Consider the following 54,976-nt stretch of genomic DNA (forward strand, 5'->3'; position numbering starts at 1 on the left):
TGTTGAAGATGATATAGGTCTCCCTATCAGACAGATTATTGCCGGATGAGCTGGGAAAATCAGTCGAATGAACCCATATCGGGATCCGGAATGCCCAGTTCCCGGTCAACGGCAAGGATAATTTTTTCGATGATCTTTTTTGCCGCCTCGGCATCCGGTTTGTCATCGGTCCCGATCTTATGCCAGAGAATAAGTTTCTTCAGCCGCTCGGTCAGTTGAGCGACCTCGGTTCCTTTCAGGGACGGAGGGACAGACATCTCCGTGACATGATCAGATGCTCCATAGAATGCCTGTTCGGGGGGGAGGGCAAAATGCCTGCTCAGAAGGACGAGGTTCACAACAAAGCCTCTGCCAAATTTACTTTCCATAAAGAATCATCTTGCCGCGAGATCAGATGAATGATGCGGTCAGATGAGATAGACGAAGAGGGGGAAGATGACGATAAATGGCATAATGATCAGAAGAGCAATCCTGTCAGGAGCCGGAAGAGGTTTCTTTGTGATATAGATATGAGAGGAGCGGCCATATCCCCGGCAGAGCATGCTCATATAGGTCCGCTCCCCCTGCTCGAAGGAGCGGAGGAAGAGGGTGCCGATGGTATAGGCGATCGTCGAGAGCCGGTACCGGTAGGAAAGAGCCCGATCATAGGCATTGAAACAGCGGGTGGCAAGGGCGTCCTGGATGCACCCATACATTACCGCAAAGACAAAGAGATACCGGATCGTCATCCCGAGGACCAGTGTAAATTCAGCGGGCAGCCCAAGCCGTGCCGCCCCCTCAAGGAGATCCTTCATCGGTGTCGTTCCTGAAAGGAGGATGATGAAGGAGACGCATACAATGAATTTTGCGGTGAGCATCAGGGCAAACAGGAGTGATTCATGATATACGGCAATCCCAAACGGGAGATCGAGAAGGACAGTAAATTCTGAATAACGGGGGTTTTTAAAGAATATCTGTGCAACGATGATGAAGAATCCAAACGGGAGAATCAGGGCAAGACGGATGAGGTAGGTCCTGACAGATGTCCTTGAGAGTGCAAAGAGGATGAGCAGGAGAAATAGGAATCCGCCGGATACAAGGTAGAGATTCTCTTCAAATGGAAACGATACAACGGCAATGATCGCCGCAAAGGTGATGATCAGCTTTACCCGTGCATCAAGCCGGTGAACAATGCTGTCCCGGTATGACTCCTGCTCAATTGCATAGAGCTCCTCAATCATGGTTGCCTGCCAAATGCCCTGAAGAATGCCGATTCCGCATCGGTGTACCGGTATGCCATATCGATCTGGACACCGTCTCTTCTGAGACTCCGGATAAGTCTTGGCAGTGGCGGGACATGGAGACGCGTTGAGTTCAGGAGCTCCTCATGGGAGAAGATCTCGTCAACTGTTCCCGAGCCGGTGATCCTGCCGTGATTCATCACATAGACGAGATCGGCGATCTCCGGCACAAGATCGACCTGATGCGTCGAGAAGATGATCGTCATCCCGTACTTGTCAGGGAGAGTCTTTAAAAAGGCAAGCAGATCTTCCACTCCGCCGGGATCAAGACCGGCTGTCGGCTCATCGAGCACCAGCACCTGTGGCTCCATTGCCACAACACCTGCAATCGCGACCCTTTTCTTCTCGCCTCCCGAGAGGTGGTGGGGAACGCGGGTACGGAGCTCCTCCAGCCCCAGCATTGCAACAGCGCCATCCACCCGGTGTGCAACAGTTTCCGGATCGAGACCAAGATTTATCGGCCCAAATGCAATATCCTGTTCGACGGTAGGGGAGAAGATCTGGTCATCAGGGTTCTGGAAGACGATCCCGACGAACTTCCTGATATCCGTAATATTCTTCTTTGTAATCGGCTCGCCACGGATCAGCACTTCGCCTGATGTCGGTTTCAAAATGCCGTTGAAGTGTTTGAAGAGGGTACTTTTTCCCGCCCCGTTTGGCCCGAGGAGAGCAATGCTCGTTTTACGGGGTGCCACAAAGTCGATCCCGTCAAGTGCCAGAACATTGTTTCTATACAGATAACAGAGGTTTCGCGTTTCGATTAAATGCATGGGGAATACGATAAAGTAGTAAAAATTAGGAGATAAAGGTTATGATTTCTTCGCCATTGCAAATTTTCCAATAGCAAAGGCGAGGATGAGGGCGATGATCGTCCCAAGAACGATCACAAGTGCCTCACCGGCAGCACCACCCTCTTCTCCCAACGTATAATCCGGGAATGGTGATTCATATGAGAAACGCCCCTCCTCTTCTTCATGAATTTCTGCATCTTCCGGGGTATCGCCAAAGAGAACCTTCTGACCCTGCACAACAAGCGCGCTGCTCTCAAGACCGTCAGGATCGCCGGACGCGACAAAAACGGCGACGATTCCGATCATGATTGCGAAAACCAGACCGATGATGATAAACTGCTGATTCTTCATGCACCGCTCACCCCTGTCACCGTCTCGGAGAATTCAGGGCGTGCCTGAAGGAGAAGATAGATTGCTCCTGCTGTGATTGCCCCTTCGACGATCCCGATGATGGCATGGTAAATCCCCATTGCTGCAAGCCCCGGCACAAGTGGGAAGGTACCTGCAAGCCACATCATCACGGCACAGGCAAGTGCTGCGATGAAACAGGCAAGCCATGCGGCAATAGCAGCTGAGATATAGACGGTCTTCGTTGCACGATGAAGACCCTGATAAGAGTAGTATCCGATGAAACCGCCGATAACTCCCATAGTGAGGATATTCGCACCCATCGTTGTGAGCCCGCCATCACCGAAGATAATGCCCTGTATGATCAGGACAAGCGTAAGGACGAAGACGGCTGCATAGGGGGAACCGAGCAGGATGGCAACCAGTGCGCCTCCGACCAGGTGGCCGCTCGTCCCGAAACCAACCGGCAGGTTGAAGGCCTGGATCGCGAAGATTCCGGCGGAGAGGACCGCCACCATCGGGATTTTGTCTTCTGTCAGTTCGTTCCGCGCCCACTTGAGGGCCAGAATAATAAAGATAAGGGCAATGATCCAGTAGATCCCACCCTGCCAGATTGGCATGAATGCATCAGGTATGTGCATGAGTTCACCAGAGGATTATCACACCCAATATGGTTTAAGTATTACGAATTGAACTCAATATGAGATCACGTAATACTCCTCAACAGCTGCATCAATCCAAGCCGTCCGAAGAGCGGGAGGAGTTCGGGCTTGAAGAGGAGTCGGCGAATCAGCTTTCCCGGCCGATCCATATCCCCATCCTCTACGATGATCTTTAAGATCTCAGGATCCGAGAGTGCCCGTATTGTGGTATCAATATCTTCGGAGTTCAGCCGCCCCCGCATCTCAAAGAGCTTCAGCCCGAGGGCAAGTTCCCGCCCGAGATCCGCCTTCCAGAGCCGCTGGTAGGTATAGAGCGCCTCCGCGGAGGTATTCTCCACCTCAAACGCCCGCACGGCAGTTGCAACCGCATGCCGGGCCGTTCGGATGCCGGTGTAGACGCCCCCGCCGGATGTGGGCTTTGGAAGGCCGGCTGCATCCCCGCAGACCATGAGGCGGTCAGAATAGGTTTTTTCAGGAGGGCCAAGGGGGATTGCTCCCGTGACGCAGTGAACGGATGTTTCAGAGTAGTTCCTGATGAAAGCCGAGAACCGTGCAGGTATATCCTTCAGACCGCAGAGCCCGACACGTGCTCTTGTCTCTGAGATCGGGATCACCCAGCCGAAGAAGTCAGGAGAGGCATCAGGGTGGAGTTCGACAAAACGGGGATCGCGGCGAAGGACGATATCCGCCTGGATGCCGCCGAGGAGATATTTTGGGCGGGGCAGGCCGGCCGATCGGGCAATACCGCTCCGGGGGCCATCCGCTGCAATGCAGATCCGGTGAGGAATTTCATCCCGCCCACCAGCACCCCGTGTCGTGATGAGACCGGGCTTAATCCAATCCGCATAGCACTTGATCCGGATATCGGCACCGGCTGCGGCTGCCGCCTGCACCATCTCGCGGTCAAGTGCGGCACGATCAACCACATACGCCTTTGTCTTCCCTGCATCAAAGAGGAGTTCGCTCCCCTTCCCTGAGACGATCCGGGCACCCTGTATGGTATTCAGAACAGAGCGATCTGTTACCCCGCATTCTGCAAAGGCAGACGAGCTGAGGAGGCCCGCACACTGGACCGGATGCCCGGCAGCGGCATGCTCTTCAATGAGGAGTGTCGAGAGGCCGGCCTCGGCAGACAAACGTGCGGCTGTTGCCCCGACAGGCCCTCCCCCGACGACGACGATATCATACATGCGTTACCTGATCATGTGCCTCTGGAAGAGATAAGAGAAGAGTGTCTTCTGTATGCAGGAGGTGGATGAGAGCACCTTCGGGAGAGTGATCAGGCAGGCTATTCCCATTTCACCCCGAAGAGCGGCTCATCGCTTCGGGGCTCTCTCGGCGCCCTGAGCGGGACAACATCTGTCTCCCAGGGGATCTCGCCACCGCCTTTAATAAGACCGAGCAGTCGTTCGAGCGCAGCAGCTTCCGCCTCTTTCCTCGTTGATGCACCACCCACCTTCAGGGTCACGGTGACCGTCACCTTCCACTCATCCGGCATACCAGAATCCTCTGAATGAAAAATTGTCCGGGGAAGGTAAATAGGCTCTGGTATCATGAGCAGAACCAGGCCATTCATCAGGTACATGGAATCAAGCACGGCCGCCCAATTCGATATGCTGATATAGTTTGGTTACGAACGGTTCATTACAATACGGTTCGAAATAGAACTATCATCAAAGGTCGGGTTATACAATGAGAGGCATACTGCAATACACCACCGAAGAAGGCCATACAAGGTCATTGATCTCCTTGTATGTCCTCCATTCACTCCACTGCAAGCCAAAAACCGGTTATGATTTACTCAAAGAAATTGAGGAGGTAACAGGAGGAGCATGGGTGCCGAGCAAGGGAACACTCTATCCATTGCTCCACAGCCTCGCTGGTGAAGGGCTCATTACAGAAGAGGATACGGGATTGCGTGCAAAGACGATCTATACCCTTACCGATGCCGGGGAAGAGGTTCTAACAGCAATCAAGGCATGCAGACACCAGTCCGGGGAACAGCTACTCCTGCTTAAAACCCTGCATACCAGGATCTTTGGAGAAGAACGTGCATCCCTCAGGGAGATGATGTGGGAAATACGGGAGTCTATCCATACCCTGCCGGCAGAGAAGCATGAAGAAGCTCTGGAGATCCTCAGGGAATGCACAAAAAGACTTGGAGGGCTCGGCGAGAAGGGGAGATCCGAATGAATGCGATTCTCGTGGATTCACTCACCAAACGGTTCGGGGACTTTACCGCAGTTGATGCCATCTCTTTTGAGATACCGGAAGGGGAGATCTTCGGCCTCCTCGGGCCAAATGGTGCCGGAAAGACGACCGCCATCTCGATGCTCTCCACCCTGCTTGAACCGACATCGGGCACTGCATTTCTCAATGGGATCGATATCAGAAAGGATCAGGATGGCGTCCGGAAGGCAATAGGGATCGTCTTCCAGGATCAGAGTCTGGATGAGGAGCTGACGGCATGGGAAAATATGGATTTCCATGGCAGGCTCTACCGCATCCCAAAGGCGATCAGGGAAGAGCGGATTGGTGAGATGCTCAGGCTTGTCGAGCTGGAAGACCGGAAAGAGAGCCTCGTTAAGACTTTTTCAGGGGGGATGAGGCGCCGGCTTGAGATTGCACGGGGGCTTCTGCACGAGCCCTCGGTTCTCTTTCTGGATGAGCCGACACTCGGCCTTGATCCCCAGACGAGAAACCATCTCTGGGAGTATATCCAGAACTTAAACCAGACAAAGGGGATCACCATCATCCTCACCACCCACTACATGGATGAGGCGGATCGGCTCTGCGACCGGGTGGCGATCATCGACAGGGGCAGAATCGTTGCGATGGATACGCCAGCGAGCCTGAAAGCCAGGGTGGGTGAAGACGTGGTATACATCACATCCCCCGATGCTGGCAGGATTGCAGGCGAAATCAAGGCTCCATGGATTATCGGTGCAGAACAGTATGACGGGCAGGTGATCATCCGGCTTCACTCAGCAGAAGATCACCTGCTTGAACTCCTTGGGCTGATCGGACGGGATGGGTATACGATTGCATCCATCTCGATCAGGAAGCCTACCCTCGAGGATGTCTTCCTCCACTATACCGGCAGGGAGATGCGGCAGGAAGAGGCAGGGGCAGCAGATCGGATGCGGATGATGATGCCGAGGAGGAACTAGCGATGGATATCATCTATACACTCTGGCTGCGGAGCCTGAAACGCTATCTCCGATCAAAGAGCCGGATCGTCGGGAGCCTCGGAATGCCGGTATTCTTCCTTCTGGCACTTGGATTTGGGCTGAATGAGGTGGTGCAGATACCGGGAGCAACAGGAGAAAATTACCTCCAGTTCCTGGTTCCGGGGATCATCTCAATGGCGGTACTCTTCACCTCGGTCTTTTCAGGGATCATGATCATCTGGGACAAGCAGTTTGGGTTCCTGAAAGAGACGCTGGTCGCACCGGTCTCACGGCTTGAGATCATGCTCGGCCAGACCGCCGGAGGCGCAACGACAGCCGTTATACAGGGGGCGTTCATCCTTGTCTTATCGCTCTTTATCGGGATTGCCATACCCTCCCTTCCGGGTTTTCTCATCGCCTTCCTCTTCATGACGCTGATCGGCATCTGCTTTGCAGCACTCGGCATCGCCATTGCTTCAAGGATGGAGGATATGCACGGGTTCCAGCTGATCATGAACTTCGTGGTCTTCCCGATCTTCGGCCTCTCCGGCGCCCTCTTCCCGATTGAAAGCCTGCCCGGATGGGTGATACCCCTGACACTCATAAACCCCCTCACCCATGGCGTGGAGGGGATCCGGTATGGGCTCCTCGGCACCTCGGCAATCCACCCGCTTGTATGCCTGGCGGCGCTTTGCCTGAGCACGGTGGTTATGATTGGTGTGGGAGCGTTTCTCTTCAGGAAGGCGTCGGTGTGAGAGGGGGAGAGACCATATGACAGATTCATGACTAAAAAAGCTTCTTAATCAAGCAGCCACTTATGAGAAATACCAAATATATAATAACATACTCATCCCAAATGAGATAGATGAAAAGGTGTTGCGAATGAAACTTGATATTGTGCTGGAAGAAGAAGAAGATGGCACATTCTCAGTCCATTGCCCCGCATTGAAAGGCTGCCACTCCCAGGGAGCAACAAAGGATGAAGCAATCCGGAATATTCAGGAAGCAATAGATCTCTATCTGAATGTTGCTCATGAAAAAGCAAGGAAACTGATGCACCAGCAGCCAAATAGGACCTTAATCGATCTTGCGGTATGACGGAAAAACGTCTCCTTCCGGTTTCCGGTAGACAAATGGTCAAAGTATTTTCAAAATTGGGTTATCAAATAGACAGACAGACGGGTAGCCATATCGTGATGTCCAATGATGAGGATATTCTTGTGATACCGAATCATGATCCCGTTTCAAAAGGTACTGAACGGGAGTTGATCAAAGACGCAGGACTTACAGTTGAAGAGTTTAACAGGCTTCTAAAGAAGAAATAATGATTCCTCATTGAGTCCAAAATCGGAAATTCTAACTAATAAACTGATCTCCACTTGACAATCGGCAATATTGCAGTATTACTGTATTGCAGGAGGAAGAGAGTCAAAAGAAGAGGCTCTCTTCCAAAAATATGGCAAAAAATATTATTCCTCTTTTCGCATCGCAAGCAGAACCAGCCCTGCAATCAGGAGCAGAACAGGCGCATAAACAACCGGAGACTGCTCCGGGGTTGGTGTGAGGATATGTGGTTCTTCAGGCTCAGGGGTTATGGAAGGAGCCGGTGTCTCTGGAGGTGCAGGTTCGGTGACGGTTATGAAAGCCTCTTTTGTGAGGGTGGAGAACCCTGCGGCATTGAATGCCCGGATTGTGACGCTATAGCTGCCCGGATCCGTATAGAGATGAGAAGGGTTCTGAACATCTGAATCGGCTGTCTGGAGCCGCCAGACATCATTATAGTAGGTAAATTCGTCATCCCCCTCATATGACCAGCCCCCCGTTACAAGAACGCTCCCATCAGGAAGGAGCACGCTGGCATGGCGATCACGTGCATCCCACCCCGTCTCAGGAGTGATCTCGATCCAGGTGGCACCGTAATCTGCCGAATGCCAGAGATCGTTATACCTGATATCATCATCCATTCCTCCCATCAGAAGAATGCCCCCGTCAGGGAGTGCAACACTCGTATGGCCATCACGGGCTGACCATTCGGCATCCGATGTCATTTCAGTCCATGTGACACCATTGTCGGTTGAGCGCCAGACATCATTGAAGTAGGACCAGCTATCATCATCTTGAAAGTAGCCGCCCATCAGGACAATACTGCCATCAGGGAGCAGAACACTGGAGTGGTATGCCCGGGGCGGCCATCCTGCCCGATGCGAGATCTGCGACCAGGAGATGCCGTTATTATTCGAACGCCAGACATCGTTTTTCTGGCCGACCCGATCCCATCCTCCCATCAGGATGATGCTTCTGTCATTGAGGAGGAGGGTTGTATGGCCATCACGGGCCGTCCAGGGGGCTTCATCAGTTATCTTTGTCCAATGAACGCCCTTGGTGGTTGAACGCCAGACATCGTTATAATTTATCCATTCATCACCATCACGATAAAAACCTCCTATAAGGAGGACACTGCCATCTGCGAGGAGAAGGCTGGAATGGTATGTCCGGGGCCCCCACCGGGGCTCATCGGCAACCCTGCTCCAGGTGGCACCAGAGTCCTCTGATCTCCAGACATCATGGGCATAGGCGCCATCTTCAACGCCGCCCATCAGGACGACGCTCCCATCGGGAAGAACAACCATCGAATGGCCTCCCCGTGCCGACCACCCGGCATCCGGGGCTGTCTCTGTCCACTCAGGATCGGTGATCCCTTCACCAAAGTACCATGCCCGGCCGGAAGCATCCCCAGCGGATATATCTGTGAATTCGACGGTCAATGGAGCGCTGCCGTTTTCAGGCGTGGCGTAAAAATCAGCGGCAGGAGATCCGGCGGCACTGGCACCTGCAACCATGCAGATGAGGAGAAGAAGAACTCCCATGAGTCGTGTGATAGGTGTTTTCGTATTCATGATTAGTCACTCAGGCAACCGTAGGAACAGGGGAGAGCAGGAGCAGGATTTTTTTGCCCTTTTTACTCGAAGCGACATCCAAGCAGCATACATGGGCAGATGAGGGAGGCAGAGATGAAGAGGCGGATTTCCGCCCAATCAACCGGTAGTGCCATTGATTATTTCCCTGTACACTCTCTTCCTATGAAGACGCCCTTTTTCCTTGCGGTAGTACAAAAAGAGGAGGGACTGGCAATAATCGTTTCGTATCTCCTGCAGCAGGAACGTTGGTGAAGATGGATATCCGTGTTCAATGCGGTTCTCTCATCTCATTCATCGGGATACGATACGGACAATTGCAACCATTTTTTAACTTCCAGCACAAATCTGGAAACAGGAGGAGGGAGAAAGATGGTTGTTAACCCGCTCGTATCCGATATCGGCAATTATGCGATCTGGTTCTTTGTCGTCACCAGCATCGCTGCCATGGGGCTCAACCTGACGGTTGGAGAGATCCTTGCCCCCTGGAAGAAGAAGGGGCTCCTCACTATCTCCCTTGTTGCAAATTTCCTCGCGGTTCCGCTCTTTGCTTTTTTGATCCTGAAGCTCATTCCGCTTGATTCCGGCCTTGCAACCGGCCTTTTGATCGTTGCTGCCGCTGCGGGTGCACCATCGCTCCCAAAGGCGATCTCGATTGTAAAGGGGGATGTTGCCTATGCAGTCGGGCTGACGATGGTTCTGATCCTGGCAACAATCCTCTATATGCCGCTCGTTCTGCCGCTCCTGATCGGGGACGTTGCAATCGACAAGACCAACACGATCCTCTATCTCATCGTCTTCATGCTCATCCCGCTCATTGCCACGATGGCACTGCGGGCACGGCTGCCGGAGATGGCAAAACGGCTTCACCCGGTTGTCAGCCGGAGCTCTGATCTCTCGATCATCCTCGTCCTCCTCATCTATACCGTCATTCTCTTCACAAGCGACTTCGCTGTTGTAGCAGGAGCAATTCTGGGGCTCCAGGGGGTGCTTGTCGCGATCTTCTTTATCCTCGGGTCATTTGTGATCGGCCACCTGATGGGGGGTGCAGACCGGAAGAACCGCGAGGTGCTCTCCTTTGGCACCGGGTTCCGGAATGTCTCCGCCGCACTCGTCGTCGTCACAGCAAATTTCCGGGATCCCCAGATCATGTTCATGGTGCTCGTGATCGCCATCTTTGGGATCATCTTCATGATGATCTTTGGCGGAGCAATCTACCGGAAGAAGAGGAAGGAAGGGATGATTCCGAAATTGAGGATGAGAAAAAGGGAAGGGTGAGCCAAGGGGATGATTTGAGCCCCGTTCCGGCAATGAATTGGTTAAAAAAATATGAAATGCGGCAGATAAATTTATTCAATATTTATTATCTTTTTCCAAGATTTTCAATATTAACATCAGAAAATGGATTAATGTAGTAAAAATCATGTTTGAAAAGTTGATTTAACATTTCTTCACAACAAGGAATTCCTGAAATTAAATCCTGTGGATCATCAATATTCAATCCCTTTGCAATTTGTTGTAAATATGAACTGCTTTCAGCTTTCTTCAGATAAGTGGGTGCTTCATGCAAGTAGATTGTTGTTTTTGGGTACCAGCGAGTATATTTACTACCCTCCTCTTTGCTATAATTAAAACACCAATACTGAAACAAGAAAAGATCTGCATCCTTTATTTCTTTAAATGGAATTAGTTTACTTAATCTTCCATTTTCAAATCTTGTTTTTAAAATATCTGTTGAAAGGCTTAATCTTTTAGCATCAATCCTTTGATTTCTGTCTACATCTAATGATCTAAGATATGAATAAATATTCATATAATCTGAGTAACCGCTTCGCATATTATCTTCAATAAAAATTCCATTCTTCAAAAGATCATTGATAAATTCCCAATTGTCATAATGTTGAAGCGAAGCAATAAATCCTAAAAACATTTCATGAATTAGATATTTATTTCCATCAAAATTACCAATTATGTATGAACCTGCAAATCCTTTGGGAGGACTATAAAGTTTTAAAAATTCACCAAAATAGTCATAAACGGTTTTTATGACTTCAAAATTTTTATATCGTGAGGCAAGTAGAGTTGCTTCAATAAATCTATATGAAATGTCTTCCCCGATTTCGATTTGATTATATATTGCCTCATCATGATATTCAAAGCGAGAGAAATCAGGTTTAATTTTCTCAAGTTCATTATATATATCTTCAAGAAAATCCCTATAAATGGATATATCTGGTTCTCGCCCCAATATAGCAGTTTTCAATTCTGAAAATGAAGGGCCATTAGATGCTCCTGATGGGACAAGTGCACGGATTCGATCCTGTAATACAATGAAGTGATTTAACAAATTGCCAGCACCATCTTCACAGGGTATGAATATTGCTTGATTATTATCGAAGAATTTTAAAGCTTCACCAGATGGTTTTGATGGATTTATCCAATATAGTGAATAATGACTACATTTTCTATTAGAAATTAGTTTTAAAATATCAGGGTCACGACCTGAGTAGCCAATAATTATTACTCCATGTTCATTGAACATTTTTTGAAGCTCATTTTCCATTTCAGGAGAAAGATTTTCAAGGTCTCTGGGAGTATTACATAATTTTCCTTCTCCCAATGATCCATGTGGTTTATACACTCTAACTTTTTTACAATGGATTAAGGGTTCTGAATATTGGAGAACATGATCATTAGCAATAACCTGAATATCAAGACCTTTTTCTTTCAAAGCCATTTCAAGACAATGATCAAAATTCGTTGTAATTATTGCTCTAAGTATCCCCCTCCGCGCCATCTCAGCGATTGCCCTATGAGCATCTCCAGGTTCTTTGTTTCCTAGAAAACCTTCAAGAAATTTTTGTTGTTCAACTGTAGATTTAAATAAATTTCCAATAATATTCGAATATTCCATCTTTGAATAATCACTTTCAACAAACCATTTCCCAATTTCTTCTAGATTGGCATCCTGCCCATCCAAGCCAGTATTTTCTTCTAAATAGAGATATTTTGCCGTTTCAAGCATTAGATCCCATGCTGTCGGAATCCCGGCATCTTGTGAAACTCCTGCACCTGCTAACAAGATATAGGTTTTTTCTCCAGGCAAGGCATTTGCAGAAAGTCGTACTAAAGGATTTATCATATCATACCAATTAATCTAATTAAAATAAAATATATATAATTAACGCCGTAACATCTTTTTTGAACTGGCAATCCCCTTCAAATTATATAATAACATCATCGAGTTTCCTTTTCAACCATATTTTTTACTCTCTCGTGATCTTCTAAACCTTCTTCTATATGCTTGACGAATTGGTCTTCACCATAAAGTTCTTTCGTAATATCATAAATTAGAGAATATACGTAATAAGCTATTTTACTCCATTCTCGATTATTTGTAAATTGAGATATTGACCAAGGAAGATCTGTACTCGGAAACATAATCGTATTATCATTGTCTAAAAAAGCAAATACTACTTCTGTATCGGGAAGAATCATTTCATTTTGGATTAACATAAGTGCTTCATTTAATTTTTTTGGATTAAAATGATACATTCCATTTCTAATATCTTTGACAATTTTGAATTTATCACCATACTTTTCTAGATTAATTTTTCTCACCTGACTAATTGACCATGAGAGATTACAAGAAGGTTTGTCGAGTTCTGATGGAGGTATTTTTCCAACTCGAATTAATTCATATTTCAAAATTAATTCTAAGCAACTTGTTGATAATGTGAAAGATGCAAAATACATACCTCCGTAGTAAGACGAAAATGATTGATACATAAACTCTTCAATTAACTCACGGATATAATACCAATCTTGAGGATTATGGTAGAGATCAGAAATAATCGCATGCGGTTCGGCTAAGGGAATAAATCTAATATCGGGCTCAGAGATATCTCTTGGATAAAAGGTTCCATCTATTTCTTCGAATTTCTCAAATGGAGAAAATGATTTGTAATATTTGAGAAAATCGTCTTTGTTTTGCACCATAATTTAAAAATATTATTCTATCATTTATAAAATATCACCCCCCCAATAACAAATACCCCTATCACGAAGAAAAAGACAATATAAAAGACAGAATGCTGATATGGGGATTTGAACCCCAGTCGTAGGAGTGAGAGTCCTACATGATTGGCCGACTACACTATATCAGCAAGAATTTGTGCTCTATTCTGTAAGACACGAGAATATTTAACCATTATCATATCATCCGTCCACCCTGCCTTCCGCATCCCCCATATCCCCCATACCCTTCACACCTCAAACACCCTTCTTTTCTCCCATACCTTCCATAGATTCATGTTCACAGAGATGCCATTTATTAGGAATGAGTAGCCTTGAAGAGCAGATCCGTGAGATTGAGGATGAGCTCCGGAATACAAAATACAATAAGGCAACCTCCCTCCATATCGGCAGGCTGAAAGCAAAGATAGCAAAGCTGAAGGACGAGGCGGTCACCCGTGCAATGAAATCGTCCGGCACAGGAGAAGGCTATTCTGTCAAAAAATCAGGGGATGGAACGGTTGTCCTTGTGGGGTTCCCGTCTGTTGGTAAATCAACACTTCTGAACCAGCTGACCGGCACAAAGAGCGAGACTGCGGCATATGCCTTCACCACCCTGACTGTTGTCCCCGGCCTGATGGAACACAGGGGAGCCAAGATCCAGATCCTGGATATTCCTGGTTTGATCGCCGGTGCCGCGATGGGAAAAGGGCGCGGCAAGGAGGTCATCGCCGTTGTCAGGACGGCTGATCTGATCATCATCTTGGGCGATGTCTTCAATGACCGGCATATCGACGTGCTTGTAAGAGAGCTGTATGATGCCGGGATCAGAATCAACACCCCAAAGCCGGATATCACCATCAAAAAAACGGGCATGGGCGGTGTCCGGCTGAACACCGTCGGCAGTGTCGAACTCAACCTTGAAGAGATCAGGACGATCCTTGCTGAGAACAAGATCATGAATGCCGATGTCCTGATCAGGGGCAATGTTTCCCAGGAAGATTTCATCGATGCGATGATCGGCAACCGCCGGTATATCCCTGCCTTCATTGCAATCAACAAGGTCGATCTTGTCGATGACCAGTCAAAGAAGGATATTGTGAAGCACCTCACCAAACAGTTCGGGCAGGCCCCGATCATGATCTCGGCGCACTCCGGCTACAATATCAACGAATTAAAAGACGCCGTCTATGAGCATCTCGGTTTCATCCAGATCTTCATGAAGCCGCTCGGAGAACCAGCAGATATGGAAGAGCCGCTGATTGTCCGGGCAGGAAGCACCGTTGAGGATGTCTGCAACCGCCTCCACCGCGACTTTGTCGACCGGTTCAGGTATGCAAAAATATGGGGTGACTCGGTAAAACACGACGCCCAGCGGGTCAGCCTTCCGCATGTCCTCGCCGATGGCGACATACTGACAATTGTAACAAAACTCTAAATCCTTTTTTACGGGGAGAGAACCTCTTCCAGCACTTCAAGAGGGGCGTCAGTCAGGACGGCAGTGCCGGAATAGTGCGCCCGGCTTGCCCCATATCCTTTTTGGAGAAGCCGCTCAAGCAGGATATCCATTGCAGGCGGTGAGACACCGAGCCGTTTTGCCTCTTTGTGATAATCATAGTGCGGGAGAACCGAAAGCTCTCCGGCAAGTATCCTTAAAAGCCGGGAGAGGCGTGCCTTCGACCCAAAGGCCATGCCATCCATCCTCTCAAGCAGCCGCAGGGCAAGCGCACGGTCAGCGATATCCCCGATCCAGAGCGGCCCGATCGGGAGGAGTGCCAGAGAACAGCGGGTGCAGGTGCGGCCGGAAGGCACCAGACCAGCTTCTACCGAGCGGAACGAGCACTTCGGGCACTGGTGAATAAAGCCAAGCGATGCGAGTGTCTGATCCGCGGCCCGGACCCCCGGAACCATTCGGAGATGTGTCCGGTGGAAGTGTTCAAACGAGAAGGAGAGGAGCGGCTCAATACCCCGGTCATATTTCATTGTCTCCCGCGCCACATGCCCGATTAACATTCTGAGCCCGACCTCGGGATGATAATCGGTATTCATCGGGACAGCTGCATACCGCCGCATCCCCGCCTTCAGGTGGGCGCCGCAGAGCGGGGCGGTATCCGTTGCCGTCACAAAGAGATACCTGCGCGCAGAACGGATTGCAGAGTCAATAAAAGGTGCCGGACTCCCGAAGGGATCGAGATCCACCGTATCGAACCGCTCCGTGGATAAGAGGGCATTTGCATCACGGTTCACCACCCGTACCGGCAGACCAAGCCGGTGTGCATTGGTTCTGAGAAGCAGGACCGATTCGTAATCGCGGTCATTTGCAACCACCGGGATTTCGCACTCGTTTGCCACCCGAAGCGCCCTAACCCCGGTTGCCGCCATCAGATCAAGGTATTGATCGGGAAGAAGCTCCTGTAAAAGGAGTATGGTGACATCGCGGTTCAGCTCCATCCGCCGGTTAAAGAAGACCGGTGCAGAGCCGGGGGGGAACTGCGCAGCATCATCCTGCCATGGTATCAGAAACTGCGTTGTACCCTCGACGACCTGCACATAATTCATCAATAATTCTGGTTTTTCGCAAAACTTATACCTTCGTCACCCGAAGTATATTGGTCAGTGGGCATGTGGCCTAGTCAGGATAGGGCGTTAGCCTCCTAAGCTAATGGTCGGGGGTTCAAATCCCTCCATGCCCGTCTCTCTTCTTAAGGAGGAACAGATGTCAGATACGATCGAGGGGAGATTTCCAAAGAACCGACTCGAAGCACTGACAGACGGTATGTTTGCCATCGCGATGACCATTCTGGTCCTCGGGATTGAAGTCCCTGCCACCGCAACATACCCGGATGCAGTATCACTTGTTCTTGGCCTTCTTCCTGAACTCTACCATTATGCACTCGCCTTTGGAATGCTGATGATCCTCTGGGTCGTCCATCACCGGCAATTTGCCGTTGTTGATCATATCGACTCAAAGATCCTCTGGTCATCGGGGATCTCACTCCTCTTCATCGCCCTGATTCCCTTTTCGACATCACTCGCAACCGAATATGGGGATGACCCTCTCGCACCTATATTTCTTGAAGCAAATCTTCTGCTAATTGGAATTATCTACGCATTCATATGGCACTATACCGCCAGAAAAGGGCTCCTGAAAGCAACAATCAACCAGGAGCGGATCAGGATCACAACAGTTAGGACGCTGATCGTCCCGATCGCCTCCATCATTGCAATCACCGTTGCCCTCGCCGGTTCTACCTGGAGTACAATAGTCTACCTTGCAATCCCCTTTGTGAAGATGATCCACACCCGCCTCTCAGAGAGAGCAATGACGAAATAGATCGAGGTTCAATACATTTCCAGATGCATCTTCCGGGCATAATCAGGATCATAAGGCCGGCAAACGCCACCATCTCAGGGGCAACCGCAATCCTTGCATACTTTATCGCAACCGGAACCCTGATCCCCGAAGTACTCCTCCTCGCAGCAGCAGCTCTTCTCCTCACTGCCGCCGGAAATACGATCAATGATGCCTGTGATGCGGCAATCGATGCGATCAACCGGCCGGATCGCCCAATCCCCTCAGGCGAGCTGGGTGTGAAGACGGCATGCCTCTATGCCGCTCTCCTCTTCATCGTAGGGCTATCGGCAGCGTTCTTTACCAATCCACTCTGCCTTGCAATCGCGATCATCAACAGCATACTGCTCATCCTCTATGCCCGTATCCTGAAAGGCACCGTTCTTTTTGGGAATATCGCCGTTGCGTATCTCTCGGGGAGTATCTTCCTCTTCGGCGGGGCGCTTGCCGGAGTTGACGGACTGGTAATTACGTTGCCGCTTGCCGGGATCACCCTCTTTGGAACCCTTGCCCGGGAGATCCTAAAAGATGCAGAGGATGTCGACGGGGATGCAGCAGGCGGGGCAACCACCCTCCCGATGGTAATCGGGATCAGCAGATCCGGAACAATTGCCTTTGGATCGGCCATTATAGCTGTTATTGTCAGTTTCATCCCGGTTCTCTGGTGGGGGCTTCCCTATCTTGTAGGAATCGCAGTTGTCGATCTTGCCATCCTTGGATCGGTCTGGCCGACAGTCAGGTGCACAACACCTGCCTGTATCCGGGAGCTTGGAATCACCACGCAGCTGAAGTACATGATGTATATCGCCCTCCTGATCTTCCTGATTGCAAGCGCAATAGATATCTTTATGCCAATGAAATAGTTGGTTAAGTAGAGAGGGGAGATATGCGGATATACAAACAAAAAACAACCTACCTCGCAGAACCGGGATCCTTCTTCGAAGGGAATGTCCAGATACACGGTGATTTTATTGTGCCACAACGGACGCATTTCTGGGGCAGGCTTGTTGTAAACGGCACCCTTGAGATGGGGCCTGAATGCTCGGTTGAGGGGGCAGTTGTCTGTAAAAATGCCATTATCGGGAGAGACAGCAGAATTAAAGGGCCACTTCTCGTGGATGAGAATGCAACAATCTGCGACCGGGCACATCTCCATTCGGTCGAAACCGGTGGCGATTTAGTCCTCAGGCCTGGTGTGACTGTTGGGGATGTAAAAGCTGAAAATTCGGTCCTGATCTATGGAAAGATCACATCAGGCACTCTTGTGGGGCGAAACGTCAGGATAATCGGCGACTGAAGAGGGATCGATCCCAATCGTCGCAACATCAAAGAGATCGTGCCAGTCAACGATCGTCTCGACACACCCATCTTTTGCCGTCACAACACCCATTGCAACAAGCCCGATCCGGTTGCACATCTCAAGCCCCTCTTTTACCTCCATCAGGCAGCCGACACCGATGATCCCTTTTGGATGATACTGCTGCACCATCCGCTTGATAAAAGTCGATCCTGGTATGATGAAGACATTGTATCCAAGTTCCTTCATCTTCGGGATGCCGGCACCCAGTTCACATCTCCCGCATCCTACGCATGCAAGCCCTTCCGGTGTGAGATGAGCCGGGCACTGCGCTGATCTGAGGCACTGTGGCAGAAATACCGCCCTCTCATTTGGAGGGATTGCAGCAAACGCCTGGGTATTCATCCGGTTATCAAGGCGTATTAAGAACCTGAGAAGCTCTCCGGGTTCGATCCCGATTAAGGTGCAGATACTCTTCACAAACCCTTCCATCAGGACAAGAAACGGGCGGAGAAGGGCAGGGAAGAAGAGACGTCCTGAACGGATGGATGTTCCGATCAGGATCGCCATGACGATGGAGATAAAAATCAGGAAGAGAGCGACAAAGAGGGTGACCTCCCCAAGCAGTATCATCAGCCGGTTCCAGATCTCATCCTCAAAGAACATATGTAGATTTATATATGACACAGGAGACCTTAGCACCTTGCTTTATGGCATGAGCCAGGGGTGATCAAACGGATGTCGGATCAGACCCTCTTCCGTGATTATTGCGGTTATCAGGGAGAACGGTGTTCCGTCAAAGGCATAGTTTACAACCGGCACAGCATCCGGCACCGTCGTCCTGCCGAAGAGAGAGGCAATCTCCCCGCGTCCACGCTCTTCAACGATGATATCCACCATCCGGTGTTCAGAATCGAAGGTTGATCGTGGCGCTGCCACATAGAAGGGGATCTTGTGGTATGAAGCAGAGACTGCATGCATGTAGGTGCCGATCTTGTTGAAGACACCGTCGGTGCAGATCCGATCCGCGCCGACGATCACACAGTCAATCTCCCCTCTCTGCATCAGGTATGCCGCTTCGGAGTCGATGATCGTTGTCACCGGGATTCCATCCCGTGAGAGCTCCCATGCCGTCAGCCGCGATCCCTGGAGGAGTGGGCGCGTCTCGCAGGAGATGACACGGACAGTCTTCCCCTCTTCTGATGCAGATCGTATCACCCCAAGCGCTGTTCCCCATGCAGCACAGGCAAGCGCACCTGCATTGCAGTGTGTCAGAACAGTGCAGTCATCAGGGAGAAGTGCCGCACCATGGGATCCGATCCTCCGGCAGGTCTCTTCATCCTCATCTGCTATCTGCTCTGCACAGATGAGCGCCACTTCTGCTGCATCCGCCGGATCGCTCACCGGCTGTATTGCTGAGAGGACCCGGTCAACACCCCATGCGAGGTTTACCGCAGTCGGACGCGCAGAGCGGAGCACTGCCGCGTCCTTGTTCACAGAGGCAGAGAAGGCAGATTCCAAACCCCCAAGCGCATTTTTGCATGCAAGGGCAACACCGTATGCACCGGCGACCCCAAGCGCAGGCGCTCCCCGGACTTCAAGCCGCTGGATTGCCTGCACAAGCCTCGGAACATCGGAGCAGACCACTTCACGATACTCTTCAGGAAGGAGGGTCTGCTCGATCAGCCCGACCCCGCCTTCCTCCCACCAGATCGTCCGGCCCCGCATCATTCACCGGCAAGGAGGACATCACGGGTCGCCCGCATCGCAGCAGCACCCGCCGTCATCACCGAGTCAGGGATATCGCGGGGGGCGGTCACCGTTCCCGCACAGTAGATCCCCGGCCTGATCGTTCCCACCGGGTCAAGCTTCAGATCAGAGGTATTCAGGAAACCATTCTGGTCCATTGGTATCCCGAGCCGCTCTGCAATCGCCTGCGTATCCGGCACAGGCTCAAACCCGACCGAGAGGACGACGAGATCGGCATGGAGGTTCACAAACTCTCCGGTCTCGGTATTCTCAAGCGGCAGGATCAGATCGCCCTTCCCCTCGATCACCTCGCCGGGGAAACCACGAATCAGGCGGACCCCTCCTGCTTCTGCACGATTGAGATATTCCTCGTACCCCTTCCCATAAGCGCGGATATCATTGTAGAGGATCGAGACCTCGCAATCCGGATAGTGCTCCAGAATCAGCATCGCATTCTTCAATGCATACATGCAGCAGACCGAAGAGCAGTAAGTCCGCTTCAGCTGGATATCGCGGGAACCGACACACTGGACAAAGACAACGGATTTTGGGGTATTCCCATCAGAGAGGCGGCGGACTTCTCCGCCGGTTGGTCCGCTCGCATTGATCATCCGCTCGAATTCGAGGCTCGTGATCACATCAGGGTAGCGGTTGTAGCCAAATATCCTCTTCTTTTCTGCATCAAAGAGCTGATAGCCGGTTGCGAGGATGATGCTTGCCGCCTCGATCACCTCGGTCCTCTCAGTATCCTCGCGAAGAACCGCCTCTCTCCCGCAGATATCATAGCAGAGCCCGCATTCGATGCAGTGTTCTGCATCACGGACAACGATATTCGGCACAATCTGCGGATGCGATTTGTAGATCGCCTTTCTAACCCCGATACCGGCATCGAACCGGTTATAGACCTCAACGGGGCAGATATCAATGCAGTCGCCGCATCCATTGCAGAGGCTCGAATCAACATACCGGGGATGCTGGAGCACCGTCACCCTGAATGCACCGACTTCCCCCTCGATCTCCTGCACTTCAGCAAGGGTGCGGATGGTGATCAGCGGGTGCCGCTCAACATCCACCATCTTCGGGGAGAGGATGCACATCGAACAGTCGTTCGTCGGGAAGGTCTTGTCGAGCTGTGCCATATGGCCGCCGATACTTGGCTCACGCTCGATAATGGTCACCGGGATTCCGTGGTTGGCAACATCCAGTGCCGCCTGGATACCGGCAACACCCCCTCCGATAACAACAACCCTACGCATCGGAATACCCCCGTGCAAGATCAACATAGACAGATGCATTCTTCAGAATAGATGCACGCTGCTCGTCAGTCGTCTCCGAGACCACCTTCCCCGGCACCCCGAGGACAACAGAATTTTCCGGGATCACTTTTCCTTCTGTGACAACAGCGCCCGCGCCAATGATACTGCCTGATCCGATCACCGCACCATTCATCACGATGGCGCCCATCCCGATCAGCACGTCATCTGCGATGGTGCAGCCATGCACAATCGCGCCATGGCCAACCGAGACACCTGAACCGATGGTTGTCGGGTTGCCGGGGCTGCCATGGAGGACGGCATTATCCTGGATATTTGATCGATCCCCTACCACGATACGGACACGATCAGCCCGGATCACCGCCGAAAACCAGACACTCACATCCTCGCCGAGCACTGCATCACCAACAACCGTTGCGTTATCGGCGATGAAAGCGCACCTGCCGGTGGACCCACCATTACACATAAGAGTATATATGTAGAAGGGTAGTTGCATGAACGTTATGGTAGGAGGCACCTTTGATCCCCTCCACATCGGCCACAAGGTCCTTCTCAGGAGATCGTTTGAAATCGCCGGAAAAGAAGGCTTTGTCACAATAGGCCTCACTTCTGATGATTTTGCTTTACGCAAGAGCCATCCTGTCCGTCCCTACAGTATCAGAAGGGATGAGCTGATCGCATGGATTGAGTCTATGTCATTTCCTGCCGGCTACCATGTCGAGTGCCTCGCCGACCGCTTCGGATCGGCATTGAATGAGGACTTTGAGGCTCTTGTCGTCTCAGAGGAGACATTCCCTGTTGCAGAGGAGATCAATTCCCTCAGGGGAGAGATGGGAAGAGGAAAAGTGGATATCTACCAGATCCGCTGTATCATGGCAGATGACGGGAAGATCGTCTCAAGCACACGGATCTACCGAAAAGAGATCGATCCGGAAGGCCACCTGATCAGATGATATACGACGCAATATCACGCGTGATGAGGGTGTCGCAGTACCGGCACCGGTATCCCCTCTTCTGGCAGGCAAAAGAGCTCTGAATTGGTTCATTCGCATTTGAGATGCAGCCGGGATTTGGGCATCTGATCACCCCGATCACCTCAGATGGGATCTCAACACCAATCTTCTCCTTGACCTGATACTCCCTGATGATATTGATACTCGCCTTTGGTGCGATCAGGGAGATCCGGTCGACCTCTTCTTTCAGGAGTTCCCGGTTCTCGATCTTGACGATATCCTTCTTCCCCATCTGACGGCTTTCGACATTGGTTGCCACAGAGAGTTCTTCAATCGTCCTGCCAGCGATCCCGAGGATTCGGAGGACAGAGAGGCCCTCGCCTCCATCGATATGATCGATCACGGTCCCGTTCCGGATAGGGCTGATCAGAAGCCCCTCTTCCGGCTTTCTCTTCATAACAACACCTTCTGGAGCATCGCCATCCGGACGGGGACACCATTCCTCGCCTGTTCGAAGTACCGTGCACAGGGCATTTTGTCCACCTGCGGATCGATCTCATCAACACGTGGCAGCGGATGCATCAGGATGAAACGCTCTGGCACATCAGCAAGCATCTCCGGGGTCACCCTGTATCCCGAGGCAACTGAGGCATAGGCACCGGGATCAGGGAACCGCTCCCTCTGTATCCGAGTCACATAGAGGACATCGAGATCGGTTATGATATCTTCCAGATGCTCATGCACAACGATCTTTGTACCGGTGTCCTGGAGATCGTGGATGAGGCTTGGCGGCAGTTCAAGCCCCGGAGGAGTAATGGTATGGATAGTGACGCCGTACCGCGAGAGGGCGCTTGCGAGGGAGTGTACAGTCCGCCCATACCGGAGATCGCCAAGGAACCCGACATTTATTCCATCAAGCTGCATCGACTGCCTGATGGTAAAGAGATCAAGGAGAGTCTGTGAAGGGTGCTGTCCCGCACCGTCACCGGCGTTGATCACCGGGACATCGGAAAATTCCGAGGCAAGCCGTGCCGCGCCTTCCTTTGGATGCCTGAGGACGATCGCATCAGCATAGCCCGAGACAACCCGGATCGTATCAGCGAGGGTCTCGCCTTTGACGATTGAGCTCGCCTCAATGGATCCGAGATTGATCACCTTTCCGCCAAGCCGGAGCATTGCCGATACAAAAGACATCTGTGTCCGGGTGCTTGGTTCAAAAAAGAGATTGGCGAGTATCTTTCCATTGAGTGCATCGGGATCAAAGTCACCCTCTTCGATCGCAGATGCGCGATCAAGGATATCATCGATCTCCCCTGTTGAAACCTCGTTTATCGAGATGATATGACGCATAATGATTCCGCCGCAAGAGACCTGTACCTGTCTGTTGATGCGCCATCCAGATAAAACGAGGGGATCACTTCCGGGCAATGGTCAGGAAACCGCTGTGAGCCACACGGGTTGACGGACGGGTGCCACGGGCAGTCCGGGTCAGTTCCCGCTCCATACACTCAAAGCAGTTGACACCGCCTGAGAAGAGCTCATTGCAGGCATCTATCACCGAGAATGTCTGTTCAAAGAAGGGGGTATACGTCACAAAGAAACCACCCGGAACCAGGAGGGAATGGGCATGGGCGACATGCTCGTTCTGGATCATCATATCCAGGTGGACGATATCATAAGATCCCTCTGCCGAGAGGACATCCTCTGCGTGAACGTTGACATTCTCAAGGTGCGCATCAGCGATATTCTTCTCTGCAAGGCGGGCAAATTCGGACCGTACCTCATAGGTATCAACCTGCTTTGCAATACCGCCGAAGTATATGGCGGCAACACCGCTTCCTGTGCCTGCATCCAGAACGAGATCGTTTCTGTTCATGCCGGTATAGGCGATCACCATCCCGATATCCTTTGGGAGCATCGGGGCGCCGCTCCGCTTCCCGTGTGTGAAGAGATCGGGGGGGCGGGGCACCCTGATCGTGAAGGCCTTCCCAAGATGGGTTTCGATTCTGTCGCCGGGCATCTTCCCGACAAGATCAGCAAGCTGTATCTCACCGGCATCGGATCCGAATTTCCCGGGACCCGCCCGGAGGTAATACTCCCGCTTCTGCCCGACCAGGATGACGCGATCGCCCTCTTCGATCATTGCCCGCCAAGTTTCATGATCGCTTCTGCGATATCGCCGTTCGTCCCGACAAGGGCAGCTTTTGCGGCATCAGGAGAGACATTCGCCTGCATGGCAACGAGTTCGATGTCAGCATCTGTGATCTCGGCCTGAACCGGTGCAGAATCGATCACCCCGGCAGCCTCAAACCTCGGGGTGCCGGTCAGCTGGTAGGTGGTCTGCCCCTGCATCGTCATTGCGACCACCTCGGCATCTTCAAAGATGTACCTTCCATCTGCTGCTTCGATGGTGACGCGGGTGACCCCCTCGATCGGATCCATCGACATGCCGAGTTTGTTCATCATCTGTTTCATCTTTCGTGGATTCATTCCGCCGGGCATCATCTCTTATCGCTTCCCTGTCGTACTTTTACGGCACCGCCGTACTTAAATTCCAGCATCTCCGATCCGGAGAGGTTCGCCATTCCTGTTGCAAGGAGGGTATCGTCTTCTGAGACGACAAAGACCTCATCTTCTGCGCGGATATTGGGATCTGCGCTGATCACATGTTTTGCCATTGCTGTTTTTCCGGCTGAAACAAAGGGGACTGCCTCTTCGTGCACCACAACCCTCCCCGCCGGGGGCGCGAGGAATGCATGGAGGCGGGCTGCCCCGTCATAACTGAGGGTGAGGCGGCCATCCTGTGCCCGCACCGTCGCGAGCCTGACCTTCCCCAGCATCACATACCGTATCCTCGATGATGTCGAGTACTGGAATGTACATTCATCGGGGAAGAGTGCATCTCCTGACCCGCGCCCAAACTGGAATTCAGCTATTTTTCGTACCCTGCGCAGACTGGCATGCGAGGATCTCGTCAATTCTTCTGACAAATGTCTCCTCCGTTCCTGCAGGGATATATGCCCCTGCTGCTATTGCATGACCTCCACCGGCACCACCCACAAGCGCGGACGCTTCACAGAGTGCTGCCTGGAGATCGATTCCCGATCGGACAACCCGATCGACTGTTCTCATCGAGACCTTCACCACATCCGGATCATCGGGCAGGGTGCAGAAGACCATGATCGGAAGCCTCCGATCCAGTTTTGAGAGTGCCATCCCAGCCCCGATCCCGACTATGGTATCGGGGAACTGATCCTGTGTGTGGATCCACTGGAAGTTCTCTGTTCTGGTGACCCCGGTCCTGATGATATACTGGAAGAGCTCCCGGATCACGCTCCGGTGGTGGCGGAGCATCTCCTCTGCCTGCTGGTAGACAAGGCCGCGATCACCCCGGCAGACCGCACTCCCGATCGCGGGGCGGGTCCACCTGCCGCAGGCATTCAGGAGCGTCGCATATTCAGAAGCATTCCTGAGTGGTGATTTCCGGGCTTCATCAGGGAAGATATAGGATTCACCAAAGAGCCGGTCGACCGACTCGCCATGGGCAACCAGCTGTTCGACGAGTGCCGAGGCGATCGTTCTCCTCTCTTCAGGTGAGAGATCCTCCCAGACCCGCCACTGGCCTTCAGGATCACGGAGCCGGATATCGAGACGTTCCAGGAAGATCTGCGCCCCATTGGGGTTATTGCTGATCCCCGGCAGAACGGGATCATCACTGTAACTGAGACAGATATGAACCGGGCGCGTGGAGAGGCCATAACAGTTGAGATCGTGGGATATTGCCATGACATTACCTGCCTCCACACCGTCAAGCGCAATCTCACGGGCAGGGCCGATGAGCCCGCACCCCTCACGCGCCATCATATCGCCGACGTTTCCGACGACCGCAAGCTTTGCGAGATCGCGGTTCGCATCATTCATCTCCCGTGCCACAAGATATGCAATCCCTGCGGCTGAGAGCTTCGTAATCCCGTACGGAAGGCAGTTCACCTGCCGGTATTCTATCTTTGCAGGCTGGCCGATATGGTGATCGAGGATGAGCACCTCGTCATAGGAGAGCCCGTGCTCTTCGATCAGGTTCTGCTGCCCTGCACCCAGATCGACAAAGAGTTTTAATGAGTCGTCCTTTGGAACCCATTTCATCATCAATGGTTCAAGCTGCCTGAGGAAGACGGATTCACAGGGGGTTTTCTCCCGCTCGATCGCCTCTTTCAAAATGGCCTCGCTTGCAATGCCATCGGCATCGATATGCGAGATGATCGTGACAGATTCAGCAGATCTGATGATCTCCGAAGCCTCCAGGAGATCGTCAGTAAAAGCCATACACTAATGTTTAGGATCTCCCAATAGAAGAATGGTGTGTCATGCCATCATGGATAACCGCACAGGCTGAAGAAGAACCGATCAGCATACTCCGGATGCAGGCGATCGAGAAGAATGCAGAAGCACTTGGTGTCTCCACCCGTCAGATGATGGAGAGTGCGGGAAGAGCACTTTCGGAGCAGGTTCTTGAGCAATTGCCACAAAAGGTGCTGATCCTCTGCGGCAGGGGGAATAACGGAGGTGACGGGTTTGTTGCTGCCCGGCATCTCGCCCGCCATACGGACTGCTGCTGTATCTATGTATCGGGTGACCGGAAAGGGAATTCCGCTGTAAATCTCCGGGCACTTCATTCATGCGGCATCTCCCTCCATGAGGTATCCTGTAAAGAGGACGTGTATGCCCTCTCCCATCTCTTCGCATCTGCGGATCTGATCCTTGACTGCCTGCTTGGCACCGGAGCGGGCGGGAGCCTCCGCGAACCGATCAGATCCTGCGTTGCATTGGCAAACGACTCTCCCGCATATATCCTCTCAGCAGATCTCCCAACTCCGGGTATCTCCGCAGATGCGATCCTGGCATTCCACAAAAGCAAAGGCATCGCCACTGCCATCGCCGATATCGGAATCCCAATCGAAGCCGAGTGCTTCACGGGACCGGGCGACCTCCTCACCATTCCGAAGAAGCCGGAGAATGCCCATAAGGGGTATGGCGGAAAGGTGCTCGTGGTGGGCGGCGGCCCGTACCAGGGTGCGCCATACCTTGCAGGGCTTGCCGCACTCCGTGCAGGGGCAGATATCGTCTTTGTGGCAAGCCCAAACGCCCTTGACTGCCCGGATCTGATCCATATCCCCCTCTCAGGCAGAATCATCGGAGAAGAGGAGAGCAGTAAATTGATCCGCGCTGCACGGGAAGCTGATGTAGTGGTGATCGGTCCCGGGCTTGGGGCTGAAAGCCATGATGTCATCCTCAGGGTGGCAGCGGCCGCAGAGCGCGCCGTCATCGATGCCGATGCGCTCCGCCTCCCACTGCCAAAGGGCGGGGAGACGATCTATACCCCGCATGCAGGCGAGTTTGCCCGCGCATTTGAGGGAGAGCCTGCGGGAGAACCAAAAAAGGATGCGGCAGTTGTCCGGGATGCCTGCCCGAAATCGGCTTCGATACTCCTGAAGGGAGAGACCGATATCATTAGTGATGGCAGACGGATCCGGTTCAACAGGACGGGAGTCCCGGCGATGACGGTCGGCGGTACAGGCGATATCCTGGCAGGAGTCGCAGCCGCCCTCTTCTGCCGGATGCCCGCATTCGAGGCAGCAGCAGTCGCCGCATATGCAACCGGCCGTGCCGGGGAGGAGGCTGCGCAGTCAGTTGGTGACGGGCTGATCGCAAGCGATCTTCTTCTGTTCATTGCACAGATACTCTATGGAGACTGAAATTGTATGGTTGAATTCACCCATATCGACGGCGACCATGTACGGATGGTCGATGTCACGGAAAAACCCGATGTTCACAGGAAAGCAACCGCACAGGGGAGGATCTATCTCAGCAGCGGGACGCTGAAGGCGATTTCTGAAAAGACTACACGGAAAGGAAATGTCCTTGCAACCGCCGAGATTGCCGCAATTCTTGCAGTGAAGGATACATTCCGGATCATTCCGATGTGCCATCCCCTTCCGGTCGGCGGAGTATCTGTCGATTTTGTGGAGACTGAGGAGTATATCGAGGCAACAGTCACCGTGAAGACCTACGGAAAGACCGGCATCGAGATGGAAGCGTTGACCGGTGTCTCAGTTGCACTCCTGACCATCTGGGATATGGTAAAGTCCGCTGAGAAGGATGAGTCCGGGCAGTACCCGGAAACCCGGATTGAGGGGATCAGGGTCCTCTCCAAAGAGAAGAGTGCTGCATAACCAGCATCCTTTAAGTTCGCAGGAGTTGAAGTATAAAGATCACGGGATACCTCCCGTCAAGGAATGTGGCTTCAAACGAGTAAGCCGAACCTGGAGTAGACAAATGTCACGATCAATGTATTCGTATGTCCGTGAGGCATGGAAAAAGCCTGACGAGACCGAGGTAAAGAAACTCCTCTGGCACCGCATGCAGAAATGGCGGCGTGAAGGATCCGTTGTCCGGATCGAACACCCCACGCGGATTGACCGCGCCCGCACCCTTGGATACAAGGCAAAGCAGGGTATCATCGTTGTCCGCGCCCAGGTACGCCGTGGTGGCCGGAGAAAGTCAAGATATGTCCGCGGGCGAAGAACCGCACGGATGGGCATGGCCCGCACCACCGCCGGAAAGAGCATCCAGCGGATGGCAGAAGAGCGTTCTGCACGGCGCTACCCGAACATGGAAGTTCTGAACTCATACTGGGTTGGAGAAGACGGGGTCAGGAAATACTATGAAGTGATCCTTGTCGATCGAAGCCACCCCGGCATCAGAAGCGACAAGACGCTGAACTGGATCTGCGACCAGAAGAACCGTGTATTCCGTGGCAAGACCTCGGCCGGAATGAAAGGCCGTGGCATGCGCCGCAAGGGTACCGGTACCGAAAAGACACGTCCAAGTATCCGCTCACATAAAAACCAGGGGAAATAACCCCACTTTTCTTTTATGACGGTCACGGATGCTTTCATCCATCCCTTTCCCGAGGGTGACTCGACACTTCAACGCATGGCAATGACCGCACGCGAATGCGGTTTTGACACACTCATTGCAGTCAACCACCACCCATGCGAATATCATGGTGTCCGGATTCTGCAGGGAGTGATCGTAACCGAAGGCACAATGAAGGCAGTCACAAACGCAATCCGGCAGAAGAAGCGGGCGATCATCGGGGTTGCCGCAGGCGATGCATCCTTTAACAGGAACCTCCTGAAGACACCAGGGCTCCATCTCATCACCGATCTGCATCGATCACAGAGGAATGCATTCGACCAGGTGTCGGCAAAGCTTGCCGCAGAGAAACGGATCGCGGTGCACCTCGATATCAGCCAGATCATCTCCTGCAAGGGGCATTCCCGGCAGAAGGTGCTTGCGAGGTACGCCGAGCTCCTTCTCCTCCAGAGAAAGTTTGGATTCTCCTTTGCAATCGGGAGCGGGGCAAAATCAATCCTCGGCCAGCGGACTGTCGGAGAAATGATCCTTCTGACCTCACTCTTTGGGATGACAGAGGAGGAGACGGTTACCGCTCTTGGAACAATCCCCGATCTCTTTCTGGATACATCCCGTCCACGGGTGATTTCATGAAGCATCTCTCCCCCACCCTCCGGGAAAACCGGAGATATGTCCTTACCAGAATCATGCCGTCCGATCCTGATTGTGATATCCGGGAACTCTATTATGCGATCGCAGACAGTGTCACCTCACTCTATGGCGATTGTATCGCCGCAGAGGTGCATGCCGCCACGATCCTGCGGGAGGGAGAGTACCTGATTGTGAGATGCAGGAGGGGGCGGGAGAAGGAGCTCTGCTGCGCAATTGCCGCGATCAGATCCATCAACGGAACACAGGTCCGCCTCATCACCATCGCCACTTCGGGAACAATTGCGGCTCTCAGAAAGAGGATACGGCCGGAAAAGCAGGGCGATCCGATCACCTGCACCATCAATTCCGGGGAACAGAGCGGCATCATGTATGCCGATGGAAAGATTGACCTTATCAGAAGAGATATGAAAGGTCAGGAATTAGTATATCTCACGAAAGACGATATGGAGAAGTTTCATGCAACCACAACCAAACCAGATGGGATATGACCGGGCGATCACCGTCTTCAGTCCGGACGGCCGCCTCTACCAGGTCGAGTATGCACGTGAAGCAGTGAAGCGGGGAACAACTGCTGTCGGGATCAAATGCAAAGAGGGAGTCGTCCTGATCGTCGACAAGCGGGTCAGCTCAAAACTGCTCGAACCCTCATCAATCGAGAAGATATTCCAGATTGACGCACATATCGGGGTTGCATCCTCCGGCCTTGTCGGCGATGCCCGCGCCCTTGTGGATCGCGCCAGAATCGAGTCACAGATCAACCGCGTCTCCTATGACGAGGCGATCGATGTCGAGACGCTCTCCAAGAAGCTCTGTGACCATATGCAGACCTACACACAGTTCGGCGGCGCCCGCCCCTATGGAACGGCACTCCTGATCGCAGGTATTGCAGATGGCACATGCCATCTCTTTGAGACTGACCCCTCAGGCACCCTGCTTGAGTACAAGGCAACCGGTATCGGAATCGGCAGGCCGGCAGTGATGAAAGTCTTTGAAGAGGAGTACAATCCCGAACATTCCTGCAAAGAGGCGATTCTGCTTGGGCTTAAAGCACTCCATGCCGCAACCGAAGGAAAGTTTGATGTGAACACCGTTGAGATCGGCATTGCCTCACTTCAGGCGGGCACCTTCAGGAAGATGGCACCTGAAGAAGTTGCAGTCTGCGTCGAAGCATTTGAGCAGTGAGGTGAAAAACGATGATCTCCCTCGATAACGCCGTTGTTGCGCGCCTTGAATCACATGGCGAACGGTTTGAGATCCTTGTCGATCCCGACCTTGCCCAGAAGATCCGTGAAGGGGAGGAGATCGAGATCGAAGATGTGGTTGCTGCCGGATTTGTCTATGAGAATGCAGCCCACGCAGAAAGGGTAGCAGACGAAAACCTGACAAAGGTATTCAAGACAACCGACTTCGAGACAGTTGCGCGGGCAATTATCGAGAAAGGAGAGATCCATCTCACCTCGGAACAGAGGAAGGCGCGATCTGAGGAGAAGAAGCGGCAGGTGATCACATATATCGCCAGAAATGCCATCAATCCCCAGACAGATCTGCCGCACCCCGCCCACCGGATAGAGCTTGCACTTGAAGAGATCAGGATCAATTTTGACCCCTTCAAATCCGTCGATGCCCTCGTCAAGGAGACCGTCAAGGCGCTCAGGCCGATTCTCCCGATCAAGTTCGCCGAGAAGAGGTTCGCCGTTAAAATCCCGCCTGACTATGCAGCACGCGGATATGGCGAGATTGCCGGTGCTGCAATGGTAACAATGGAGAGGGAGGAGTGGCAGGCAGACGGATCCTGGATCTGCATCGCAAAGATCCCGGCAGGCATGCAGGAGGAGTTCTTCTCGCTCGTTAACCGGGTCTCAAAAGGGGATGCCGAGGTCAGGGTCATAGAGTAGCTTAATAGCAATCAATAGCAAATACAATAAGACATCTATCGGAGATTCGAATCATGGCAAAAGGAAAACACAAGGCAAAGGGACGTATTTCGGGTAGTGCAGGACGCTTTGGACCGCGCTACGGTCGATTTATCAGGAAGAGCGTCAATCAGATCGAAAAGATTCAGAGAGCAAAGCACCTCTGTCCCAGATGTGATACGATCTCTGTGAAGCGTGAAGGAACTGGTATCTGGACCTGCAGAAAATGCAATTTCAAGTTCGCAGGCGGTGCATATGCGCCACAGACACCCGGTCTGAAGGTTGCACTCAGGAACATCGACGCATCCATCAAGAAGGAGGCGTAGACTGGCGTGACCGGGTCATACAAATGTGCCCACTGCAAGAGGAAGGTTGAGATAGACGTGAATGTCCGCTGCCCATACTGCGGACACCGTATCCTCTTCAAAGAGCGTGGGGCAGTTATAAAAGACCTCAAGGCCAGATGACGATCCTTACGACATCACGCCGCCCGACCCCTGAGATCCGGGCCTTTGCCCGGGATCTCGCTTTTGCACTCGGGTGCGATCATATGAACAGGGGAAAAACCGGGCTTCGTGATCTCTCCCCACAGGATCCCGCCATACTTTTTATTGAGAAGCAACAGCAGAAGATCGCTATCCGCCTCGAAGTGGATGGCGAGATGAAAGGGGAGATCATGCTATCCGGCTGGTCGGTCGGCATCCGTGAGAAAGAGATGCGAAGAGGCATCTTCACGAGCGACCAATCGGTTTATGATCTCCTGAACCGATATGTACCTGTCACAATGGTCCAGAACCAGGACGGGGCAATCACCTTCGACGGAAGGCAGAGACGAGAATATCGGTGTGATTGAGAGCGTCATGATGCATGATACGGAGTTCACCTTTGTCACCCCTCATGCACCCATACTCTATCAGGCACTTGCCCCCGAAGCATCAGACGAAACCGGGGAACGATCAAGTGCCACCATCAGCCTTGAGAACGATCGTCTTACCCTGAAAGTCACCGCCGGCGACATCCCGGCATTGCGGGCCGCGTTGAACATGTGGCTCCGCCTGATAAACATCGCAGAAGAGATGCAGGAGATAGAAAACCATGGAAAACCCTAATATCCCTCAGAAAGTCCAGCAGCAGATCGCACAGCTTCAGCAGATGCAGCAGCAGATGCAGACAATTCTTCAGCAGAAATCCCAGTACGAGATGAGCGTGCGTGAGGCGAAGCGTGCGGAGGAAGAGCTGAAAGAGACTGCTGACGATGCCGAGGTCTTCATGACAATCGGTTCAGTGATGGTGCAGCAGACAAAAGAGCATGTTGCAAAAACCCTCGCCGATAAGATCGACACCCTTGAGCTGCGGATCAAATCCCTTGAAAAACAGGAGAAGGCGATCGCCACAAAATTCGAGCAGCTTCAGCAGCAGGTCAGAAGCTCACTCGAAGGGCGTATGCCGGAAGCTGCATAATCACCTCTCATTTATAATCAACATTTTTTCTACTGTCATCTCGCGTATAGCAGAGGCAGGGCCTTCGCGTCCGATGCCTGATCCCTTCACACCGCCATAGGGCATCTCATCGACCCTGAATGTCGGGATGTCATTCACAAGGAGCGCCCCGACATCGATTCTCCCAAAGGCTTTCCTTACAGTCTCAAGGGAGTCGGTGAAGATGCCTGCCTGGAGCCCATAGTCAGAGGTGTCTGCAATTTTGATTGCTTCATCGACCTCATCAAAAGGATGCAGGAGAATGACCGGGGCAAAGAGCTCCCGGCAGGAGAGATCCTGGGATAGCCCGAGATCGGCAAGCATAGTCGGGTAGAGGAGCGCCCCCTCACGCCTTCCTCCGCAGACGAGGCGGGCACCGGAATCAACAGCCGACCTAATCAGCGCCTCTGCCCGTGATGCTGCCTCAATTGAGATCATCGGGCCGATATCAGTCGTGGGATCGGCAGGATCTCCCACCTTCAGCAGGCGGATATACCCGAGGATCTTCTCTTCCATCCCGGAATAGATAGACCGATGGATGAGAACACGCTGTACCGAGACGCAGTTCTGGCCGGCATTTGCAAACCCGCCGGCAACGATCCGCATTGCGGCATAATCAGGATCAGAGTCCGGGCAGACGATCACAGCAGCATTTCCCCCGAGTTCGAGCCCGACCGCTTTTCTTCCGGCACGGTTCTTGATCGCCCAGCCGACATCCGGACTCCCGGTGAAGGAGAGATAGCCGAAGGAGTCATCAGGGATGATCTCATCAGCAACCGCACCAGGTGCCGGGATCACCGAGACTGCTTCAGGAGGATAGCCTGCCGCGATGATAATCTCGGCCAGGATCAGGGATGAGAGCGGTGTGGCGGTTGCCGGTTTCAGGAGAAACGGGGCGCCGATTGCTATCGCCGGACCGATCTTGTGGCAGGCGAGATTTAAGGGATAGTTGAAGGGGGTGATCGCAAGTACCGGGCCTGCCGGCACCCGTGTGAGATACCCTGTATGGCCGGCACCTGCCGGCGTGCGGTCAAGGGGGAGGATTGTGCCATCGACCCTTCCCGCCTCCTCGGCAGAGATCGTGATCGTCTCAATCGCCCGGGTGACCTCGCCATCTGCCACCTTCCGCACCTTTCCGCCTTCTGCGATGAGGGTTGCCATAAGCTCTTCCCTCCGCTCTTCAAGACGTGCGGCTATGGCATACAGAATCTTCCGCCGGGTATGGAGGGGGAGCCTCCGGGTCGTTTCAAATGCTCCCGCTGCTGCCTGTGCACCATCCCGGAGATCATCTGCTGATCCGAGACAGACAGACGCTACCGTTGTACCGGTATAAGGAGAGATGACATCTGAGATCAGAGGGCTGCTCTTCCACCTTCCGCCCACACAGAATAGTCGTGGATCATCCATGTGAAGAAAAAGGTGGGAGAGAATAAAAAAGATCAGGGTGACGTCTGCGTATACCGGATGAGGTTGATTGCATTCACCATCGCCTCAGCAGATGCCAGAACGATATCGTCCCCCGATGAGCTTGCATCATAGGTTCTGCCCTCAGCATCCTCGACCGTGATCGTCACATGCCCGATTGCATCGGTTCCGCCACTGATCGCCTCGATCCTGAAGTCTTTCATCTGGATACCAATCGGCATCACACTCAGAACCGCCTTCACCGCAGCATCCACCGGACCGTTTCCGATGGCACTCCCGGCCTTCTCGGTTCCGAGGACACAGGCACGGACACTGGCAGTCGGTATGCAGTGGTTCCCGCTCATAACAGCGATATCACGGAGCTCGACGGTCTTTGCAACCGCCTGGATATCCATCACATCTTCTGCGATCACATAGAGATCGTGATCCGTAACCCTTCTCCCGCGTGCGGATATTGTCTTGATCCGATCAACGATCAGATCCAGTTCGGTGTCTGATGGGTTGATATGGACAAGCGAGAGCATCTGCCGCACCGCATGCCTGCCGACATGCTTGCCGAGGGCAAGGCGGCGGCGGTGGCCGACCATCTCGGGTGTCATGATCCCCGGCTCGAAGGTCTGGCTGTTTGCCATGATCCCATGGGAATGTATCCCGGATTCGTGGGCAAATGCATTATCCCCGACCACCGGCTGGACCGGCAGTATCGGGATACCCGAGTACCTTGATACGAGCCGCGACATCTCAACGAGGCGGGTCGTCTCGATCCCGGTCGATATCCCGTTGATTGCCTCCAGAATCATCACCGTCTGGGCGATGTCCGCATTGCCTGCCCGCTCGCCGATCCCATTAACCGTCACCTGCACCTGCGAGGCGCCTGCCTCGACTGCGGTGGTGGTGTTGGCAACGGCGAGGCCGAAGTCGTTGTGGCAGTGAATGTCGATTGGAACATGGATCTCCTCTGCTATTGCAGAGATCAAGGTACGTATCTTCATCGGCGTATAGACCCCGACAGTATCGGGGACATTCACAACAGTCGCTCCTGCATCGGCAGCAGCCCTGAAGACCTCGATCAGGTACGGGAGATCGGTTCGTGTCGCATCCATCGCCGAGAACATGCACTGGCCGAGATGATCGCGGACATACCCCACAATCTCTCCTGTGATTGCCAGAACCTCTTCACGGGTCTTTTTGATGGTATTCTCACGCTGGATATCAGATGTCGGAATAAAGACATGCACCATATCGACATCGCAGTCAAGGCAGGTGTTGACATCATCGACCCGTGACCGTGAGAGCCCGCAGATTGCCGCTGAATGTCCTTCAGCTGCAATTCTGGATACGGTCTCCTTCTCCTGCTCTGAAGATGCGGGAAAACCGGCTTCGATCGCGTGTACACCAACCTCCGAGAGGATGCGTGCGATATCCAGTTTCTGTTCAAGGGTGAAGGATACACCCGGTGTCTGTTCACCATCCCTCAGGGTGGTGTCAAAAACAGTTACTCTCTTGGGCGACCTGCTTTCAACAAAGAAAGCAATTCCCCACAGAAGCTTTTGCCGTAGGCATACGATTATATTGGCAGTATGGAGAGATAAAGAGTTCTATTGCAGAATTGTCTTAAAAGAAAAGTGAACGCCCAGATCGGAATTCGAATCCGAGTCGATGCCGTGACAGGGCATCATGATAGGCCACTACACTATCTGGGCACTTTGTGGGTTGATCCCGCCTCCCGGAGTCGAACCGGGGACATCGCGGTAGCCGCGCAGTTCGCCCGCAGGCGATGATCTTACTACAGCCGCGCACTCTACCAGTCTGAGTTAAGGCGGGTAACTGCACTAAATAAAAAGGCTAAGATGACATATAAACATGTCGAATCAGCAAATACGCGCCGATTGAAAGAGGAATGAGCGAATACTGATAATGAAGAGATAAAACCAATAATGGGCAGAGATCTGAAGCACAATTGATTTTCAGGGAAGGCGTGAGGAAGGCCACTGCATCAATCCGGGAGCTCTCCGCGCAGGGGGTCGCCTCCCCCTTCGTTGACGTTTACTTCAAGACCTCCTCCAAAGACCTTCCTGATCATATGGCCCTCAGACCGGACACCCCAGACCTCAAGCATGCAATCGCCCCGTGCTTCAAGATCCAGGATGATCTGCCCGTTATTATCCTTTGACAGACGGGCATCGCGGATGCGGCCGGCATGAGTCCGATCAAGGTGTTCGGCCATCCTGAGGAAGAGGGAGAGGATACGGATCTGATCCTGAACCACCGGATCGAGGAGGCTGAAGTGATGATCTTTCTTCCGTGGTGCTTTCTTCCGGTGATACCGGGCGATCTCTGCAATGATCCCAACCTCATGCTCATCAAAGCCAACGAGATCCGCATGCCTGATAATATAGGCCGAATGGAGATGATGATCCACAAATGAGATGAAATTGCCGATATCATGGAGATATGCGGCATAAAGTAGGAAATTCCTGTCAGCATCAGAATATGAGTGGAGACCTGCCTCACGAGCCGAATCAAAAAGGAGGGCAGAGAGTCCGACGATTGTAAGTGCGTGAAGCTCATCAATCCGGCAGGATCGCCCCAGCTGGACAACACTCCGTTTTCTGGACGATATCTTCTCTGCATGAGGAAAACCGGGTATCCGGGAGAGATATTCCATGAGAAGTCCTTCACGCAGGCCATGGGGCGATATCTCGATCTCGATAATTCCAAGCTCTTCCATCATTGTTTCGAGGATCACCCCGCCACCGATGATGATATCCGCCCGATCAGAATTGATCCCCGGAACTTTCCGCCGCTCTTCCAGGGAGAGGGAACAGAGCCGCTCGATGGTGTGCCTGAGATCGTCATACCTGAGGAGGGTTGGAGATGATGTTCCCGGACAGAGGCGGGAGGCGATCTCGGCCAGATTCTGTATGGTGCCTGAACTCCCAAACGCCCGTGAATAGGGAAATTTCCGTATCCGGGTCAATGGCTGGGCGATGACATTTCTGACAAACTGCTGCATCCGGGCATATTTCTTCAATGAAACAGGGCCATCTTCACCGGGGCGGAAGAACTGGTTGGTCAGCCGGATTGACCCGAGCTTCAATGATTCAAGAGTGAGGTAGTCATGCTGGCTGCCGATGATCACCTCGGTTGAGCCTCCCCCGATATCGATGAAGATAGCCCGATGCGTGCCGATGTCAATCCCGGAGACGACACCCCGGTAGATCAGCCGTGCCTCCTCCTTCCCCGAGACGACCCGGACATCAAGATTCGCCTCCCGGAGGAGCATCTCAAGGAACTGATCGGCATTCTTTGCCTCCCGTGTGGCAGAGGTGGCAACAGCGACAAATTCCTTCACGCCATAGGCAAGGCCGAGATCAACGAAGAGTTTGCAGATGGTGACCCCGCGGCCGATCGCCTCTTCAGAGAGTTCTTCACGGGCAAAACATCCCTCGCCGAGACGGGCAACCTCCTTCTGTTCCGTCAGAATGCTCATCGATCCATTCTGGTTCAGCCTGACAACCAAAAGGCGGATCGAGTTTGTCCCGATATCAATGAATGCGACAATCTCTTCGGATGCAATCATCGGTTCCGTCATTTCGGCTCAAAAGATGTCTGCGTTCGATCAACGGTACATTGAGCAGATATGCCGCCATCGCCACCATGGGGATCGCCACCGGGGCCGATCAGCCCGGCTTCCTCGATCGTGATCCCATGCCGGAGCATGGTGCAGAAGATCGGTGGAAGGCCTGCCTTTTGAATTGCACCTGCCACCAGCTCGATGTCATAGGGGATCCTGATATGGCAGACCGAGAAGGGATCTGCTTCGAGGAGGCAGTAGCATGCCCTCGGATCTCCGTCAGCAGGACGGCCGACCGATCCGCAATTGATGAAGAGGCAGTCCGAAACCGTCCGGGTAAAGGGTATATGCGTGTGGGCAGAGATGATAGCATCCACACCCGTTGCCTTTGCATACTCCAGAAGCTCTGTATCAGGCGTATGAGGGTCGATCCGCCCTGTCATGGAACCCGGAGTTCCATGAGTGAGAAGAACGGTCATATCGCCGATACGTGTTCTGATCTCCCGTGGGAGTGAGAGAAGATAGCTCCGGCTCTTTTTTGACAGCTTTGTATCTGTCCAGCAGAGCGACTGCATCTTCTCATCACCCCGGAGAGCCTTCTTTTTGCAATCCTTTTTTGTCAGTGAAAGGATCCCGGTATCGATATTGCCTGTAATCCCGGTGATCTTCTTCTCCCCGATAATCCGGATCGTCTCTTCCGGATACGGCCCAAAACCGATTAGATCCCCGAGATGAATGATATGCGTTGCACCCCTCTGTTCAGCATCAGCAATAACCGCTTCGAGCGCTGGCAGATTTGCATGGATATCCCCGATCAATGCAACCCGGACCGGGGTTCCTCCGGGCATCCGGTAGAGCCCCATCCCGCCATTGACAAGAGGCTCAACAACCTTCTGCCTGATATCCTCGATCAGGTTATCCTCCTTCATCCCCTTCCAGTGAAGGGAGAAGAGTCCGTACAACTCTTTCCGCCGTGATCGGCGGTCCTCTGCGAGATGCAGCAGGCCGGGCCTTATGAACCTCATAAATCCGGTGTGTCCGAAGAACGACGCAACACGTGCCTCCTCCTCTTCCATAAAGCCGGGAAGGACATCCAGCCAGACATCACAGTCATGCATATCCCCGAGGAGATCCTGGAGCTTTTTAACAACCTGAATCGGTTTTTTCAGGCCGTCCTGGTAGAGATCAGAGAAGATCTCCATCGTATACCGAAGCCGTTTTGCTGCGATACGCATCTCATGATGTTCTGCGATCCTGGATGGATCAGGAATATATCGCTCAAATGAGATCAGTTCCTCAATCCGCCTGCTGATCGCACGATAGGCAGCTTCATAGGTAAACCTGCTGTGTATATCGGTGTCGTGGAGCCGTCCGGAGACGATCTGATCCCGGCACCAGTCCAGGAGATCGTCTGCAACATCTGACGATTCAAAGGCATCCACCGATGAAACGACCTCATGATGGAGCGCTGCCCGCTTTCCGTTCCACCTGAGAAGCAGGCATTCGATACCGGGCCTGATGAGCGGCTGGAAGGCCGTATCTTCACGCGGAGCAGGGAGGGCAACCCTGCCGGTGATATAGACCCGTATCTTCCAGAGGAGTTCCCGCATCCGTATGCGGATGCCCGGTGACGGGGGCAGGGCAGGAACCCCGGCAGGAGGAGCATCGGTTCTCACAAGGACGGTCCGATCCTCTGCCGGTGGCAGGAAGCCTGCATACCATACCGGAGGGCGCTCATCAGGGAGAGAATCCAGGTATGACTGGAGAAAATCGATCTGGACATCGAGATCCCGAGCCGCCCCAAGCGAGCGGGTGATGGAGCGGACACCTTTGTAGGTATTTTTATACATCGCTTCAGAGAAGCAGGGTGCAAAGAGGGGGAGAGCCGCACGGATGCGCCGCGATGCCACCCTCATCCGGTGGATATACTCGATATCATCAGAATGCCGTACACCATCTGCCTCAGCAACAAGATCCTCGGTGAGCTTTCTGAGAGTTTCTGCCCCAAAGAGACAGAAGCCCTCATCATTCTTCTCTTTCTTTCCACCCATGCCAGGCACCCCTGTTTGTAATCAGCCAGTCCTGTGAATGACAGGCTGTCTCAGTATTCTCCTGTTGAATCCTGTCATAGCTGCCATCGGCATTGAGGCGCCACGATTTCTGGTTATCTGAAAGATGCACCCTCATGATCCTGATAAGAGCGGAGCGGATCGCCGGATCCCGCACCGGAAAGAGCACCTCAACCCTCCGCCTGAGGTTCCGCTGCATCATATCTGATGATCCGAGGAGCACCTCATCATCACCACCGTTGTGGAAGTGGTAGATGCGGGCATGTTCAAGGAAACGCCCGACTATTGAGGTGACTTTGATCGTCTCGGATACGCCTGTAATACCGGGGCGAAGCGCACAGAGTCCGCGGACATTCAGATCCATTCTCACACCTTCATGTGATGCCCGGTACAGCGCCGATATGATCTCAGGGTCAAGGAGCCCGTTCAGCTTCAGTGCGATATAGCCGTTCTGGTTCGCTCTCTGGTGCTCGATCTCCCGCTCAATCCGTTTCAGGATCCCCTGCCTGAGGTTGATCGGTGCAACGAGAAGCTTCCGGTACTCCTGCCGCTCCACATAGCCGGTCAGGTGGTTGAAGAGCTCGGTTGCATCTGCCCCGATATCTGGATCGGCGGTCATATATCCGATATCGCCGTAGATACGGGTGGTGACGGTGTTGTAGTTTCCTGAACTTAAGTGCACATAGCGATAGATACCATCTGCTTCACGCCTGACGATCATCGCCACCTTGGCATGAACCTTCAGCCGCTCATGCCCATACACGACATGCACCCCTTCCTGTTCGAGAGCCCGCGCCCAGGTGATATTGTTCAGTTCATCGAACTTTGCCTTTAGTTCCAGAACCACAGTCACCTGTTTCCCATGCTGGCGGGCTTTCATCAGGGCATCGACGATCGGGGATTTCTTATCGATCCGGTACAATGTGATCTTGATCGCAAGGACATCCGGATCGATTGCCGCCTGCCTGAAGAGCCGGACGATCGGGATGAAGCTGTCGTAGGGGTGATAGAAGAGGGTATCCCGGGATCGTACCAGATCGAAGATATCCTCTTCATGCGCCAGCGGATCGGTGATATGGGGGACAAATGGTTCATCGAGGAGATCGGGGCGGGAGAGATCATGCAGCTGCCAGAGATCATTATGGCCGATAAAACCACTGACACCATAGACATCGCTCTCTTTCAGCCCGAGCCGCTCAGAGAGGAGAAGGATCAGCCGCGGGGGGGTGGCCGGGTCAACTTCAAGCCGGACCGGGACCCCGGTTCGCCTGCATTCGATACTATCCTCAACCGCAGTCAGGAGATCGGATGCATCATCAATGACCACTTTGATCTCCGCATCCCGTGTCACCCTGAACCGGTATGCACCCTCAACACTCATTCCCGGAAAGAGGGAGCCGAGATGCCCGGCGATCAGATCTTCGAGGAGGATGAAGCGGGATGGCGGCCCCCCGCCCGGGGAGCTTACCGGGATGAACCTGCCGAAGGTGAGGGATGGGATCTTGATCCGTGCGAGGTACCGCCGCCCGTCGGCTGAACCCAGGACAACAGCCAGATTCAGCGAGAGGTTCGAGATGAAGGGGAAGGAGCGGGCTGCATCGATTGCCATCGGGGTGAGGATCGGATAGATCGTCGAGTGGAAGTAGGCATGCATCGCCTCTTTTTCATCATCTGTTAATTGAGAGAACAAAACGATTGAGACACCCGCTGCAGAGAGAGCAGGAAGGAGAGAGCCGCTCCATGTCTCCTCATAAAGGCGGTAGAGTTCATCAACCTCCAGCTGGATCTTCCAGAGGAGATCTGCCGGGGCGATTCCATCAGGAGGCAGTTTCCATATGCCGTCTTTCACCTGGTGGCGGAGCCCGGATACCCGGACCATAAAGAATTCATCGAGGTTGGCCCCGCAGATCGCAAGGAACTTCACCCGTTCGAGGAGAGGATGCCTTGTGTCATTTGCCTCTGCCAGCACCCTCCTGTTAAAGGAGAGCCATGAGAGTTCCCGGTTGATATAATACTCCGGCTTATCCGGATTGAATGTCTCTTCAGTTGCCATGCCATATCCCTCTGTGCTGGATCATCCATGCCTGTGAATCGATCGGTTCCGCACCCGCCTCCACCCGTTTGTAGCTGCCATCCTTGTTCATCAGGCGCATCTTAACGGAATCACCCAGATGGATCTGAAGGATCGTTTTGACCAGTGCATCCCTGATCGCAGGATCACGTATCGGATAGAGGATCTCAACCCTGCCATTGAGATTCCGCGGCATCAGGTCGGCCGATCCTATCAGCACTTCCTCTTCACCCCCGTTTCTGAAATAATAGATCCTGGTATGTTCAAGGAACCGCCCAACAATGGAGGAGACGGTGATATTGTCTGAAAAACCGGGGATGCCCGGCCTGAGGCAGCATATGCCACGCACCTGGAGGTGGATGGCGACCCCTTCCTGCGATGCACGGTAGATAGCGGCAATGAGATCCGGATCCACGAGTGAATTGCATTTGAAGGCAATGTAGCCCTTCCCATATGCCCGGTGAATACGAATCTCCCGCTCTATCCGGGAGATGAGATCCTCACGCATCCGTCCCATCTTCCCATGTGAGACGAGCAAAGTCCGGTATTCCGTCTTTGCGGAGTAGCCTGTGAGGGCATTGAAGAGATCGGCTGCATCCGCAGCAACTGCCGGATCAGCTGTGAAGAGCCCGAGATCGGTATAGACCCGTGCGGTCTGGGTATTGTAGTTGCCGGTTCCAAGATGGGTATACGTGACAAGACCGGTCGACTCCCGGCGGACGACCATGCAGAGTTTGGCATGCACCTTCAGGCCGATCAACCCATAGACCACATGTACACCGGCCCGTTCAAGTGCCCGAGCCCAGATGATATTATTCTCCTCATCAAAGCGTGCCTTCAGCTCGACAAGAACCGTCACCTGCTTACCCTGCTCGCGTGCCTCCATCAATGCCTCGACGATGGGAGAGTTCTGCCCGACACGGTAGAGTGTCTGTTTGATCGCAAGGACATCCGGGTCGCGTGCCGCCTGCCTGATGAAGCTCACCACCGGGATGAAGCTGTCATAGGGGTGATAGAGGAGATAGTCCCGCTTCCTGATAGAGCGGAAGATCGTCTTCTCGGAGTTGAGCCCCTCCGGAACCGAAGGGAGAAACGGGGCATCTTTCAGTTCGGGCAGGTTGATTCCGGCAAGCTCCATCAGATCGGCCATTCCGAGCGGGCCGGTGCTGGTGTCGACCTGCTCGGGGTTGAGCCTGAGTTTGGATGCGAGCATCTCCCGGATCCACTCCGGAATTGAGCTATCCACCTCAAGCCGGACAGGCCTCCCGATTCGCCGGTGCTCCACGCTCTCCTCGATGGTGCTGAGGAGATCCGATGCTTCATCCTCCTCGATCTCAAAGTCCGCATCTCTCGTCACCCTGAATGGGTAGGAGGCAACGACATCCATGCCCGGATAGAGGAGATCAAGATTGTCAGCGATTAATTCTTCCAGCAGAACATACTGGTGTTCCTGCCCGCCGCAATCGCCTGATCCGGGAAGCCTCACAAACCGCTGACCAAGGGTGCGGGGCACCTTCACCCGTGAGAAGATCCTGCCCCGCTTTGTGTCATTGATGATGACCGCAAGGTTCAATGAGAGGCTCGATATGAAGGGGAAGGGATGGGATACGTCAAAAGCCATCGGGGTGACGATCGGGAAGATCTCCCTGATGAATGTCTCACGTGCCGCTCTCCTCAGTTCCGGGGAGAGTTCATCCATCCTCTGGATCCGGATCCCTTCACTTTTCAGTTCGGGAAGGAGATGATCCTTCCAGCAGGTGGTCGCCTCTTTGAGCAGGGGGAGGAGTTCGGATCGGATTCCGGCAATCTGCTCCTTTGCCGAGAGGCCATCAGGGGGGCGCTCGAGTGCGCCAGCTGATGCCTGCCGCCAGAGGCCTGATAACCGAATCATCACAAATTCGTCCAGGTTATTTGAAAATATCGAGAGGAATTTAACCCGCTCAAGGAGAGGGTGGTTTTTATCCAGTGCTTCTTCAAGGACCCGCCGGTTGAACTGTATCCACGAGAGCTCGCGGTTATAGAATACTTTCGGAGTATAGAGCAGTACAGAGTCTGAAACACCCTGTTGTATAGTGCGATCCGTCTCCATGGAGATCACTCTTACCATTGGGTTTGATACAGATAGTTTTTCCCAATAGAGAGTTTGGTTGCCAAAAACCAGATACGATCCAATGAAGAGATATGTATGATGATGATTGAAAAAAATACCACAGAAACCCTGCTCAATTCCAGAACACCGATCCCTGAGCTGATCGAAGCCCTCAGGAATGAAGACAAGAATATCAGGAAAGATGCAGCAGAGATACTCGGCTCTCTTGGAGAAGAGGCGATCGCGCCTCTTTCCGCCCTCCTTGGAGATGAGTGGTGGGTTGTTCGGTACCGTGCCTGTGAGGCGCTTGGACTGATGGAGAAGCCCGATGCATACCCATACCTTCGTGCTGCGGTATCGGATGAGAGGGATCATGTCAGATATATGGCAGCAAAGGGGCTTGGCAGACTTGGGATACCGGAAGCGGCATCTGATCTTGAGCCGCTTCTTGAGGATGAGAACCCTTATGTCCGGAAGATGGCAGCCGGGAGCATCGCCCGGCTCAGAGGGTGAAGAAGACGGGCTTCCTGCAGAAGATATCGATCACCCCGTGCCGGATGGTATAGGTTGAGTGGAAGACATTGATCCGGGAAGGCAGGGGAATCCAGGTCTCGTGTTCGTTCACGACAATCGCCACCCGCTCCGGCTCAATCCGTGCATAGGGTGCCGAGGTGAGCGTCGGCTCCGGAGGCAGATCTGCGGTAATATAAATCCGGTTCTCAGTCTCGATCATCTCATAGGGGAGATCAGGAGGCTGATGCTCCACCGGAACGAGGAGGTACCCGCCAAAACCTCCTTCGGGACGGAGTATACAGCCGATGATACGGAGGCTTCCCCTCCGGTATGAGCCGTCACCTTCAGGACTGTGGTGCTTCATAGATCCCCTCGATACGGTAGCGTTCACCATCCAGGGTAACAATACCCCTCATGACAAGGGTGGCAAGCGATGCCTGTACCGCAGATGCATCTGTTTCCATCACTTCAACCAGCTCATCAAGGGTGAGATCCTGATGAGAGAGGGTGATAATAATATCAAGATCGATATCATGCCCTTTGTCACCCTGATTCATTCTCATGATATCATTCATCGTCGCCTCAATATCCCGCTCAAGGTTCTCTAAAGTATCGAGGATACGCTCCCGTGCATATGCCATACGCCTCAGCATTGAAAGGGATTCGATCAGCCGGAGATCGGCCGATGGCAGGCTTGCAGTACGCTTCTCTCCTTTTGTATTCCTGAGCGAGACGACGAGATCAAATTCTGTCTGGAGGTAGTAGTATTTCCTCCTCCTCTCATCCTGGAAAAAGCCGATGAGCGCTTCCCGCTCCATCATGTTCAGGTGCTCGATCACCGCCTTCGGGGAGAGGATCAGCCGATCGGATATCTCGGTTACAAAGCACGGCTTCTGGCGAAGCAGTTCAATGATACGCCTTCGGTTGCGGTTTCCAAGAATGTCGAGGAGGCGTGAGACCTCGAGGTGATCAAGCATACTAACATAATGTTAGGATTTTAATTATAAAAAGATTTCTATAAGAGGATCTGATCTCCTCTCAATAACTCATAAAAGGAACATTATGATGAGAGCCGGTAGTTCGGAGCCTCATCTGTTATGACAATATCGTGCGGATGGCTCTCTTTCATCCCGGCGGCGGTGATCCTGATAAAGCGGGACCGCTTCTTCAGATCCTCAATTGTCCTCGCACCGGTATAGCCCATTGCAGACTTCAGGCCCCCGACGAGCTGGTACACCACATCCGAGACCTCGCCGACATAGGGGATTGCTCCTTCAACTCCCTCAGGAACAAACTTCGTTGCACCGATTCCTTTTGCCTGGAAATACCGGTCGCTTGACTGGCCGCCAGTCATGACACCCAGCGATCCCATGCCGCGGTACTGTTTGTACCGCCTGCCTTTGATGACAATGATCCTGCCGGGAGACTCATCGGTTCCGGCGAGCATGCTTCCGACCATGATGGAGTCGGCACCCGCGGCAATCGCCTTTGCGACATCGCCTGAGAAACGGATACCACCATCTGCAATGACCGGGACCCCCGCCTCGTGCATCACGTCGGAGACAGCGGCGATTGCAGAGATCTGGGGGAGTCCGACACCGGCAACAACCCTCGTTGTGCAGATGGAGCCGGGCCCGATACCGACCTTGATCCCGTCAACGACATCAACAAATTCCGAGGCCGCCTTTCCGGTGGCAATATTGCCTGCCACACAGTCGGCTTTTGCGCTCTCCTTGATATCACGGACTGATTTGACGACATTCATATTATGGCCATGGGCACAGTCGATCACGAGCGCATCAGCACCTGCTTCGTCAAGGAGCATCGCACGGTCGAAATCGAAGGGGCCGACTGCGGCAGCCACCCTCAGTTTGCCATGTTCATCGCGGTTTGCCCGCGGGAACTGGCGTTTCTGGAGGATATCCTGCATGGTGATGATCCCAAGAAGTGATCCCTTCTTGTTCAGCACCGGCAGACGCTCGACTTTCTTCATGTACATCAGTTCGAGGGCCTGTTCAGGGGTGACATCCTCACCAACAGTAAATGGATCGTGTGTCATCACCTGTTCGACTGCATCCTCGCCACGCTTCCCAACGATTGCCCGGATATCACGCCTGCTGACGATCCCGATCAACTGGCCGTCCTCGACAACCGGGGCTCCGCCAATACCATGCTCATTCATCAGGCGCTCGACAGAGATGATCGTTGCCTTCGGATCGACATAGAGGACATGCCGTTCTATGAGATCGTCTGCACGCTTGACAGTCCTGACCATCTCTGCCTCGTCTTCAGCACAGAGGTTTCTGTGGATAACGCCGATTCCCCCTTCACGGGCAAGCGTAATCGCCATCTCATGCTCGGTGACCGTATCCATTGCAGAACTGCAGATAGGGATTGTCAGCGGGATATTCTTTGAGAATCGCGACCGGACATCGGCCTGGCTCGGCTCAACATATGATTCCGCAGGCTCGAGCAGCACATCATCAAAGGTGAGCGATATGGGGACATTCAACTTCTCTACAAACACTTCATCAGCTCCTGATCATTGCCAGTGCCTTCTCGACAAGTTCAGGCTGGATAGTGCAGGAGCGATCGCCTCCACAGACCATGCCCCGGACACCGATTATATCCGGGTCAATCCGCTTCAGGGGTGGGAGATCCTCAAATGCGATCGAGCCTGCAAGTGCAGTCTTCATGCCAAGCTGTCTGTTCTCCCGTGTAAAGGCAGTGAGATCGGCCTCATCCATGAAGGCAAAGGTGCTTTTTCCATCTTTTAGTCCTGTATCAATCATCGATACATCAACACCCTCTTCGCCGGCGATTACAGCCATATCAAAAGGAGAGATCGTCGATAGCCGCTCATAATCCGAATATGCCGCAATAACGACGGTCTTCCCGGGAAATTCGGGTTTGACAGCCTGAACAACCGCCCTGATCACCTGGCGCGCGTCATCAGGGTCAGAAAACATGAGACCTATCTTGACATAATCAGCCCCGGCACAGGCAGCCCCATATGCCGCAAGTGCGGCTGTTCCGGGCTTTGGCGCAAAATCGCCAATGGCAGCGGAGATCGGCTTTTCTCCAGCGATCTCTTTGATAGACCGGATCACCCAGGGGAAATTTGCACCAAGCGATCCTTCAGCAGGGCGTTTTACATCGACGATGTCAGCAGAAAGAGAAAGTCTGGCCTCTTCCAAAGAACTCGGGCTGACAAGTAATTCCATAGAACTTAATGATCTCCGATGATAATAGTGATTGCGTTATATCATGGAGCTCATTTGTGCAATCGATCTCAAGGGGGGCCAGGTGGTTCACGGGAGAGCAGGAAGGCGCTCGGAATATGCTCCCCTCACATGGGGCATCTCACCGACAGCAGAACCCCGGGGATATATCGAAGCGGTGCGGCCACGATCGGTCTATATTGCCGATCTTGACCGGATCGCAGGCGTGGGATCACATGACGAGACGGTGCTTGGACTCTCTGATCCCGTCTCCCGCTGCTATATTGACCGGGGGTGCCGGGGGCCGCCCGATATGCTTGATGCGCCATTCATCGAGAATGTCATCGGCACCGAGACCGCAGGAAGTGATCTCACCGGCTATTCGGGGGGATACCTGAGCGTGGATGTGAAAGACGGACGCGTCCTGCCGGGAGGGGAAGCGCCGGAAATGATCCTCTCCCGCGCAGAGGAATGGGGGTTCTCGGGCTGCATCTTCCTGCATATCTCCGCAGTGGGGGAAGAGTGTGGAATCGACCGCGCCGGGGTGGAGCGGATCCGAAAATCGACAGATCTGCCGCTCCTCTATGGGGGAGGAGTCAGGGATTGTACCGATCTCGAGACACTCGCCACAGCGGGATATGACGGGGCGATCATCGCAACCGCCATCCATACCAAAAAGGTGCCACTGGATCTCATCAGGAGGGGATCATTCTGCTGATAACAATCGAAGGAATTGACGGATCAGGGAAGAGCACCCTGGTGGAGACACTCAAATCGGAGTTGGCCGATCTGAACTGCCTCTTTACGCGTGAGCCGGGTGCCACCTGGATAGGAAAAGCGGTCAGGCAGGCGATAGCAGATGAGAGCGATCCCATATCAGAAGCCCTGCTCTTTGTTGCCGATCATGCGATGCACCTGAAGACGGTTCTTCGTCCCGCTCTTGCAGAGGGAAGAATAGTGATCTCTGACAGGTTCACGGATTCACGGTTTGCATACCAGCAGGTGACCCTTGCAGGCGTGATTCCCGATCCCCGCGGTTGGCTCACCGCCCTCCATGAGGGCTGGTCCCTCACCCCGGATCTGACATTTCTATTGGTGATCCCGCCGGCTTCTGCACTTGGGAGGATCGACAGGGGCGGCAGGCGCGAGCATTTTGAGCGGGAAGAGGTGCTCGCCGCAGTCCAGCAGGAGTATCTCGCCCGTGCAGAAGCAGAGCCGGAGCGCTTTGTTCTGATTGATGCAGAAGAGAAGATGGAGGCGATCGCCTCCTTTGTTGAAGATGAGATCAGGCGTGTGTGCGGATCGCCAGCAGGGCAATCCCGACAGTAAGGAGATCCACCTCTTCCCCCTCGATTGCATAGGAGAAGACCGGGGTATATGCACCCTCGGGAACAGTGATCTCTGATCCGTTCACCATCACAGAATCGACGCCCGCTTCAAGCGCGTCAGGTGGGAGCGCCCGGATCGCCTGCATCACGGCATTTGCTTCCTTTCTGAATGTGGGCCCGATAATTCCCATATTAAAGGTGATATCCGAGAGGACGCGGTCAAGATGCGGCTCCTCCGGCTTCCACTCGATATCGGCATTCGTACATCTCCCGGCATCTCCGCCATCATCGATGCTGATGCCGGGGGTATAGATGGTCACATGCCCAAGCGGCGCATTCAGGGCAAGACCGGCTTCGTGCTTGTATTTTCTCAGTTCAGATACGACAGAGACGAGGAGATCACCGTTCTCCTCTGCCCCGGCATCCGTATAATCCAGATGAGGCCATTCCTGGTCGATGATCCGGCCTCCTGCAAGGTGGTGGAAGCACTCGCTTGCAAAGAATGGAGTATAGGGTGCAAGCAGCCGGCAGAGGGTGTCAAGTGCTGTCTTTAATGTGAAGACGGCACCTGCCCGGGATGGAAGATCTGAATAGAGCCTTCCCTTGACAAGTTCGAGATAGTTGTCTGCGAGGGATGACCATGCAAAGTCCCGGATCGCCTTCAATCCCCGATCATACTGGTATGCGTCAAGTGCATCGGTCACCTCTTCAACAGTTGCTGAGAGTCGTGAGAGGAGCCAGCGATCTGCCAGTTCTGCTGGTGATTCGGCAGATGTCGGTGCATCTTTTCTGATCTGGAGCAGAGAGAAACGGACGATATTCCACATCTTCGTCTGGAACCGGGAAGCGGCGACGACATCGTTCCAGGAGAAGGTGATGTCTGATCCCATCGCCGCCCCGACTGCTGCCCACTGGCGGAGGGCATCGACACCATAGCGATCGATCAGCTCGTCCGGGGTGATGACATTATTCCTGGACTTTGACATCTTAAATCCGTCTTCCCCAAGTACCATGCCATTAACCATGATTCCTTCCCATGGCTTCTCTCCGGTTAAGGCAACTGACCTGAGGATGGTATAGAATGCCCATGTCCTGATAATATCATGACCCTGGGGACGGAGCTGGGTGGGATAGACAGCAGGTGTGGTCTTCCCATCCCACTTTGCTATCGCAAGCGGGGAGATGGATGAATCCATCCAGGTATCAAGAACATCCGTCTCACCGATGAAGCTCGTTGATCCACATTTCGGACAGGGTTGTTTTGGTGAATCGACGGTCGGGTCGATGGGAAGATCCTCAGGATCGGGGAGGATCATCTCACCGCAGCCTTCACAGAACCAGACCGGGATCGGTGTTGCAAAGAGCCGCTGCCGGGAGATGCACCAGTCCCATTCCATCTGGTGCGTCCAGTTCAATAGCCGGGTCAGCATATGTTCGGGATACCAGTTGATCGCTTTGGCAGTCGAAATGATCTCATCCGGCTTCACCTTCACAAACCACTGCCGTGCAGAGAGGATCTCAATCGGAGTCTGGCACCGCCAGCAGGTGCCAACCCGCTGGGGCAGTTCCTCCTGCCGTTTCAGGATCCCGGATCCCTTCATGTCCGAGAGGATCGCTTCCCGGCACTCCTTTGCCTTCATTCCTGCATATCTTCCACAAAGGGCGGTCATAACGCCTTTCTGATCGATTGCGGATCTGAGGTCAAGATTGTGGGACTTCCACCATATAACATCCTGCTTGTCACCGAAGGTGCAGATCATCACCGCACCCGATCCAAATGCCGGATCGACTGCCTCATCCTCGATCACCGGTACCGGATGCGAAAATATCGGGACAGTGAGGGTCTTTCCCTTCAGGCCGTCATACCGGGAATCTTCAGGATGGACGGCAACGGCTACACATGCCGCAAGGAGCTCCGGCCGCGTGGTTGCGATCTCAACGCCATCGAAGTCAAAATAGTTGAGGAGCGTGGTGTTCTCGGTATAGGCAACCTCTGCAAAGGCAATCGCGGTCTCACACCGGGTACAGAAGTTGACCGGATGTTCGGACTGGTAAATGTATCCGTCTTTTAGCATCCTCAGAAACGATGCCTGGGTGAGGCCAAAGTACGACTCATCCATTGTTATGTATTCGTTGCTCCAGTCGACCGAGAAGCCCATCAGCCGGAGGGAATGGCGCATCATCTCAATGTTCTCACGGGTGAGATCGCGGCACATCTGCCGGAACTCTTCCCGGGGAACATCATTCTTTGTGATCCCATGGATCTCTTCAACCTTCACTTCTGTTGGAAGGCCATGGCAGTCCCACCCCTGGGGGAACATCACATTAAAGCCGCGCATCCGTTTATAGCGGGCAACGATATCCATGTAGACCCAGTTCAGTGCATGCCCGATATGCAGGCGGCCTGTCGGGTAGGGAGGGGGGGTATCGATGACGTATCGTGGTTCTGCTGATTCCCAGTCAAAATAAAAATCTTCATCACGCCATTGATCGAGCCATCGCCGCTCAACCTCGGCATAATCATAGGTTTTTGAGAGATCCTCGGGTGACGACATTTATAACAGGTTGTCTGCGTCATCTGATATACTGTTCGCACTCTGTTTTGGAGAACGTGCGAACCTTCTTCTCTCACGTTCACCAATTCTTTTTATCCATGCAGAATCAGCCACGGCTTCTGGTAGCAACACTCTTTGCCATCATTGGGATTCTTGTCTCCCCCTTCGTTCAGCCAGCGTGGCTTTTTGCAATCTTTGTCATCTCTTTTTCAGCAGTCCTCTACCTGATCCGGGGAACACGGTATATTTCACTTGCACTGGGAGTAACAGCCCTCCTTTATGGGATCGGAATCCTCCCTCTTGTTGCATTCGGGGCAACAGTTGCGATCGTCACCCTCGGCGAACTAGCATACAGGGCAGCAGGAGAGGGAAGACGTGCCTACCTCCACTATACGGGAGGGGCATTTGCCGGCGCCCTTCTCGTGATGGCATATCTTGGGAGTATCGAGCCGCTGGTGTTGATCATCGGGGTGCTCGTTGCATTGATGCTCAGATCAATCCTCGAAGGACGGGAAGATGCCTATATGATCATCATGCTCGGTGTTGCCATGACGATCTTCCTCTTCATTGAGCTGGATTTCCAGGTAGATATTCTGCTCCTCTTCCTTGCCGCAGCGATCGCGCTTGTCTTCGGATATTCATCCTTCCGTGTCGGTGCAGCAGATCTCTCCGGACTCTTCTCAGGAGCTCTCATAGGAGTATTATTAATCGTCTTTGCCGATGTCCGGTGGTTTTTGGTGATGCTCGCCTTCTTCATCATCGGATCAGCAAGCACCAGGTTCCAGTATGCCCGGAAGAAGGCGATGGGGGTCGAACAGGAACGGGGCGGGGCACGGGGTTACAAGAATGCCTTCTCTAACGGGCTTGTAGGCACCGGGGCGGCCGTCATCTTCGGGCTGACAGGAGATCCCCTCTGGGCCGCCCTTTTTGTCGGGAGCATCGCAACAGCAACCGCAGATACCGTCGCCTCCGAGATCGGGGTGACCGGAGGTCGGCCCTATATGATCACCACCCTGAAGCAGGTTCCCGAAGGGACAAATGGCGGAGTCACAGTAAAAGGCGAGGCGGCATCGCTCCTTGGATCCCTCATTATTGCGGCGATCGCCCTTGGACTTCAGATGATCCCGCTACCGGTCTTCTTCATCTGCATCCTCGCAGGATTCCTTGGAACCAACATAGACAGCGTCATCGGTGCGACCCTGGAGAACCGGGGGATCATCGGAAACGCGGGCACTAACCTCCTTGCTACCTTCGGAGGGGGGTTGTCCGCGGTGGTGATGGTGCTGCTGCTGGCGTAGGAACCACAAGACAGTCCAAAAAGACCTGCTCGCTATTTCAGGGGTTGTTTGAAGCAGGTGCGGCGCGGGTATCGGGGGGGCGGGTGATCGAGGGTGCAGGCTGAAAGAGATGATAAAACCTTGCTCATCAGAGCAACCTGAAAGGCGATTCTTCGAATCGGGGTTTATCTGCTCTGGCAGCCCCGAAACATTCCTGCCCCTCCCGCGCCGTATATATTACAGCCACCGGGTTCAACCTCCCTGCGAAGCACCTGCGGACGGGGACGGGGCGGGGGGGGATTCTCCAGGGTTTCTTCTCCCATTAACCGGTTCTATCAGGGTAAAACCCACACGGATCGGCGAAAAGCCAAAAAAGCGGGAGTGTTGTTCCCCCTGATTATTCTCTGATTCAGCAGCAATACCGGCTCAATTCAGTACTTATACCAGCGCCCCTTCTCATCATAGACACCGACCTGCTGCTCGATTTGAGGCACCTCTCCAAGCCGCTGGAAGAAGGCTGCCTTGAAGGCGATGGTGAAGGGCGTTGCGATCAGCGCCCAGATGAAGAGGATGACTGCGGTTGCAAAGAGGGCATCAGGGCCGAGGAGGGCCATCACCTCTTCACCGCTCATTGCGCTGATCACTTCGGGATCCATTGCGCCGATCTCGCTCATCTTCTCCCATAGGAGCCCCATCCAGACAAATGCAAGGCCAAAGAGGAGGGTTCCGAGGACGACAATATTCACTATGATGAAGAGGAGGATTTTCCAGGAGTTGTAGAGGACGATCGTGATACTGGAGCGGATCGAGTCAAAGATCTTCTCATCCGAAAAAACCGCGAAACAGTCATAAAAGTACGTAAAGAGCATGAACGGGATGATGACACCCATTGCGATGAAGAAGATCATATCAGGAGTCGGGCCCCCTCCCATGAGTGCCATCGGGATTAACAGCAGAAAGATCGTCACGAATGCAGCAAAGACAATGATGATCAACGGCAACAGGATCCGGAAATAGTACCCGGTTGCATACCTGAGGAACGTGGCGAGATCTCCTTTCTTCTCCCGTATGATACCGTAACTCCCGGCTATAATGAAGGGGAAGAGCAGGAGTGAAAGGAGTTGAAGGACTCCGGATAGAGCCGGGCTGGCCCCTCCGATGAGTATGTCTCCGACTGAGACGGCACCGATCACCAGTCCTCCAAGCCAGAGAAGGGGATAAGCCTTCAGCAGCCCGAATGTTTCAGCAAATGCCTCTCGGATCATGGATCACCGGTTTCTTGGCATCGCGATCATCTCACGAACCTGGAGATCAAAAAAGGAGGAGGTGTGTGCCGGGCGGATCACCGCAGCACAATCTGCACCGCTCATAGTTCCGCCGACTGCGATCACCTCTTCACTGATTCCGATTGCACCCTGATCTGCTGCAATCAGTACACATTCAACAGCAACCTTCAGCCCGACCGCAACAACCCGCCTGAGCGCCTCTGCGATCGCCTCAGAACGCGAGCCGCCTCCGACCCGCGCGGACCGGGAGAGGGCGCGTTCAAGGCCGGAGAGGGCATGCGTGCCGGTGACGATTGTATGGCCTTCTGCAAGAAGTGATGCTTTTGCATCTTCTGAGAACTCCCAGACACCGGGCTCTGAAAAGCCGACGACATGTGACACCACAACAAGACGGATGCGTGTGCCTTTCACCGCCTTCTGGAAAGAAAGGGCGGTCGCGCCGGAGGTGCTTGCAAGGACAATTGTGTTGATCTGTTCCTCTTCTGCCCGTGCTATACAGAGCTGGATACAATCATCGGTGTTCTGTGGTCCGGGGGCGTCGAAGTATGCAGTTTCTCGTGTGATATAGCCCATGCATGTTAATATGCATCGGTCGTACATGTCAATTACGATGATCACGCTTGCACTTGCCGGAAAACCAAACTGTGGAAAGTCGACTTTTTTCAAGGCGGCGACACTCGCCGATGTCGAGATTGCAAATTACCCGTTCACCACCATCGATGCAAATCACGGGGTCGCCTATGCCCGTGTACCCTGCCCATGCCGGGAGCTTGGGCTTGAA

The 54,976-nt window shown here is 53.2% G+C and carries 63 protein-coding genes and 4 tRNA genes (1 of these 67 only partly in view); 30 read left to right on the forward strand and 37 right to left on the reverse strand.

Annotation, left to right across the window (positions count from 1 at the left end; translation table 11 throughout):
- Positions 1-59 precede the first annotated feature (59 nt).
- The 7 genes from ACYUBO_RS08150 to ACYUBO_RS08180 all read right to left on the reverse strand — a co-directional run bounded on the left by ACYUBO_RS08150 (position 60) and on the right by ACYUBO_RS08180 (position 4,579).
- The gene (locus tag ACYUBO_RS08150; RefSeq protein ID WP_300331910.1) at positions 60-368 is read right to left on the reverse strand and encodes a hypothetical protein; all 309 of its coding nucleotides are present in this window, start codon (positions 366-368) and stop codon (positions 60-62) included.
- A gap of 39 nt (positions 369-407) precedes the next feature.
- Positions 408-1,220 (reverse strand): cobalt ECF transporter T component CbiQ, encoded by an 813-nt coding sequence (gene cbiQ / locus ACYUBO_RS08155; protein WP_460373463.1) that lies wholly within the window; start codon positions 1,218-1,220, stop codon positions 408-410.
- Positions 1,217-2,050: an energy-coupling factor ABC transporter ATP-binding protein, CbiO family gene (locus ACYUBO_RS08160; protein WP_460373465.1), complete on the reverse strand. Its 834-nt coding sequence runs from the start codon at positions 2,048-2,050 to the stop codon at positions 1,217-1,219. Before ACYUBO_RS08160 ends, cbiQ begins: the two co-directional genes overlap by 4 nt.
- A 39-nt stretch (positions 2,051-2,089) precedes the next feature.
- Positions 2,090-2,422 (reverse strand): PDGLE domain-containing protein, encoded by a 333-nt coding sequence (locus ACYUBO_RS08165; protein WP_460373467.1) that lies wholly within the window; start codon positions 2,420-2,422, stop codon positions 2,090-2,092.
- Positions 2,419-3,060 (reverse strand): cobalt transporter CbiM, encoded by a 642-nt coding sequence (gene cbiM, locus ACYUBO_RS08170; protein ID WP_460373468.1) that lies wholly within the window; start codon positions 3,058-3,060, stop codon positions 2,419-2,421. Before cbiM ends, ACYUBO_RS08165 begins: the two co-directional genes overlap by 4 nt.
- Before the next feature lie 65 nt (positions 3,061-3,125).
- Positions 3,126-4,271, reverse strand: a complete 1,146-nt coding sequence (locus tag ACYUBO_RS08175; protein ID WP_460373470.1) for a geranylgeranyl reductase family protein — start codon at positions 4,269-4,271, stop codon at positions 3,126-3,128.
- Positions 4,272-4,369: 98 nt separating this feature from the next.
- On the reverse strand, positions 4,370-4,579 hold the full coding sequence (locus ACYUBO_RS08180; protein WP_300331903.1) for a hypothetical protein: 210 nt from the start codon (positions 4,577-4,579) through the stop codon (positions 4,370-4,372).
- Between the two features lie 194 nt (positions 4,580-4,773).
- On the opposite strand from ACYUBO_RS08180, the gene ACYUBO_RS08185 reads away from it, so the two are divergent.
- The 5 genes from ACYUBO_RS08185 to ACYUBO_RS08205 all read left to right on the forward strand — a co-directional run bounded on the left by ACYUBO_RS08185 (position 4,774) and on the right by ACYUBO_RS08205 (position 7,576).
- A complete protein-coding gene (locus ACYUBO_RS08185; protein WP_300331900.1) occupies positions 4,774-5,274 on the forward strand; it encodes a PadR family transcriptional regulator in 501 nt (166 codons plus the stop codon).
- Complete coding sequence (locus ACYUBO_RS08190) at positions 5,271-6,251, forward strand: efflux ABC transporter ATPase subunit, DrrA-related (protein ID WP_460373472.1); 981 nt, start codon at positions 5,271-5,273, stop codon at positions 6,249-6,251. Before ACYUBO_RS08185 ends, ACYUBO_RS08190 begins: the two co-directional genes overlap by 4 nt.
- A gap of 2 nt (positions 6,252-6,253) precedes the next feature.
- A complete protein-coding gene (locus ACYUBO_RS08195) occupies positions 6,254-7,006 on the forward strand; it encodes an ABC transporter permease subunit (protein WP_460373474.1) in 753 nt (250 codons plus the stop codon).
- Between the two features lie 127 nt (positions 7,007-7,133).
- Entirely contained in the window at positions 7,134-7,349 is a 216-nt protein-coding gene (locus ACYUBO_RS08200) for a type II toxin-antitoxin system HicB family antitoxin (RefSeq protein WP_460373476.1), read from the forward strand.
- On the forward strand, positions 7,346-7,576 hold the full coding sequence (locus tag ACYUBO_RS08205; RefSeq protein ID WP_460373478.1) for a type II toxin-antitoxin system HicA family toxin: 231 nt from the start codon (positions 7,346-7,348) through the stop codon (positions 7,574-7,576). Before ACYUBO_RS08200 ends, ACYUBO_RS08205 begins: the two co-directional genes overlap by 4 nt.
- A 144-nt stretch (positions 7,577-7,720) precedes the next feature.
- Here ACYUBO_RS08205 and ACYUBO_RS08210 read toward each other — a convergent pair whose 3' ends face one another.
- Entirely contained in the window at positions 7,721-9,148 is a 1,428-nt protein-coding gene (locus tag ACYUBO_RS08210) for a Kelch repeat-containing protein (protein ID WP_460373479.1), read from the reverse strand.
- Positions 9,149-9,262: 114 nt separating this feature from the next.
- On the opposite strand from ACYUBO_RS08210, the gene ACYUBO_RS08215 reads away from it, so the two are divergent.
- Both ACYUBO_RS08215 and ACYUBO_RS08220 read left to right on the forward strand, forming a co-directional pair.
- Entirely contained in the window at positions 9,263-9,421 is a 159-nt protein-coding gene (locus tag ACYUBO_RS08215; protein ID WP_460373480.1) for a hypothetical protein, read from the forward strand.
- Between the two features lie 117 nt (positions 9,422-9,538).
- A complete protein-coding gene (locus ACYUBO_RS08220; protein WP_460373481.1) occupies positions 9,539-10,444 on the forward strand; it encodes a bile acid:sodium symporter family protein in 906 nt (301 codons plus the stop codon).
- Between the two features lie 85 nt (positions 10,445-10,529).
- Here ACYUBO_RS08220 and ACYUBO_RS08225 read toward each other — a convergent pair whose 3' ends face one another.
- From ACYUBO_RS08225 to ACYUBO_RS08235, 3 genes are all read right to left on the reverse strand, one after another.
- Complete coding sequence (locus ACYUBO_RS08225) at positions 10,530-12,308, reverse strand: SIR2 family protein (RefSeq protein WP_460373483.1); 1,779 nt, start codon at positions 12,306-12,308, stop codon at positions 10,530-10,532.
- Between the two features lie 95 nt (positions 12,309-12,403).
- A complete protein-coding gene (locus tag ACYUBO_RS08230; protein ID WP_460373485.1) occupies positions 12,404-13,165 on the reverse strand; it encodes a hypothetical protein in 762 nt (253 codons plus the stop codon).
- A 93-nt stretch (positions 13,166-13,258) separates the two neighbouring features.
- Positions 13,259-13,332, reverse strand: a tRNA-Glu gene (locus ACYUBO_RS08235).
- 173 nt (positions 13,333-13,505) lie between these two features.
- Here ACYUBO_RS08235 and ACYUBO_RS08240 point away from each other — a divergent pair.
- Positions 13,506-14,618, forward strand: coding sequence for an OBG GTPase family GTP-binding protein (locus ACYUBO_RS08240; RefSeq protein ID WP_460373487.1), 1,113 nt, complete (start codon positions 13,506-13,508; stop codon positions 14,616-14,618).
- 8 nt (positions 14,619-14,626) lie between these two features.
- Here the strand turns inward: ACYUBO_RS08240 and ACYUBO_RS08245 are convergent, their stop codons facing one another.
- On the reverse strand, positions 14,627-15,739 hold the full coding sequence (locus ACYUBO_RS08245; RefSeq protein ID WP_460373488.1) for a tRNA (guanine(10)-N(2))-dimethyltransferase: 1,113 nt from the start codon (positions 15,737-15,739) through the stop codon (positions 14,627-14,629).
- A gap of 59 nt (positions 15,740-15,798) precedes the next feature.
- Here ACYUBO_RS08245 and ACYUBO_RS08250 point away from each other — a divergent pair.
- The 4 genes from ACYUBO_RS08250 (at position 15,799) to ACYUBO_RS08265 (ending at position 17,829) form a co-directional block, all read left to right on the forward strand.
- A tRNA-Arg gene (locus ACYUBO_RS08250) sits at positions 15,799-15,873 on the forward strand.
- Between the two features lie 23 nt (positions 15,874-15,896).
- Positions 15,897-16,514 carry a TMEM175 family protein gene (locus ACYUBO_RS08255; protein ID WP_300332999.1) on the forward strand — a complete coding sequence of 206 codons (618 nt, stop codon included), beginning with the start codon at positions 15,897-15,899 and terminating at the stop codon, positions 16,512-16,514.
- Between the two features lie 23 nt (positions 16,515-16,537).
- The gene (locus tag ACYUBO_RS08260) at positions 16,538-17,395 is read left to right on the forward strand and encodes a geranylgeranylglycerol-phosphate geranylgeranyltransferase (protein ID WP_460373491.1); all 858 of its coding nucleotides are present in this window, start codon (positions 16,538-16,540) and stop codon (positions 17,393-17,395) included.
- Between the two features lie 23 nt (positions 17,396-17,418).
- Positions 17,419-17,829, forward strand: coding sequence for a bactofilin family protein (locus tag ACYUBO_RS08265; protein WP_460373493.1), 411 nt, complete (start codon positions 17,419-17,421; stop codon positions 17,827-17,829).
- Here ACYUBO_RS08265 and ACYUBO_RS08270 read toward each other — a convergent pair.
- Genes ACYUBO_RS08270 through ACYUBO_RS08285 form a run of 4 tightly spaced genes read right to left on the reverse strand, consistent with a single transcriptional unit; the run spans position 17,785 to position 21,318 of the window.
- Positions 17,785-18,495: a DUF116 domain-containing protein gene (locus tag ACYUBO_RS08270; RefSeq protein ID WP_460373495.1), complete on the reverse strand. Its 711-nt coding sequence runs from the start codon at positions 18,493-18,495 to the stop codon at positions 17,785-17,787. The genes ACYUBO_RS08265 and ACYUBO_RS08270 overlap by 45 nt on opposite strands.
- Positions 18,496-18,537: 42 nt before the next feature.
- Entirely contained in the window at positions 18,538-19,560 is a 1,023-nt protein-coding gene (gene mtnA, locus ACYUBO_RS08275; protein WP_460373496.1) for an S-methyl-5-thioribose-1-phosphate isomerase, read from the reverse strand.
- On the reverse strand, positions 19,557-20,834 hold the full coding sequence (locus tag ACYUBO_RS08280; protein ID WP_460373498.1) for an FAD-dependent oxidoreductase: 1,278 nt from the start codon (positions 20,832-20,834) through the stop codon (positions 19,557-19,559). Before ACYUBO_RS08280 ends, mtnA begins: the two co-directional genes overlap by 4 nt.
- Complete coding sequence (locus ACYUBO_RS08285) at positions 20,827-21,318, reverse strand: gamma carbonic anhydrase family protein (RefSeq protein WP_460373499.1); 492 nt, start codon at positions 21,316-21,318, stop codon at positions 20,827-20,829. Before ACYUBO_RS08285 ends, ACYUBO_RS08280 begins: the two co-directional genes overlap by 8 nt.
- Positions 21,319-21,346: 28 nt before the next feature.
- On the opposite strand from ACYUBO_RS08285, the gene ACYUBO_RS08290 reads away from it, so the two are divergent.
- The gene (locus ACYUBO_RS08290; RefSeq protein ID WP_300332805.1) at positions 21,347-21,805 is read left to right on the forward strand and encodes a phosphopantetheine adenylyltransferase; all 459 of its coding nucleotides are present in this window, start codon (positions 21,347-21,349) and stop codon (positions 21,803-21,805) included.
- Here the strand turns inward: ACYUBO_RS08290 and pyrI are convergent.
- The 6 genes from pyrI to recJ all read right to left on the reverse strand — a co-directional run bounded on the left by pyrI (position 21,798) and on the right by recJ (position 26,128).
- The gene (pyrI, locus tag ACYUBO_RS08295) at positions 21,798-22,262 is read right to left on the reverse strand and encodes an aspartate carbamoyltransferase regulatory subunit (protein WP_300332807.1); all 465 of its coding nucleotides are present in this window, start codon (positions 22,260-22,262) and stop codon (positions 21,798-21,800) included. The two genes, ACYUBO_RS08290 and pyrI, sit on opposite strands and share 8 nt — an antisense overlap.
- Positions 22,259-23,155, reverse strand: a complete 897-nt coding sequence (gene pyrB / locus ACYUBO_RS08300; protein WP_460373501.1) for an aspartate carbamoyltransferase — start codon at positions 23,153-23,155, stop codon at positions 22,259-22,261. The genes pyrI and pyrB overlap by 4 nt, the downstream gene beginning before the upstream one ends.
- 64 nt (positions 23,156-23,219) lie before the next feature.
- Positions 23,220-23,948: a protein-L-isoaspartate carboxylmethyltransferase gene (locus ACYUBO_RS08305; protein ID WP_460373503.1), complete on the reverse strand. Its 729-nt coding sequence runs from the start codon at positions 23,946-23,948 to the stop codon at positions 23,220-23,222.
- Positions 23,945-24,310 (reverse strand): nascent polypeptide-associated complex protein, encoded by a 366-nt coding sequence (locus ACYUBO_RS08310; protein WP_460373505.1) that lies wholly within the window; start codon positions 24,308-24,310, stop codon positions 23,945-23,947. Before ACYUBO_RS08310 ends, ACYUBO_RS08305 begins: the two co-directional genes overlap by 4 nt.
- Positions 24,307-24,795, reverse strand: a complete 489-nt coding sequence (locus ACYUBO_RS08315) for a PUA domain-containing protein (RefSeq protein ID WP_460373507.1) — start codon at positions 24,793-24,795, stop codon at positions 24,307-24,309. Before ACYUBO_RS08315 ends, ACYUBO_RS08310 begins: the two co-directional genes overlap by 4 nt.
- Positions 24,734-26,128 (reverse strand): RecJ family nuclease, encoded by a 1,395-nt coding sequence (gene recJ, locus ACYUBO_RS08320; RefSeq protein ID WP_460373508.1) that lies wholly within the window; start codon positions 26,126-26,128, stop codon positions 24,734-24,736. The genes ACYUBO_RS08315 and recJ overlap by 62 nt, the downstream gene beginning before the upstream one ends.
- Positions 26,129-26,169: 41 nt before the next feature.
- On the opposite strand from recJ, the gene ACYUBO_RS08325 reads away from it, so the two are divergent.
- From ACYUBO_RS08325 to ACYUBO_RS08380, 12 genes are all read left to right on the forward strand, one after another.
- The gene (locus tag ACYUBO_RS08325; protein ID WP_460373510.1) at positions 26,170-27,558 is read left to right on the forward strand and encodes an NAD(P)H-hydrate dehydratase; all 1,389 of its coding nucleotides are present in this window, start codon (positions 26,170-26,172) and stop codon (positions 27,556-27,558) included.
- Positions 27,559-27,564: 6 nt separating this feature from the next.
- Complete coding sequence (gene moaC / locus ACYUBO_RS08330) at positions 27,565-28,035, forward strand: cyclic pyranopterin monophosphate synthase MoaC (RefSeq protein WP_300331453.1); 471 nt, start codon at positions 27,565-27,567, stop codon at positions 28,033-28,035.
- Positions 28,036-28,138: 103 nt separating this feature from the next.
- Positions 28,139-28,723: a 50S ribosomal protein L15e gene (locus tag ACYUBO_RS08335; RefSeq protein WP_300331450.1), complete on the forward strand. Its 585-nt coding sequence runs from the start codon at positions 28,139-28,141 to the stop codon at positions 28,721-28,723.
- A 15-nt stretch (positions 28,724-28,738) separates the two neighbouring features.
- On the forward strand, positions 28,739-29,374 hold the full coding sequence (locus tag ACYUBO_RS08340) for an RNase P subunit p30 family protein (protein WP_460373513.1): 636 nt from the start codon (positions 28,739-28,741) through the stop codon (positions 29,372-29,374).
- Complete coding sequence (locus ACYUBO_RS08345) at positions 29,371-29,880, forward strand: Rpp14/Pop5 family protein (RefSeq protein ID WP_460373514.1); 510 nt, start codon at positions 29,371-29,373, stop codon at positions 29,878-29,880. Before ACYUBO_RS08340 ends, ACYUBO_RS08345 begins: the two co-directional genes overlap by 4 nt.
- Positions 29,849-30,574 (forward strand): archaeal proteasome endopeptidase complex subunit alpha, encoded by a 726-nt coding sequence (gene psmA / locus ACYUBO_RS08350; protein ID WP_300331441.1) that lies wholly within the window; start codon positions 29,849-29,851, stop codon positions 30,572-30,574. Before ACYUBO_RS08345 ends, psmA begins: the two co-directional genes overlap by 32 nt.
- Positions 30,575-30,585: 11 nt before the next feature.
- Positions 30,586-31,287 (forward strand): ribosome assembly factor SBDS, encoded by a 702-nt coding sequence (locus ACYUBO_RS08355; RefSeq protein WP_460373516.1) that lies wholly within the window; start codon positions 30,586-30,588, stop codon positions 31,285-31,287.
- A 53-nt stretch (positions 31,288-31,340) separates the two neighbouring features.
- Complete coding sequence (locus ACYUBO_RS08360; RefSeq protein ID WP_460373518.1) at positions 31,341-31,631, forward strand: 50S ribosomal protein L37ae; 291 nt, start codon at positions 31,341-31,343, stop codon at positions 31,629-31,631.
- A 6-nt stretch (positions 31,632-31,637) separates the two neighbouring features.
- A complete protein-coding gene (locus ACYUBO_RS08365) occupies positions 31,638-31,772 on the forward strand; it encodes a DNA-directed RNA polymerase subunit P (protein WP_292733310.1) in 135 nt (44 codons plus the stop codon).
- On the forward strand, positions 31,769-32,158 hold the full coding sequence (locus ACYUBO_RS08370; RefSeq protein WP_300332960.1) for a hypothetical protein: 390 nt from the start codon (positions 31,769-31,771) through the stop codon (positions 32,156-32,158). The genes ACYUBO_RS08365 and ACYUBO_RS08370 overlap by 4 nt, the downstream gene beginning before the upstream one ends.
- Before the next feature lie 7 nt (positions 32,159-32,165).
- Positions 32,166-32,414 (forward strand): KEOPS complex subunit Pcc1, encoded by a 249-nt coding sequence (locus ACYUBO_RS08375; RefSeq protein ID WP_460373520.1) that lies wholly within the window; start codon positions 32,166-32,168, stop codon positions 32,412-32,414.
- Positions 32,401-32,766, forward strand: a complete 366-nt coding sequence (locus ACYUBO_RS08380; protein ID WP_300332955.1) for a prefoldin subunit beta — start codon at positions 32,401-32,403, stop codon at positions 32,764-32,766. Before ACYUBO_RS08375 ends, ACYUBO_RS08380 begins: the two co-directional genes overlap by 14 nt.
- Here ACYUBO_RS08380 and ACYUBO_RS08385 read toward each other — a convergent pair whose 3' ends face one another.
- The 8 genes from ACYUBO_RS08385 to ppk1 (ACYUBO_RS08420) all read right to left on the reverse strand — a co-directional run bounded on the left by ACYUBO_RS08385 (position 32,767) and on the right by ppk1 (ACYUBO_RS08420) (position 44,015).
- Entirely contained in the window at positions 32,767-34,191 is a 1,425-nt protein-coding gene (locus ACYUBO_RS08385) for an aldehyde dehydrogenase family protein (protein ID WP_460373522.1), read from the reverse strand.
- A 32-nt stretch (positions 34,192-34,223) separates the two neighbouring features.
- Positions 34,224-35,780 carry a 2-isopropylmalate synthase gene (locus tag ACYUBO_RS08390; RefSeq protein ID WP_460373609.1) on the reverse strand — a complete coding sequence of 519 codons (1,557 nt, stop codon included), beginning with the start codon at positions 35,778-35,780 and terminating at the stop codon, positions 34,224-34,226.
- Between the two features lie 59 nt (positions 35,781-35,839).
- Positions 35,840-35,912, reverse strand: a tRNA-Asp gene (locus ACYUBO_RS08395).
- Between the two features lie 14 nt (positions 35,913-35,926).
- Positions 35,927-36,033: transfer RNA gene (locus ACYUBO_RS08400), tRNA-Tyr, on the reverse strand.
- Positions 36,034-36,205: 172 nt separating this feature from the next.
- Entirely contained in the window at positions 36,206-37,804 is a 1,599-nt protein-coding gene (locus tag ACYUBO_RS08405; protein WP_460373524.1) for a Ppx/GppA phosphatase family protein, read from the reverse strand.
- The gene (locus tag ACYUBO_RS08410) at positions 37,801-39,837 is read right to left on the reverse strand and encodes a CHAD domain-containing protein (protein WP_460373526.1); all 2,037 of its coding nucleotides are present in this window, start codon (positions 39,835-39,837) and stop codon (positions 37,801-37,803) included. The genes ACYUBO_RS08405 and ACYUBO_RS08410 overlap by 4 nt, the downstream gene beginning before the upstream one ends.
- A complete protein-coding gene (gene ppk1 / locus ACYUBO_RS08415) occupies positions 39,812-41,908 on the reverse strand; it encodes a polyphosphate kinase 1 (RefSeq protein WP_460373528.1) in 2,097 nt (698 codons plus the stop codon). Before ppk1 (ACYUBO_RS08415) ends, ACYUBO_RS08410 begins: the two co-directional genes overlap by 26 nt.
- Entirely contained in the window at positions 41,898-44,015 is a 2,118-nt protein-coding gene (gene ppk1 / locus ACYUBO_RS08420) for a polyphosphate kinase 1 (protein WP_460373530.1), read from the reverse strand. The genes ppk1 (ACYUBO_RS08415) and ppk1 (ACYUBO_RS08420) overlap by 11 nt, the downstream gene beginning before the upstream one ends.
- Positions 44,016-44,111: 96 nt before the next feature.
- Here ppk1 (ACYUBO_RS08420) and ACYUBO_RS08425 point away from each other — a divergent pair, with 96 nt between their 5' ends.
- Positions 44,112-44,528, forward strand: coding sequence for a HEAT repeat domain-containing protein (locus ACYUBO_RS08425; protein WP_460373532.1), 417 nt, complete (start codon positions 44,112-44,114; stop codon positions 44,526-44,528).
- Here the strand turns inward: ACYUBO_RS08425 and ACYUBO_RS08430 are convergent.
- The 4 genes from ACYUBO_RS08430 to ACYUBO_RS08445 form a co-directional block, all read right to left on the reverse strand.
- On the reverse strand, positions 44,518-44,892 hold the full coding sequence (locus ACYUBO_RS08430) for a hypothetical protein (RefSeq protein ID WP_460373534.1): 375 nt from the start codon (positions 44,890-44,892) through the stop codon (positions 44,518-44,520). The genes ACYUBO_RS08425 and ACYUBO_RS08430 overlap by 11 nt on opposite strands.
- Positions 44,873-45,505, reverse strand: coding sequence for an ArsR/SmtB family transcription factor (locus ACYUBO_RS08435; RefSeq protein ID WP_300333844.1), 633 nt, complete (start codon positions 45,503-45,505; stop codon positions 44,873-44,875). Before ACYUBO_RS08435 ends, ACYUBO_RS08430 begins: the two co-directional genes overlap by 20 nt.
- Before the next feature lie 83 nt (positions 45,506-45,588).
- A complete protein-coding gene (gene guaB, locus ACYUBO_RS08440; RefSeq protein WP_460373536.1) occupies positions 45,589-47,055 on the reverse strand; it encodes an IMP dehydrogenase in 1,467 nt (488 codons plus the stop codon).
- A 4-nt stretch (positions 47,056-47,059) separates the two neighbouring features.
- Entirely contained in the window at positions 47,060-47,752 is a 693-nt protein-coding gene (locus ACYUBO_RS08445) for a (5-formylfuran-3-yl)methyl phosphate synthase (protein WP_460373538.1), read from the reverse strand.
- Positions 47,753-47,795: 43 nt separating this feature from the next.
- Between ACYUBO_RS08445 and ACYUBO_RS08450 the strand changes: the two genes are divergently transcribed.
- Entirely contained in the window at positions 47,796-48,467 is a 672-nt protein-coding gene (locus ACYUBO_RS08450) for a HisA/HisF-related TIM barrel protein (protein ID WP_460373540.1), read from the forward strand.
- The gene (gene tmk, locus ACYUBO_RS08455) at positions 48,461-49,078 is read left to right on the forward strand and encodes a dTMP kinase (protein ID WP_460373611.1); all 618 of its coding nucleotides are present in this window, start codon (positions 48,461-48,463) and stop codon (positions 49,076-49,078) included. The genes ACYUBO_RS08450 and tmk overlap by 7 nt, the downstream gene beginning before the upstream one ends.
- On the opposite strand, the gene ACYUBO_RS08460 is transcribed toward tmk, so the two are convergent.
- Positions 49,035-51,632: a valine--tRNA ligase gene (locus ACYUBO_RS08460; RefSeq protein WP_460373542.1), complete on the reverse strand. Its 2,598-nt coding sequence runs from the start codon at positions 51,630-51,632 to the stop codon at positions 49,035-49,037. The genes tmk and ACYUBO_RS08460 overlap by 44 nt on opposite strands.
- Before the next feature lie 98 nt (positions 51,633-51,730).
- On the opposite strand from ACYUBO_RS08460, the gene ACYUBO_RS08465 reads away from it, so the two are divergent.
- A complete protein-coding gene (locus ACYUBO_RS08465; protein WP_460373544.1) occupies positions 51,731-52,930 on the forward strand; it encodes a TIGR00297 family protein in 1,200 nt (399 codons plus the stop codon).
- A 410-nt stretch (positions 52,931-53,340) separates the two neighbouring features.
- Here ACYUBO_RS08465 and ACYUBO_RS08470 read toward each other — a convergent pair whose 3' ends face one another.
- Both ACYUBO_RS08470 and ACYUBO_RS08475 read right to left on the reverse strand, forming a co-directional pair.
- The gene (locus tag ACYUBO_RS08470) at positions 53,341-54,174 is read right to left on the reverse strand and encodes a DUF7847 domain-containing protein (RefSeq protein ID WP_460373546.1); all 834 of its coding nucleotides are present in this window, start codon (positions 54,172-54,174) and stop codon (positions 53,341-53,343) included.
- 3 nt (positions 54,175-54,177) lie between these two features.
- Positions 54,178-54,768, reverse strand: coding sequence for a pyruvate kinase alpha/beta domain-containing protein (locus tag ACYUBO_RS08475; RefSeq protein WP_300334573.1), 591 nt, complete (start codon positions 54,766-54,768; stop codon positions 54,178-54,180).
- A 37-nt stretch (positions 54,769-54,805) separates the two neighbouring features.
- Between ACYUBO_RS08475 and ychF the strand changes: the two genes are divergently transcribed.
- A protein-coding gene (ychF, locus tag ACYUBO_RS08480; RefSeq protein ID WP_460373613.1) for a redox-regulated ATPase YchF crosses the window boundary here: on the forward strand, positions 54,806-54,976 show its beginning. The gene runs 996 nt beyond the window's last position; only the first 171 of its 1,167 coding nucleotides appear in the window; the start codon lies at positions 54,806-54,808; the stop codon falls past the right edge of the window.

The organism is Methanocalculus sp. MC3 (assembly GCF_054767395.1).

Coding starts and splice junctions, on each gene's coding strand:
- ACYUBO_RS08150 (WP_300331910.1), bottom strand. CDS start 368: ATGGAAAGTAAATTTGGCAGAGGCTTTGTTGTGAACCTCGTCCTTCTG.
- cbiQ (WP_460373463.1), bottom strand. CDS start 1,220: ATGATTGAGGAGCTCTATGCAATTGAGCAGGAGTCATACCGGGACAGC.
- ACYUBO_RS08160 (WP_460373465.1), bottom strand. CDS start 2,050: ATGCATTTAATCGAAACGCGAAACCTCTGTTATCTGTATAGAAACAAT.
- ACYUBO_RS08165 (WP_460373467.1), bottom strand. CDS start 2,422: ATGAAGAATCAGCAGTTTATCATCATCGGTCTGGTTTTCGCAATCATG.
- cbiM (WP_460373468.1), bottom strand. CDS start 3,060: ATGCACATACCTGATGCATTCATGCCAATCTGGCAGGGTGGGATCTAC.
- ACYUBO_RS08175 (WP_460373470.1), bottom strand. CDS start 4,271: ATGTATGATATCGTCGTCGTCGGGGGAGGGCCTGTCGGGGCAACAGCC.
- ACYUBO_RS08180 (WP_300331903.1), bottom strand. CDS start 4,579: ATGCCGGATGAGTGGAAGGTGACGGTCACCGTGACCCTGAAGGTGGGT.
- ACYUBO_RS08185 (WP_300331900.1), top strand. CDS start 4,774: ATGAGAGGCATACTGCAATACACCACCGAAGAAGGCCATACAAGGTCA.
- ACYUBO_RS08190 (WP_460373472.1), top strand. CDS start 5,271: ATGAATGCGATTCTCGTGGATTCACTCACCAAACGGTTCGGGGACTTT.
- ACYUBO_RS08195 (WP_460373474.1), top strand. CDS start 6,254: ATGGATATCATCTATACACTCTGGCTGCGGAGCCTGAAACGCTATCTC.
- ACYUBO_RS08200 (WP_460373476.1), top strand. CDS start 7,134: ATGAAACTTGATATTGTGCTGGAAGAAGAAGAAGATGGCACATTCTCA.
- ACYUBO_RS08205 (WP_460373478.1), top strand. CDS start 7,346: ATGACGGAAAAACGTCTCCTTCCGGTTTCCGGTAGACAAATGGTCAAA.
- ACYUBO_RS08210 (WP_460373479.1), bottom strand. CDS start 9,148: ATGAATACGAAAACACCTATCACACGACTCATGGGAGTTCTTCTTCTC.
- ACYUBO_RS08215 (WP_460373480.1), top strand. CDS start 9,263: ATGAAGAGGCGGATTTCCGCCCAATCAACCGGTAGTGCCATTGATTAT.
- ACYUBO_RS08220 (WP_460373481.1), top strand. CDS start 9,539: ATGGTTGTTAACCCGCTCGTATCCGATATCGGCAATTATGCGATCTGG.
- ACYUBO_RS08225 (WP_460373483.1), bottom strand. CDS start 12,308: ATGATAAATCCTTTAGTACGACTTTCTGCAAATGCCTTGCCTGGAGAA.
- ACYUBO_RS08230 (WP_460373485.1), bottom strand. CDS start 13,165: ATGGTGCAAAACAAAGACGATTTTCTCAAATATTACAAATCATTTTCT.
- ACYUBO_RS08240 (WP_460373487.1), top strand. CDS start 13,506: ATGAGTAGCCTTGAAGAGCAGATCCGTGAGATTGAGGATGAGCTCCGG.
- ACYUBO_RS08245 (WP_460373488.1), bottom strand. CDS start 15,739: ATGAATTATGTGCAGGTCGTCGAGGGTACAACGCAGTTTCTGATACCA.
- ACYUBO_RS08255 (WP_300332999.1), top strand. CDS start 15,897: ATGTCAGATACGATCGAGGGGAGATTTCCAAAGAACCGACTCGAAGCA.
- ACYUBO_RS08260 (WP_460373491.1), top strand. CDS start 16,538: ATGCATCTTCCGGGCATAATCAGGATCATAAGGCCGGCAAACGCCACC.
- ACYUBO_RS08265 (WP_460373493.1), top strand. CDS start 17,419: ATGCGGATATACAAACAAAAAACAACCTACCTCGCAGAACCGGGATCC.
- ACYUBO_RS08270 (WP_460373495.1), bottom strand. CDS start 18,495: ATGTTCTTTGAGGATGAGATCTGGAACCGGCTGATGATACTGCTTGGG.
- mtnA (WP_460373496.1), bottom strand. CDS start 19,560: ATGATGCGGGGCCGGACGATCTGGTGGGAGGAAGGCGGGGTCGGGCTG.
- ACYUBO_RS08280 (WP_460373498.1), bottom strand. CDS start 20,834: ATGCGTAGGGTTGTTGTTATCGGAGGGGGTGTTGCCGGTATCCAGGCG.
- ACYUBO_RS08285 (WP_460373499.1), bottom strand. CDS start 21,318: ATGTGTAATGGTGGGTCCACCGGCAGGTGCGCTTTCATCGCCGATAAC.
- ACYUBO_RS08290 (WP_300332805.1), top strand. CDS start 21,347: ATGAACGTTATGGTAGGAGGCACCTTTGATCCCCTCCACATCGGCCAC.
- pyrI (WP_300332807.1), bottom strand. CDS start 22,262: ATGAAGAGAAAGCCGGAAGAGGGGCTTCTGATCAGCCCTATCCGGAAC.
- pyrB (WP_460373501.1), bottom strand. CDS start 23,155: ATGCGTCATATCATCTCGATAAACGAGGTTTCAACAGGGGAGATCGAT.
- ACYUBO_RS08305 (WP_460373503.1), bottom strand. CDS start 23,948: ATGATCGAAGAGGGCGATCGCGTCATCCTGGTCGGGCAGAAGCGGGAG.
- ACYUBO_RS08310 (WP_460373505.1), bottom strand. CDS start 24,310: ATGATGCCCGGCGGAATGAATCCACGAAAGATGAAACAGATGATGAAC.
- recJ (WP_460373508.1), bottom strand. CDS start 26,128: ATGGCTTTTACTGACGATCTCCTGGAGGCTTCGGAGATCATCAGATCT.
- ACYUBO_RS08325 (WP_460373510.1), top strand. CDS start 26,170: ATGCCATCATGGATAACCGCACAGGCTGAAGAAGAACCGATCAGCATA.
- moaC (WP_300331453.1), top strand. CDS start 27,565: ATGGTTGAATTCACCCATATCGACGGCGACCATGTACGGATGGTCGAT.
- ACYUBO_RS08335 (WP_300331450.1), top strand. CDS start 28,139: ATGTCACGATCAATGTATTCGTATGTCCGTGAGGCATGGAAAAAGCCT.
- ACYUBO_RS08340 (WP_460373513.1), top strand. CDS start 28,739: ATGACGGTCACGGATGCTTTCATCCATCCCTTTCCCGAGGGTGACTCG.
- ACYUBO_RS08345 (WP_460373514.1), top strand. CDS start 29,371: ATGAAGCATCTCTCCCCCACCCTCCGGGAAAACCGGAGATATGTCCTT.
- psmA (WP_300331441.1), top strand. CDS start 29,849: ATGCAACCACAACCAAACCAGATGGGATATGACCGGGCGATCACCGTC.
- ACYUBO_RS08355 (WP_460373516.1), top strand. CDS start 30,586: ATGATCTCCCTCGATAACGCCGTTGTTGCGCGCCTTGAATCACATGGC.
- ACYUBO_RS08360 (WP_460373518.1), top strand. CDS start 31,341: ATGGCAAAAGGAAAACACAAGGCAAAGGGACGTATTTCGGGTAGTGCA.
- ACYUBO_RS08370 (WP_300332960.1), top strand. CDS start 31,769: ATGACGATCCTTACGACATCACGCCGCCCGACCCCTGAGATCCGGGCC.
- ACYUBO_RS08375 (WP_460373520.1), top strand. CDS start 32,166: ATGATGCATGATACGGAGTTCACCTTTGTCACCCCTCATGCACCCATA.
- ACYUBO_RS08380 (WP_300332955.1), top strand. CDS start 32,401: ATGGAAAACCCTAATATCCCTCAGAAAGTCCAGCAGCAGATCGCACAG.
- ACYUBO_RS08385 (WP_460373522.1), bottom strand. CDS start 34,191: ATGGATGATCCACGACTATTCTGTGTGGGCGGAAGGTGGAAGAGCAGC.
- ACYUBO_RS08405 (WP_460373524.1), bottom strand. CDS start 37,804: ATGACGGAACCGATGATTGCATCCGAAGAGATTGTCGCATTCATTGAT.
- ACYUBO_RS08410 (WP_460373526.1), bottom strand. CDS start 39,837: ATGGGTGGAAAGAAAGAGAAGAATGATGAGGGCTTCTGTCTCTTTGGG.
- ppk1 (WP_460373528.1), bottom strand. CDS start 41,908: ATGGCAACTGAAGAGACATTCAATCCGGATAAGCCGGAGTATTATATC.
- ppk1 (WP_460373530.1), bottom strand. CDS start 44,015: ATGGAGACGGATCGCACTATACAACAGGGTGTTTCAGACTCTGTACTG.
- ACYUBO_RS08425 (WP_460373532.1), top strand. CDS start 44,112: ATGATGATGATTGAAAAAAATACCACAGAAACCCTGCTCAATTCCAGA.
- ACYUBO_RS08430 (WP_460373534.1), bottom strand. CDS start 44,892: ATGAAGCACCACAGTCCTGAAGGTGACGGCTCATACCGGAGGGGAAGC.
- ACYUBO_RS08435 (WP_300333844.1), bottom strand. CDS start 45,505: ATGCTTGATCACCTCGAGGTCTCACGCCTCCTCGACATTCTTGGAAAC.
- ACYUBO_RS08445 (WP_460373538.1), bottom strand. CDS start 47,752: ATGGAATTACTTGTCAGCCCGAGTTCTTTGGAAGAGGCCAGACTTTCT.
- ACYUBO_RS08450 (WP_460373540.1), top strand. CDS start 47,796: ATGGAGCTCATTTGTGCAATCGATCTCAAGGGGGGCCAGGTGGTTCAC.
- ACYUBO_RS08460 (WP_460373542.1), bottom strand. CDS start 51,632: ATGTCGTCACCCGAGGATCTCTCAAAAACCTATGATTATGCCGAGGTT.
- ACYUBO_RS08465 (WP_460373544.1), top strand. CDS start 51,731: ATGCAGAATCAGCCACGGCTTCTGGTAGCAACACTCTTTGCCATCATT.
- ACYUBO_RS08470 (WP_460373546.1), bottom strand. CDS start 54,174: ATGATCCGAGAGGCATTTGCTGAAACATTCGGGCTGCTGAAGGCTTAT.
- ACYUBO_RS08475 (WP_300334573.1), bottom strand. CDS start 54,768: ATGGGCTATATCACACGAGAAACTGCATACTTCGACGCCCCCGGACCA.